We start from the raw sequence: 55,662 nt of genomic DNA on the forward strand, positions 1-55,662 counted from the left end.
GTCGACGGCCCCCAGGTGGCCCACGTGGTGGGCCCCGAGGGCGAGGAGATCCACTGCGACGAGCACGGCCGGGTCAAGGTCCAGTTCCCCTGGGACCGCTACGCGGCCCCCGACGACACCGCCAGCGCCTGGCTGCGCGTCAGCCAGGGCTGGGCCGGCGGTGGCTACGGCATGTTGGCGCTGCCGCGGATCGGCCACGAGGTGATTGTCTCATTCCTGGAGGGCGATCCCGACCAGCCGCTGATCACCGGGCGCACCTACCACGCCGCCAACATTCCGCCCTACGCGCTGCCCGAGCACAAGACGCGCACCGTGCTGCGTACCCAGACCCACCAGGGCGACGGCTTCAACGAACTGCGCTTCGACGACGCCAAGGACCGCGAACAGATCTGGCTGCACGCCCAGAAGGACCTCGAACTGCTCACCGAGCACGACCGTACCGAGGAGATCCGCAACGACAGCCACCTCACGGTCAAGCGCGACCGTATCGGCGAGATCGACCGCGACGACCACCTCAGCGTGCACGGCCAGCGCCATGAAAAGACCGACGCCGACCGGCACCTGCTCGTGCGGGGTAGCCTGCATGTCCGGGCCGGCCAGGCCTGGCTCAGCGAGAGCGGGCGTGAGTTGCACATCAAGGCCGGCCAGCAGGTGGTGCTGGAAGCCGGCAGCGAGCTGACCCTCAACGCCGGCGGCAGCTTCCTCAAGCTCGATGGCAGCGGCGTGACCATCGTCGGCCCCACGGTACGAATGAATGCCGGGGGCAGCCCCGGCCGGGGCAGCGGCCAGGCGGTGGAGAGCCCGCTGCTGCCAGGGCATGCGATACCGGAAACCAGTGAAGACGTCACGCTCAAGGCGCCAGCGGCGTTTGCCGAAACGCAAGGCCAGGCCCTGGCGCTTCAACGTGCCGCCAGCAGCGGCAAGGCGCTGTGCGAGATCTGCGCCGACACGCTCAAGACGCCACAGGGAGGAAGCCAATGAGTTCACTTCCCGCCTGCACGCATATCCTGCTCGATGCGGCGTTACCCGGGCTGCGCCAGCAGTGGTACCGGCGCTCCTCCTACTGCACCGGCAGTGAAGCCTTGTATGTGGGCACGCCCTTCGCCCATCTGATCGAGGTATCGCCGCTGGTGGCCCGCACCGCGCCGGACGATCCCTTTTTGTACTGGCTGATGGCAGAGCGTCCGACCCTGAATTGGGGCCTGTTGCTGGAAAGTCCGGCCACAGCCGGGGAGCTGGCCGCGCATTTCCGCCACTGGCTGACGATTCTCGATAGTCAGGGCAACGAAGTGCTGTTCCGCTTCTATGACCCTGCGGTGCTACCCAATTTTCTCGACGCCTTCGACGATCGGGAATACCACCAATGGTTCGGCCCGGTCACGACAGTGCACTGCCGCACGGACGATGGCTTCACGACGCGGCATATCACGGCGCGCGCCCAGCAGGATGCCTCACCAGAGCCGCTACCGCCGCCTCCCTGGTGGAAACTGAATGCCCGGCACCAGCAAGCGCTGCAACCACTCTATCGCCGTGAATTGATCCACGACACCCAGCAGCGTCTGCTGCTCGAAGCCGGCGCCTGGCTGATGCACTTGGATGCCGTGACCATCTCTGCACGGGTTGCCGATGCCATCGATCGCCTGACGACGCTCAACGGCGGCGCCCTGCCCAGCCGGGATGAGGCCGCCCACTTCTGCCTGCTGGCAACGACCAGTTGCTCACATCTCGAACACCGCGACGACTTCCGGCGCGATATGGCGGCCCATGGCCTGACAACGACCCTGGCCCGCTGGCAGGTCCATGCCTACGGCAAGCTGCCCGACCGCCAACACCATGACCCCGCCTGGCTGCCCGATGGCCCGCAGATGGCACAAGCCCCACGAGAAGGAACTCACCCATGAGCGACGCCGGCGCCCAGCAGTGCCCGCTGGACAACGATATCGAAAGCCGCCTGGGCATCGTCTGCAGCTTCGTGTGCACCTGCAACGAAGTGCCCAACCAAGGCCGCGGCGGCATCAACCTCAAGCAGAGCTGTGTCGATGTGGGGCTGCAGAGGCTCAATGAGACCTGCGATACTGGCCTGCGCGTCCAGGTGCCGTACTATATGGGCGATTCGCCCCCCTCGCCGCTACTGATGAAGGATGCCGAAGGCCTGGAAACCCTGGAGCCGATTCGTAACTTCGGCCACGCCATCAACCGGATTATCAGCATGAAGCGTGATGGAGCCCCGCTCAGCGAAACCGAAAAGAACTGGTCCGAGGGCTATACCCAGTATGATTTGCGTATTCCCGATGCCGTGGCATTGCGCGACCCCAACGGCAAGCCAACCCAGGACAATCTGCTGGGGGTGATCGAGGTCAAGTTTCCGCCAGATGATTGGGGGCCTTATCAAAGGCGTGATTATGGGAGGATTGCTGGTGATAGGGATAATCTAAAACTACTCACTCCAGAACGTTGTAGCTGTGATGGCCCTCGACAGACGCAATATGCCACGGAGACCCAGCCCGCCATGGAGATCTACCAAGACCGCTTGGAGGAGAAAGGGATATCGTGGAGCACGATCGCCGCTGGCGTTGGCTTGTTGGCTGGCGGTGCCGCCGCGACCTATTTTTCCGGCGGGTTGGGCGCGACAGCGGGAGGCCAGGCGATCCGCCAAGGAGCGACCATGTTGCTGGGGGCGATGGGAATCGGAACTGCCGCTGCCTGGTAATCACTTAGGAGAGATATCCAATGGAAGCACCTCAAGACCTCAACCAGTTGTTGACCGTCGAGACCGATAACGGCGTGCTGTTCAAGGTCTGCCTGGGCGTGGCGCTATTCTTTACCGGCTCCCAGCAGGAAGATAAACGTCGGGCAGTGTTGGAGGTTCTCGCCGACTACCGCGACCTGGTCGGCGACCAACTCACCTGGACCACCAACCCTGCTACAGATCGATGGAAAAAGCTTAAAAGCTTCGATAGCTATATCACGCCTTTTGAATGGCTGCCAACTCATGGCCCTGGGCCATGGCAGTTCGTTTATCATGGAGGCAAGCGGCGTAGCGATGCTGATAATCATGGCATTATCACATTAGGTACCCGCCCAAGTGAGGATGCCAGGGGAGAAGTCAGCTACTTATACTGCCTGTTTCCAATCGATTTTTTTATTGAACGCGAACAAAAGTTACCTGCACTGGTGCAGCAATGGTGTGACAAGCTCAAGCCCGAGCATGGCTATGCCGGCTTCTGGCTGGGCCAATCCTATGGCTATGAGGACACGGATGAAGCAGTTATTCTCGAGTATAAGATTGGCCAACGCTTTCCTGGTATCCAGATTAATGGCTTTCCCACCCATTCCTTGAATCTGCATCGTGGCCCAAAGGGTATCGACTGGCTGACCATTCTCTCCGACCGATGGCTGGAACGGCTCGGCGGGCGGGAGCGCGTCAAGGCCGCGATGGACGAGCTGCCGGTGCTTGAGTATGACGATGGCGCCATCCTGCGTGCCGGACCCATGCCGCAGTTCGGCGATAGCGAAGACCCCGAGGTCGATGCCGCCCTGGCCGACTATCGCCGCGTCGCCGCGATCATCGAACCCATCCGCATCAAAGATCACCCCAGTATCCACCCAACGCTATCACCTAGCTACCGGCACGAGAAACGCTTCGATGCCCAGGAATACCAGGCCTGGCTGGCGCGCTTTAGCCCGCGCGGAGGTGGACGATGAGCGATATACAAGCTAACGGCGAGGACTTTCCGCTGGAGTGGTTCCCCGGGCAACTGTTTCCGGATATCGAGTTGGAGCGTGTCGAAATTGATGATGAGGCGATCCGGATGGTCTGCCGTGATGGCGACTGGTCGCTGCAGTCGGATATCACCCCATTTTGGGGGCCGGGAACCATGGTCTTCCATACCAAGGAAACGCCGCGGGTATATATCCAAGAGGGCGACCGCTGTCCCGAGGTGGATCGGGAATTGGCCCAGGAGCAGTTACTACCCCACTTCCACACGCTGGAACTGGTCGAGCGCGGCGAACAGTGGCGGCTGCGTGGCCGCGCCGGCGAGCGCAACGCCGTGGTGGAACTGCGCGCCGAGATCACCGCCATCACCTGGCATGCCGACGAGGCCTGACGACGAGGAGCCGGCCATGGCTGGGACGCCCACCATTCCCATACTGGATACACCAATCAACCAGCTACTACCCATCGAAACCGATAACGGTGTGCTGTTCAAGGTCTGTCTGGGCGTGGCGCTATTCTTTACCGGCTCCCAGCAGGAAGATAAACGCCGGGCAGTGTTGGAGATTCTCGCCGACTACCGCGACCTGGTCGGCGACCAACTCACCTGGACCACCAACCCCACTACCGGCAAGTGGAAGAAGCTCAAGGGCTTCGATAGCTATATCACCCCCTTCGAGTGGCTGCCCACTTATGGCGCGGGGGAGTGGGAATTCGTCTACCACGGTGGCAAGCGGCGTAGCGATGCCGATGATCATGGCATTGTGGTGCTTGGCAAGCGCCCTAGCGCCGATGAGAGGGGACAATTAAGTCGCTTACATTGTTTATTCCCCATCGATTTCTTTCTCAAGCGTGAGCAGAAACTGCCTGCCCTGGTGCAGCAGTGGTGCGATAAGCTCAAGCCCGAGCACGGCTATGCCGGCTTCTGGCTGGGCCAATCCTATGGCTACGAAGACACGGATGAAGCGGTTATTCTCGAGTATAAGTTTGGCCAGCGCTTTCCTGGCATCCAAATCAACCGGTTCTCAACCCATAACCTGCATGGCCATCGAGGCCCCAAGGGCGTCGACTGGCTGACTATTCTTTCCGATCGGTGGCTGGAGCGCCTGGGCGGCCTCAACCGCGTCAAGGCCGCGATGGACGAGCTGCCGGTGCTGGAATACGACGGTGGCGCCATCCTGCGTGCCGGACCCATGCCGCAGTTCGGTGACAGCGAAGCCCCCGAGGTCGATGCCGCCCTGGCCGACTATCGCCGCGTCGCGGCGATCATCGAACCGATTCGTATCAAGGATCACCCCAGCATCCATCCGCGCCTATTCGGCAATAGTCGACATGAGAAACGCTTCGATGCCCAGGAGTACCAGGCCTGGCTGGCGCGCTTTAGCCCGCGCGGAGGTGGACGATGAGCGAGCCGAATGCCCAAGGTGAAAACCTTTGCGCTGGGGTGGTCTCCCGATATCGAACTCGAGCGTGTGGAAATCGACGAAGGACAGATCGACCGAGACGCAATATCGAAGTTGGGAGTCATTGTCGGGCCTTAGCCCGACAATGATCTTATCTCACCACCAGGCACTCCATACCTTGCCGCGCTAATTGATTGCAGGCGCTGTGCGCTTGCTGTTCTTGCATGTCGATCAACCTGGCACGGTAGACTCTGCGCTCTGGCGCTTCGGTAACGGCCACCCGAGCCTGCAACTCATCTTGCAGGTAGTCAGCGGCGCGCACGGCCAGGTCCTGTGCCATATCGGCATCCTGGAAAGCTCCGACCTGTACCGCCCAGTCGCCGCCCACGGCTTCCTGTTGATCTCCCATCCCGCTCTCGACTCGATTGACCAGCGCCAGAATCGGGTCGTTGGCCGGTGTGCTGGTGGTTTGGAACGATTCATGCGGTATGGCTTGAGTCGCCGCCAGGAACGAGGATTCGACACGTGTCGTGGCGGCGGAATCCGCCAATTGGGCGGGTGAGGGCTGAGGTGTAACGGAGCGAGTCAGGTCATCAACACGATCTGGCTGTGCCTGAGGCGCTGTCGACTCGACCTGGATTGATTCGGCATCCGAGATATCCGCACTGGCTATCCAATCGCGCTCCTGGAGCATTGAGGCTTGCACGAAGCCACGGTCGAGCAACTCGGTCATGTGGGCATCCCGAGACTGAGCGGTAAAGCCGCCCATGACCACGGCGACGATACGACGCCCGTCACGCACTGCCGAAGTAGCGACATTGAAGCCGGAATCGCGGATATAACCGGTCTTCAAACCATCGGCACCATCATAGTTGGTGAGCAGACGGTTATGGCCGGTATGTTTCCGTCCCTGGTACAAGAAGCTGGTTTGGGAAAAGTGATCGTAATACTGCGGGAAATCCTGCATCAGCCGGATCGAGAGTGTGGCCATGTCACGAGCCGTGGTGGTCTGGGCTTTATCCGGCAAGCCGGAGGCATTGCGGAAGTGGGTATCGTTCATCCCCATTTCCCGTGCTTTCGCGGTCATCCGCTGGGAGAAGTCAGACTCGGTACCGCCCAGCGCTTCGGCGACCACCACGGCGACATCGTTGGCCGAGCGTATGATCAAAGCGGGAATCGCCTCGCGCACGGTAATGCTGCTACCCGCTTTCAGCCACAACTTGGAAGCCGGCTTCGATGCCGCATAACTCGATACCGGCAACGGTTGGTCGAGCGTTAACCGCCCCTGCTCGATCGCCTCGAACAGCAGATACAAGGTCATCATCTTGGTCAACGATGCCGGATAGCGGGTAGACCTTGCATTGGCCGTATGCAACACCTCGCCGCTAGCCACATCGACGACGATCGATGCATAGCGTGGATTAGCGCGAGCCGCTGAAGAAAGTGTCAACGCGAGAAGTGCCAGAAACACCACTGACAGCACCATGAAGCGCCGCGTTTCGCTGTATATCCCGGGTATCATTATTGTTGTCCCTCTAATGTTCCTTGCATTACCCGATTTCCCCTGCCCTCTATAGGAAGTATGTCCATGAATACCATGCTGTCCACTCTTTCCATAAAGTCGATCACCGCTATTTAAAGAAGGCATTTTTTGGGTTTAACGGCAGCGAGCGCTATCGTTAAGGTTTCGCCACTACGTGGCATGACAGGAGACCTCGAATGACCGACCAGCCCCGCCTGCTATGTTTTGCCGGGAGCGCCCGCCAAGACTCTCTCAACAAGCGTCTGGCTAGAGTCGCGGCCTCGATGGCTCAGCGATATGACGCGGAGATCAGCTTCCTCGACCTTGCCGATTATCCCATGCCGCTCTACCACGGCGATCTGGAAGCTCACGAGGGCCTGCCGAAAGCGGCCAAGACGCTGAAAGCGCTATTTCGTGACTGCGATGGTTTCCTGATTGCCGCACCGGAATATAACAGTAGTTTGACCCCCTTGCTCAAGAACACCCTAGACTGGATATCGCGCCGCGAACAACCCGACGAACCCGCACTCATCGCTTTCCGAGGCAAGGTAGCAGCTCTGTGCGCTGCCTCGGGAGGCGCCACCGGCGGGCGACGCGGATTGGTAGCGTTACGCATGATGCTGGGCAACATTGGGGTACACGTACTACCTCAGCAGCTCAGCGTACCGCATGCCGCCCAAGCCTTCGATGCCCAGGGTGAACTCGTCGATGAGCAAATCACCCAGACTCTGGACAACTTAATTAGTGAATGGGTTCGCGTCAGCGGTGCATTACGCCACTGACGCGCCCTGCGGCGATCACGCCGGCAGGGGTTCTGGCGCCTCACCCCAGGTCGGAAACGGGTCGGGTAGCGTCTGCCAATACTCCTTGCCGGCCATCAGTTCCTGTTCCGTAAGCAAGCAGTCGTCCAATGCCTGACGAATGCGTTGTTGGTCCAGGTGCTGGCCAATGAACACCAACTCCTGACGCATGTCGCCGAACGGCTCCTGCCACTTTTCCATGATGTACTGCCGATACTCCGGGTCGTCGGGCCAGCGCGCTTCGGGCACCGCCTTCCAGAACATCCCGGCGAATCCATGATGCGCGATACCACCGGCCTGGCTCCACTGGCCGGCGAATTGAGGGCGCGTCGCCAACCAGAAGAAGCCCTTGGAGCGCAGCAAGCGACCACCGAACCAGTCGCCATGCAGCAGATCATGGAATTTCTGTGGATGGAACGGGCGGCGCGCATGGTAAGCGAAGCTGGAAATGCCGTATTCCTCGGTTTCTGGCACATGTTCACCACGCATTTCCTTCAGCCACCCCGGCGCGCGTTGGGCCCGTTCAAAGCTGAAGCGTCCCGTATCCAGTACCTTGTCCAACGCTACTTGGCCATGCGCAATGGGGATCAATTCAGCTTCGGGGTTGAGTGAGTGCAACATGGCTTGGAGTTCGGCCAGTTCGGTCTCTGACATCAGGTCGGTCTTGCTGAGCAGGAGCACGTCGCAGAACTCAATCTGATCGACCAGCAAATCGGCAACGTTACGTTCATCGTCCTCGCCCAGGCTTTCGCCTGCCTCATCAAGGAATTGCGCCTGCCGATACTGGGCCAGGAAGTTGACGCCATCGACCACTGTCACCAAGGTGTCGAGCCTTGCCAACTGCGACAGGCTATGGCCCTGTTCGTCCTCGAAGGTAAAGGTCTCGGCCACGGGAAGTGGCTCGGAAATGCCGGTGGATTCGATCACCAAGGTATCGAAGCGCCCTTCACGAGCCAAGCGACTGACTTCGAGAAGTAGGTCTTCGCGCAAGGTGCAGCAGATGCAGCCATTGCTCATTTCCACCAGCTTCTCTTCGGCCCGATTAAGGGTGACTCCGCGCACCAGAGCGGCATCGATGTTCACCTCGCTCATGTCATTGACGATCACTGCCACGCGCCGGCCTTGGCGGTTATTCAGGATATGGTTGAGCACCGTGGTCTTGCCGGCGCCGAGAAAACCCGACAGTACGGTGACCGGTAAAGGATTGTCGCTGTGTCTCATCGATAGTCTCTTCGCTGTCTGTTGAAAGTCGGCATCCAGAACGACTGGGTGAAAGCCCATTGAAAGAAACGATATATTATAACATTTAATATTTCGAACAATAGCTCACCCTCACATCACCGCCAGCACGGTTTGATGAGCTTAGTGGGGCAGTTCAGTGACTTCGAAGAGTATCTCGTAGTTGCGATCCCCTTCCATGCAGTCGTCGTCCATCATCGAGAAGCAAGCCTGATCGTCATAGACATGCAGATACCAGGTCCCGGCCGGCAAGGTCGTGGCGATGCGGAAGTTCTCCCAGTCACCACTGCGCCAGTCGCGCCTGACGACGTTTCCTTCGGCGTCATAGAGCACGGCATTGGGTGTCACCGTCATGCTGCTGGCGATGGCGACCCGGCTCTCGAGCACGACATCGGATGGCTTATCCAGCGTAAACACGTAAATGTCGGTGCCCGGTCCCAGCAGACCTTGATGCGGTTGCCCTGGTGACAGCTCAATCGCCCGATCCCGCGGGTCATACGGGGAAGCACACCCCGACAGGGCCAGCAAGAGTGTTACGGCAAGCACACCGCTTAAGGGACGCATGGGCCGCCTCCACGAAGAACACGACTCATCATTGGAAGTCGCTTTCGGTTTCCCTATCTCCAGCAGAATGGCTGGCACGGTGCCGAACGGCAAGGTCACAAGAGAGAAAAGGCAGGTTCCATCTCCCGCACGGCGTCCGTCATGCGGTACCCTTGGCGTTTTTTACGTTGCGGGAAGCCAACCCTATGAAATTCCTGATGCCCATCGTCTTGGCCGGACTCCTGGCACTCGGCTCGGCTGGCCAGGCCTCGGCGCTGATGTTCAACCAGAATCATGTCCAGAACACGGGCTACTGGACCTCCATGGAGCTCACATTGGGCGAAGACCGGTACTTCCGCGCCAGCAACTTGAGCGACTATCCAGATACGGGTTTTTCCGTCTTCTTCGTTCCCGACGACTGCCGGCCCCAGTTGGAGTTACGGGTCGACATGGGTCGGATAGCTGCCCGCAGCGAAAGCGTCGAAGCCGAACCGGGAGCAATGCGTGTCGACCGCCTGCCGCCCCATACCAGCGACGTGACGCTGGCCCAGGAACGCGGCGACAGCGGCGCCTATGCACGTTTCCAGACTCCCGAACTCTATCGACTGCTGCACGAGATACGAGTCGGCGACGTACTACGCCTGAAGATGGACGACGGCGAGGAGCCCTGGTATCTGGGCTTCCATCTAGCCGGCGCCTCCGCCGCCCTCGACCGTGCCGCGGCCATGTGCCATGAAGCCAAGCCACAGGCCGTCGAAGACGATCGGGATCGCGAGCCTGAAGACTTCTTCTAGGCACTGTCTGAACCTAGGAAAGAATCACCAGGTGGTTGGGCAACTCGTTGCGCTCGTGGGTGGCGGGAATCTGCTGCTTGAGATGCTCGCCACATGCCGCGATGCATTCGAGAAAGCCCTGCGCGGTCTGGCCCTGGCCGACATGGCGGGTGAAGGTCTCGACGATGTCGTGCCAGGTATCGTCGCTCACCCGGCGGGAAATGCCCCGGTCGACCAGGATCTCCACGTAGCGCTCGGCTTCCGACACGAAGATCAGCATGCCGGTCCCCTCCGCCGTGTGATGCAGGTTCTGTTCGAGGAACTGGCGGCGTGCCAGATTCGATGCCCGCCAGTAGCGCACGGAACGCGGAATCAGACGCGTGGTGACGCTGGGGATCCGAAACACCAGGCTGAGCGCGATGAAGGTGACCCACTGGACCAGCAACAGCAGCGGCGCGTCCAGCCAACCGGGAAAGTAATTGATCGCCCCGGGCACCACCAGCGCCAGGATGCCAGCCCATAACAACGGAATATACGCGTAGTCGTCAGCGCGGGGCGCGAGTACCGTCACCAGTTCGGCATCGGTTTCGCGCTCGACCCGATTGATTGCCTCGGCGACCTGCCGCTGCTCGCTTTCACTCAGTAGAGCCATGGGTATCTGTACTCGTTGAAATGGGTTACCAGCCACCGGAAGCACCGCCACCACCGAAGCCACCGCCGCCTCCGCCGAAGCCTCCACCACCGCCGAAACCGCCACCGCCCGAGCGGCCGCGCCCGCCCATGGCAGACCCCAGCAGCAGGCCGCCGAGCAGTCCCGAACGACGACCCCGACCGCCGCGCAAGAAGGTCGTGATGATGATCAGCAAGACGAAGAAGCCAATCGACATGGGTTTGTTGGGCGCTTCGCCCCCCTGCGGGTTCGCCGCCGAGGCTTCCAGCGGCTCACCGCCCAGCACCTGGATCATCGCTTCGGTGCCCGCGGTGATCCCACCGGCAAAATCGCCCTGCTTGAAGGCCGGTGTGATTCGCTGGTTGATGATCGTCGAGGACTGCGCATCGGTCAGGCGCCCTTCCAGGCCATAGCCGACTTCGATGCGGATCTTGCGTTCATCGCGGGCGACGATCAGCAACGCCCCGTTGTCTTCGCCCTCCTGGCCTATTCCCCAGTGACGCCCCAACTGATAGCCGTACTCCTCGATGGCATATCCTTGAAGGTCAGGGAGCGTGACCACTACGAGCTGTTCGCTCGTGGCCTGCTCATGGGCCGCAAGCATCCGGGTCAGACGCGATTCGACCGCAGCATCGAGCATCTCGGCCTGATCGACGACCCGCCCCGTGAGGTCGGGAAAGTTGGGCTGCTGGGCGTGCACGCCGAAGGCCTGACTGCATAGCAACACCAAGACGGCAAGGCGCAGGAAACGAGCCATCAGAACTCCACCTGTGGCGCTTGCTCGGCATCGGGCGAGGTCGCTTCGAAGGTCTCGCGCAGCTCCATCTCGCTGTACAGCAAGCTATGCCAGATGCGGCCCGGGAAGGTGCGAATCTCGGTATTGTAGCGCTCGACCGCTGTGATGAAGTCACGCCGGGCGACCGCAATCCGATTCTCGGTCCCTTCCAATTGGGACTGCAGCGCCAGGAAGTTCTGGTTGGATTTCAGCTCCGGGTAGCGCTCGGACACCGCCATCAGCCGGCTCAACGCGCTCGAGAGCTCCCCCTGGGCCTGCTGGAACTGCTGCAGCCTCTGGGGATCGTTGAGAATGCTCTCGTCGACCTGGATGGACGTCGCCTTGGCACGCGCTTCCACCACCGCGGTCAACGTCTCACGCTCCTGCCGCGCAAAGCCCTTGACGGTTTCCACCAGATTGGGCACTAGATCAGCTCGGCGCTGGTACTGGTTTTCCACCTGGGACCAGGCTGCCTTGACTTGCTCATCGTAGGTCGGAATGTTGTTCACGCCGCAGCCCGTCAGCCACAACACCGTGATCAGCAGGATGGCCGTCTGCCAGGCACTCCTGTATAGGGTCGCCCCCTGTTTCGCGTGCATGATGGGTATCTTTCTCCGCTGGATGACCGATTGTTGCCGTTACGGTACAGGGAACATGCCGGTTCGAGAAGGCTCCGCTGATCAACGGGATCGTGTGCTTAGGGGATTTCGACTTTCACGGCGTCCGTGAGGCAGTTGGGTTGAACCGCCACGCCCAATGCGCCAATACTGGCTGCAAGCCGAAGCCTTGGAGGGATGCCGCCCGATGACACTACTGGAAACCCGCGTGGTCCCGGAGTGGGTCGACTACAACGGCCATATGAACGACGCCGAGTATGCACGGGTGTTCTCGCTGGCGGTCGAGGAACTGATGGACCGTATCGGTCTCGATACCGAAGGGCGCGCCCGTCATGCCTATACGATCTACACGCTGGAAACGCACCTCTGTTACCGCCGCGAAACTCACGAAGGCGAGCCGTTGACGGTGGACATGATGCTGCTCGATCAGGATGCCAAACGCCTGCATGTGTTTTTCACCATGCACGACGGCGAAGGCCGGGAATTGGCCACCAGCGAACAGATGCTGATGGGCATGAGTACTGAAAGCAACCGACCCAGCGCCTTTCCCGAGAGCGTGGCGGGCCATATCGCGAACCTGCCGCGTCCCAATGGCGACTGGCCGGTGCTGGCCGGGCGGAGGATCGGTATTCGCCGCAACGGTCTATGAGGGAAGGATGCGAAGCCTGGCGTTTCTCAGGGCCAGACATGAGAAAGGCCCGGCCAAGTGCCACATTGTGTGGTCACTCGAGCTCAGGCCTCGATCAAGAGAGCGGAATGAGACAGACCGCTCTCTTCGGCACGTCAGTACTGTCCGAGTTGTGATTCGAGCTTGAACATGCTGGCTGACAGTTCACCGTAGCTCATCACCGGCGACTCAGGGGCCTCGGCCGACGGCCACGCCTTCATTGCTTCGTCATAAGCCGATACCAACTCATCGAAGGCTTCGGCATCGCTGGCCTGGAAAAGCTCGGCCTGGGACTCGAGCAAGGACTGAGCAACGAGCATGAAGCCACGGCCATCCTGGTACTCGACGACATTGACGAACTGGCCATCGTCGACCGCTTCTTCGTACTCGTGCGTGGCCTGTCGTAGCAGTGCCAACTGGACGCGGCTCTGGAAGGTCACATCCCCGCGCAGTTCAGCGTCGACATCCTGCATGGCGGATTCGATAGCGCCGATGGCCTCCTCGTAGGCGTCTTCGTGCTGGCCCCATTCACCACCTTCACGGACTTCGTCGACCAGGGCCTGCAGGGTGCCTTCGAAGTCCTCGACACCACGCTGCTCGAAGGCGGGTTCCAGTCCTTCATAGTGCTCGTGTATAGGGTGCCCGAAATGCGGCTGAGATGCGGTTTGTTCACCCTCTTGATACAGCTCGCGAGCGACTTCGAGGTGGCCGTGCATCATGGCGAGGCTGGTATAATAGACACCAGGATTGGAGGCGTCGATACGCTGGCCGCCTTCGCCACCTTCGCCACCTTCACCACCTTCACCGCCTTCACCGCCTTCACCGCCTTCGCCACCTTCACCGCCTTCGCCGCCTTCGCCACCGGCAGAAGCGTTCAGGTAAGCAAAGACCGCGAACGGATCGGGACCCTCGGCATGGCCAGCTTCACCGCCTTCACCGCCTTCTTTGTGGTGACCAGCTTCACCGCCCTCGCCACCTTCTCCACCATCCTCGTGACGATGGCCGGCCTCACCGCCTTCACCACCTTCTCCGCCTTGATCGTTGTGGGCAAGCATCAGAGTGTCGGGGCCTTGGGTGAACTCGGGCGAGAGTTCGGTCTCCGCCCAGCTAGCTGTACTGGTACCCAGCATGACGCATGTTCCAACGCCGACCCAGAGCTTGGTACGAGTATTATTGGACATGGGGACTTCCTTATTCATTTCGTTAGCCATAGTGCTCAGCCGTGAAGGCCGGTTCGGTTACCGGATATAGAGGGTGCCGGTTGCGCAAGTTTAATGCAAACCATTCACACTTGTTTATAATTAACGGCAATTTTTACTGGAGTGGAGTGCTATCCGTGATCCTATGCATCGACCAGGTCATTCCGGCCGAGCTGCTGCAGCGGGTGCAAGCCACCCTGGCCGGCGCATCCTTCCGCGACGGTCGCGAGACGGCGGGGTGGCACGCCCGTACGGTCAAGCTCAACCAGCAGGCTGACAGCCGTCAGCCCGAAGTCGCCGCCCTGCGCCAAGAGATCACCACCGAGCTGCAACGCCATCCGCTGTTCCAGATGGCGGCCCGGCCCAAGCGCATGAAGCCATTGATGTTCAGCCGCTATGAGGAAGGCATGAGCTATGGCAACCATGTCGACGATGCGGTGATGGCCACACCCCAAGGCGCCATGCGCTCGGACCTGTCCTTTACTCTGTTCCTCAACGATCCGGACAGCTATGACGGCGGGGAACTGCTCATCGATTCCACCGCCGGCGAACAGACTTACAAGCTGCCCGCCGGGGCCCTGATCCTCTATCCTTCATCGACCCTCCATCGAGTCGAACCTGTGATTCGCGGCGAGCGGCTAGCCGCCGTGGGCTGGGCCCAGAGCCAGGTCCGCGATCCCCAGCAACGCGAGATCCTGTTCGATCTGGATACCACACGGCGTCAAGTGTTCGAAGAAAGCGGCAAGACCCGTACCTTCGATATGCTGTCGAAGAGCCTGGCCAATCTGCTGCGGATGTGGGCAGATCCTTGATGATGCTGGTAACCCTTGGCCTTGAACAACCATCTCACGCCGGGAACAATGTCTGTCTGAGGAAGGTGTAGGCCAGCGTCTGCATGTAGGCCTGCTGACGGTTGTCGGCCGCACCGCCATGGCCACCCTCGATATTCTCATAATAGAGCACCTGGTGCCCTTGCTCGCTCATGCGCGCCATCATCTTGCGCGCATGGCCGGGATGGACGCGGTCGTCGCGGGTGCTGGTCATCAGCAACAGCGGCGGATAGTCCGCCTCGGCGTCGAGGTTATGGTAGGGCGAATACTCCCTCAGGAATTGCCAGTCGTCGCTATCGGGGTCGCCGTACTCGGCCATCCACGAGGCACCAGCCAGCAAGCGGTGATAGCGGCGCATATCGAGCAGCGGTACCTGACAGACAACGGCACCGAACAGGTGTGGATAAGTCACCAGCATGTTGCCCACCAGCAAACCGCCGTTGGAGCCACCCTGGATGCCCAGGTGCTTGGGCGAGGTGATACCGCGCGCGATCAGGTCTTCGGCAACCGCAGCGAAATCCTCATAGGCCTTGTAGCGGTCGGCCTTGAGCGCGGCGCGGTGCCAGCGCGGGCCATATTCGCCGCCACCGCGGATATTGGCCACCACATAGACGCCACCCTGGCTAAGCCAGCCACGACCAACCCCACCGCTGTACCCAGGCGTCAGCGAGATCTCGAACCCGCCATAGCCATAGAGTAGCGTCGGGTTCTTGCCATCGGTCTCGATGTGCTTGCTGGCGACCATGAAGTACGGCACGCGGGTACCATCCCGGCTGGTGGCGAAATGCTGGCTGACATCGAGTCCCGCGGTATCGAAGAATGCTGGCGCCACCTTGAGTTCACGCGGCGTCTCGCCGACTCGTCCGTAATACAGCGTGGTCGGCGTGAGATAGCCGGTGACGATCATGAAATAGTCATCGGATTCCTCGTCATCCACCGCACCCACACTCACCGTGCCGATCCCGGGAGCGCCGGCGAGCGGCTCTTGTGCCCACTCTCCTTCTCCGGGAGTGAGCACATAGAGGCGGTTCTTGACGTTATCCAGGACGTTGAGGATGAGATGGTTTCGAGTCCAGGTAGTCGCCGCCAGCGAGGTGGTATCGCTGGGTTCGAACAGCACCCGAAATTCACGCTCACCGTTCATGAAGGCGTCGAAATCAGTCGCCAGCAGCGCCCCGGCGGGATAGGTCTCGCCAGCGACGCTCCAGGGCTCGCGCAGTTCCAGTATCAGCCAGCGCCGGTGTACCTGCTTGCGGGCCGAGTTAGGCACCTCGACTTTGCGCAGCATGCCCTCTTTGGTGCGCAGGTAGAGTTCGCTATCGTAGAAGGCGCGCGCACGGCTGACGAAGTCACGCTCATAGCCACGGGTATGGTCGTGCACGGCACCGATGGACATATCGTTCGGCTCGCCAGCATAGACGGTGGTCGCCTCACTCAGCGGTATACCGCGCTGCCACTCCTTGACGATGCGCGGATAGCCCGACGCGGTCAGCGAGCCCTCGCCAAAGTCGGTGTAGACGTAAACGGTGTTCTCGTCGATCCAGCTCAGCGCTCCCTTGGCTTCGGCGCGAAAGAAACCATCGTCGACCCAGCGCTTGTCGACGAGATCGAACTCGCGGGTCACATCGGCATCGGCGCCGCCCCGCGACAGCGAGATCAGGCAGTACCGGTAGGGCTCGCCCGGGTCCCGCGGCTTGAGGCAATGCGCGCCGTGCCAGACCCAGTTCTCGCCTTCGGCGGCATTGAGGGCATCGACATCGATCAAGGTCTCCCACTCGGGCTGTGATTTGCGATACTCGTCCGGCGTGGTGCGCCGCCACAACCCACGCGGGTGGGCCTTGTCCTGCCAGAAGTTGTAGTAGTGCTCGCCGCGCTTGACGACGAAGGGAATCCGGTCATCGGAATCGAGGATGGCTAGCAGGTCGCTACGCAGCGACTCGAAGCCCTCGGCAGCCTCCAGCCGGGACTGGGCCACCGCATTCTGTGCCTTGACCCATTCCAAGGCCTTCTCACCGTCGACCTCCTCGAGCCACAGATAAGGATCGGTCGCCTCCCCTGGCGGGGTATTGTGTGACGTCTTGCTCATCTCGGCTCTCTCTTCTTCGCTACCTGATTGGATTACCTTAGACTAAGGCGCGAGGGACGAAAGACAAAATGGCATAGAGAGCGAGGCGCATGGCCCCTGAAGACTTGAAGAAGCTGGTCACCTACAAGATGCCATTCGGCAAGTACGAAGGCCGGCTGATCGCCGACCTGCCCGGGCCCTACCTCAACTGGTTCGCCCGGGAAGGCTTCCCGAGCGGCGAGATCGGCCAGTTACTTCAGCTGATGCACGAGATCGACCACAACGGGCTGAGTTCGCTGCTCGACCCGTTACGGTAGAGAACAGCAGCCTAAAGGTGGAGCTGACACTACGAGCCAGCCCAAATAACAGCTTGCCAAACACCTCGGCACGCAACTGCAGGTTACGCCGTTCGATCGCTCGCAAGCCAGGATCCCCTGTACAGAACATGCTGCGCCCTCCTCAACTCGGCTTGTTCCGTTTGCCATGACGAGGCGTGCTTGCCTCTGCCGTTACTACATGGCTATGAGGGTAGTCTGTTCATTCACGGAGATACATTGGAAAACTTTGAGAACTGACTTTGCATGAATGCAAAGTCGGGTAGAGAGACCAGCTTGAACAGGGTATTGCTCACAAAAAAAGCAGGCCTCTTGAGAAAGGCCTGCTTTACGTTTTGTTAATCTTGTTATTCCTGATTCGTGTCTTTATTGCCCCGAACCAGAAGACACGCACCTACGGTAACGATGGCGCTTACAGCTATGACGGCAGCGATAGCGGGTACCAGCATTCAAGCTCCTCCTAGCCACCGTTCCCTGTGACAATCGATCAATATCGTAACATTGTGCATGTTAAATGCACCCAAGGGAAAATAAAAGAAACATTATTCTTTTATTTATTAACAATTAATGGTTGAGATATTACCCAACCAGGTCCTGATATGATTGCCGAAATACCCTCCAAAGATGAGGGTATTTCTGTCGACTCAATGGACTAGGCCAACGAAACGCCGCAGAAGTGCCACCCCGCACTATGCAGCATTGGCTTATAACTGCCTCCGCCAACGACTCTCGATGGTGTCCAGTTCGGTGGGACCGTACAGTGCCCGTGCATGGCCGCCATAATGGGTCCACAACTGGTCGCCGTAGTCGTAATGCCACCACTCACTGGGTAGGTTGGTGAAGCCCTGAGCACACATGGCGTGATAGAGCAGCCGACGATAGTCGCGAGCGCGGCGCTTACGTTCGTCGAGGTCATTCAGTCGCTCGAGGTAGTCGCTGTGCGAGGCGGGACTCGCTTCATCGAATAGCGAGCCCATATCCAGCATCAGACCGTCAGCGTCGCATAGCGTTACGTCCACGGCTCCGCCGGTGAGATGCGGGCTCGGTGCCAGTGGATCACGGCTGGGCACCGAGACGAACTCACGGGTGCGTTCGAGGAGCGTTGCCTCGTCGAATTCGGGATGGTGGGTGTGAATAGTCTCGTACAGGGTATCGAACAGGTACTGCTGAACCCGCCAGGGGCGCCAGCCATCCAGCACCACCAGCCCGATGCCATCCGGCAGCGCTCGGGCTACCGCCAGCAGACGCCGATAGACACTTTCACGCACGTAGCACTCCGGCACCGCACCGGGAATACCGAGCCGGGCATAGGCGGGAAACACCTTGACCGGTTCCGGCGCCAGGCTCATTGGCACCAGCGGCTCATCGCTGGGTTCGATCGGCAGGCGGCTCAGGTCTTCCCAGCACGGCTCGGCGAGATGGGGAATCGGTGTCTTGGCCCAAGTGCCAAGGTGAGAGTCGGACAAGGTCATGCGGGAATTCCAAGACAGTTGTACATCCTAGCCGAGCACCGTAGGCAACCACAGCGTCAGCCCAGGGAACAGGATCAGCAGTAGCAGCACCAGCAGCGCCATCAACACGAACGGCCAGATGGTGCGAAACAGCGAGGTGATCTCGAGCCGGCTGACCGCCGCGGCGACGAACACACAGGCGCCCATCGGCGGTGTGATCAGCGCAATGGTGATATTGAGCGTGATGATAATGCCCAAGTGCACTGGGTCGATGCCCGCCATCATCGCCACTGGCGAGAAGATCGGCGTCAGCAGCATCAGTGCCGACACCTCTTCCATGAACATACCGGTGACGAAGGTGATGGCGCTCAGCAGCAGCAGAACCAGCACCGGCTGCTCGACATAGGGTTCAAGCAGCGACACGAACTGGGTCGGCACCTGAGCATACGATAACAGCCAACTGATGGTCGCGGCAGCCGCCATGATCAGGAAGATCGCCGACGTCAGCCGCGTGGTAACGACGACCGCCTCCCAGAAGTCGGCTAGCCGCAACTGGCCGAGCAGCACACCGCACAGGGCGACATAGAGCGCCGTCAGAGCCCCAGACTCGGTCGGGGTGACAAAGCCCATCACGATGCCGGCGACGATAATGAACGGCGCGATCAGTGCCGGTAGCGCCCCAATCGCCGCCATACCCAACTCGCCAAGGGAGGGCCACTGCCCGCGTGCGGCCATTCCCTTGCGCCAGGCGTACCAGGCATTCATGGCCATGAACGCCAGGCCCAGGATTAGGCCCGGAATCACCCCACCCAGGAACAGATCGCCCACCGAGGTATTGGTCAGCGAAGCATACAGGATCATGAAGATGCTGGGTGGAATGATCGGCCCGATCAGCGAGCTGCCGGCCGTTAGCCCCGCCGCGAAGGCCGTCGAATAGCCCTCCTTGCGCATCGAGGGCACCAGTAGCGAGCCCAGCGCCGACGTATCGGCCACCGCCGAGCCGTTGACGCCGGCGAAGAATACGCTCGACACCACGTTGACATGCCCCATGCCACCACGCAGGTGTCCCACCAATAGCCGCGCCAGCCCCATCAGCCGCTCGGTCAGGCCACTGGCGTTCATCAGGTTGCCAGCCAGGATGAACAGCGGGATCGCCATCAGCGAAAACACATTGATACCACCGAAGAACTGCTGCGGCATCATGCGTGGCAGCATCGCCAGATCAACGAACAGGAAACCGACTGCCGCCGTGACCAACAAGGCCAGAAACAGCGGCAGGCCAAGCAGCACGTGCGCCAGGAAGACAGCAAGCATGGTCAGCGTCATACGGCTTCCTCCGCTTGGGACGGCAGCGGTGCCGGTCCGTACCATAGCGCCTGCCAGGCCAGTAGGCCAAAGCCAATGGGTAGCGACAGCATCGGCAAAGTGCGGCTGATACCCAAACCCGATGTGGTGAACATCGACACCGACTGGGCATAGCGATAGCTGAAGATCGCCCCGGCGACGACCAGGCCCAGTGTCAGCAACCATTGATAGAGGTTCAGGAGCCGGACCAAAGGCCCAGGCAACAAGCGCTCGATCAAGGCGACCCGCATATGACCGCCTTCCACCCATACCGCGCCCGCCGCCAGCATCACGCTGCCGATGATCAAGAAACGTGACAGCTCATCCGTCCAGATCGGCGCCCCACCCGCCAGGTAGCGCATGAATACGCCATACAGGATCACGCTCAGATTGATCAGCAGCAGCGCACTGGCAACGAACAGCGACACAGGGCGGCTGACCGCCAGCACTCGCGAGCGAAGCGAACTCATATCGGTATCCACGAAATATCGAAGGTTCGGCAGGGGGAGAAAGCCCCCTGCCGTCATGTCACTCGGCCAATTGCGTCATGCCGGCATCCTGCAGCGCCATGTCGATCCAGCGTTGCTCGATGCCCTGCTCCTCGGTGAGCCACTCGAGATAGGCCGGTTGCCCGATTTCGCGGAATGCCGCCAGATCTTCCTCGGAGGGCCTGATGGCTTCCATGCCCTGTTCCTCGAGATAGGCGATTCGCTCGTCGACCTTGGCTTCGTTGTGCTCACGGGCCATGGCATTGGCCTCATCGACCGCTTCCAGGAAGGCGGTGCGAACGTCCTCGTCCCAGCCATCGATCATCGCACCGTTACCGACCAGGAACTGGTCGGAATACTGGATATTGGCCAGGGTCAGGTAGTCCTGCACCTCATAGAGGCTGCCGAGGATGATGTACATCGGGGGATTCATCTGACCATCAGCCACGCCGGTGCGTAGCGCCATGTAGACTTCGGTCCAGGGGATCGGTGTGCCCGAGGCACCGAAAGCCTCATAGAGGGCCACTTGACTGGGATCCATGGCGCGGAAGCGCAGCCCTTCGAAGTCAGCCGGCGAATGGATCGGCTTCTGGTCATTGGTGAACGCCAGGAAGCCGCCTTCCTCGACCACCGCCAGCAGCTCGATGCCAGTACGCTCACGCAGGGCATTCTCGACTTCCTGCCAATATTCACCCTCATCGAAGAAGGTGCGCGCATCCTCGAAATCGGAGAACAAGAACGGGATGGCGCTGACGAAGACCTCGGGCACCAATGGTGACATCCCGGCAAAGGACGCTATGTTCAGGCTCGGGGAGTTCATGGCCTGCTCCATGCGCTCCTGTTCCTCGCCCAACTGACTGTTGGGATAGAGCTTCAGTTCGATCTCGCCATCGGTCTTTTCCTCCACCAGATCCTTGAGGTTGGTGGCAAAGACGTGCACGGCATTCTTGTCGGGGTCGGGGGCGCCGTTGTAGCTAAGGTTGACAGTGGTCGCCGCCTGGACAGTGCCTGCCAGGGTAGCGGTGGTCAGCAAACAGGCCGACGCCAGTGTCTTGAGTGGGAAACGGAAAGCCAGTGACATGGGTAGAAACTCCTTATTGTTGTCGTCCCCGTTATACGGAGGACTGCTGAGCATTAGCACATTGTTCAGCAAGCAGGCTAATCATTGCGCCGTTGACTATGCAATCCCAGTTATGTTGCTTTTAATGCAACACTCTGAGCATCCAGCAGCCGTGGCGAGTCGGCGTTGAAGAAACGCATCCCCCGGCGCAGATGATCGACGCAGGCGTGGGCCGCCACGGTCAGTTCCCGCCCTTCGCGGCTGACGATCTGCGCCTGGGCGCCGTTCAAGGCCTGATGTGCCATGGGTAGCACACGGATATCGCCGTGGCGGATCTCCTCCATCACCGTCAGTTCGGGCATGAAGGTCACACCGATTCCAGAACGCACGAAGTTCTTGAGCACCGCCACCGAGTTGGTGCGCAGCCGGGCCTGGAGGTGCACTCGTTCCTGCTGCGCCACCAGGTTGACCATCTGGCGCATGCCGAAGCAATTGTCCATCAGCCCCAGCGGCCAGGCCGTGAGGTCGGCCAAGGTTATCGGCCGTTCCAGCGCCAGCAGTGGGTGCTCGGGCGGTACGATCAGATCCAGCGGCTGACGGGTCTCGACATGCGGGAGCAGCAGTGGATCGACCGGCGGGGCGTAAAGCAAGGCCAGGTCCACCTCGCTATCCTTGACCAACGAGATCGCCTCGTTGACGCCGGCCATCAGCACCTCGAGCTCGATGCCTGGAAAGGCCGCCATGAACGACTGCAAAGGAGCGGAGATGAGATCGGCAATGAAGCCCTCGCCCACTGCGATGCGCACCTCGCCACGCTCCAGCCCTTGCAGAGCCATGAGCTGCGACAGCACCGCCTCTTCGGCCGTACGCTGGGCGTGGTAGTGCTCGACCAGCAACCGACCTGCCTGCGTTGCGCGCACGCCACTGCCGTGGCGCTCGAGCACGGCCACTCCCAGCACCTCTTCCAGGGCTTTCAATTGCCGGCTGATCGCCGAGGCATCGATATCCAGATAGGCCGCCGCCTTGCGAAGCGAGCCACGCTTGATCACCTCGCCCAGATACGCCAGTGCGCGTTGGTTGAGCATCGTGATTTCCTTATCCATATCGACACGACATTATCGCCAAGCAACGGACAGGATTCGACGTCAATGGCTCCAAAGCGGCCGGCTCTGCCAATCTTCAGGGAAACCCATCCAGCCAACATCTATGGCATAACGCTCCATGAGCTCTGCCAATCGTTGCCGAAAGTGATGGTGCCTGCTAATGCAATCAAGTAGATAAGCCAGCATCGTCAAGGTGTTATAGAGTCGCCGCTGACGGGATTCACCAGGCAAGGAAACCAGGCTTTCTCCGAGTTCCTTGGGATCACGTGGCAACACAAACTTGACCGCCAACTCCCGATTCCACAACCGCGCATGGTGAGCACAGTGGTTACGCACGACACTGAGGTGATGCAGAAAGGAGATCAGCAACCGCTCATCCAGGCCATAAACCCGCGAAATGGCATTACGGTCTTCTCGGTGCGCCAAATGATCTATCCATTTGGAGAGTTGACCGAAGCTCATGATTTCAACGACAGCCCAGATAGGCGGCAACGGCTCTTCATACTGGTCGCGGAAATGCTTGATGAAGATTTCGCGATTGCTTTGCACATCACGCAATAGACCAGCAAGTCCATTGCGGTAACACCATCTCCCGCTGTCCTTGAAGAGATGACTTTGCAACAGTGAGTGGGCGCCGTGTCGACTACCGATTTGATATGCAAAATGACCGCGCACCGAGACTTCGACTCGCTCAATGGCATCGAGTAACAGTAACCTCAGCTCCCTGTCGAATAGGTAGTGGTCGAGTATGGTCTCGAAACACGTGCCTTGCCTGAACCGATGGCTATCATGATCTTCTTCAAAGGGGAGCCAATATGCAGCGAGCCGGTAGTAATTCAAATGAGCGAGATAATGAAGGGCCCTAGGCTCGTCGCCCACTTGCATACCACGCTGCTTGAGGCGGGCAAGCTGTTCAACATAGGTCAGTGCAGGTTTGTCGTATTTCATGGGCCACACAAAAAGTAACCCCCCATGGTGCGCTGATCTTACGGGAAGCGTGGGGGGTGTTGTTGGTTCATACTTTAGCGATACAACCCGGCAACGTCAACGACACAGGGAATGCTAGACCGTTTGTTATCCTAGCCCCCCGTCATGTTCATGAAGCGCACCACCTGCACATCGCCATTGGCGATAAACCCGGTACCGCCGTTGACCAGGATCGCCTGGACATCGTCGCGTGCCACCCACTGCGAGACCACGGCACGAATCTGGTAGACGTCATCAGGCACGATACGGCGCTCGACTAAGCCATGCCCGCCCTCGGTCAATCGCGCCTCGAGCAGATCGCCGCTGCCATCCTCGGCGAAACCGCGAGTGTCGGAGACGGTCAACACGGCGATCCCGAGCGGCACGAAGGGCGTGTCTGCGGAAACATGGGCCATCAGGCTCTCCTATTGCATCAAACTGCTATCGGATTCGTCATCGAGTGCGATGCCGTCGACCCCCATCCGTGCTTCCAGCGCCAGCAAGTAGTGGCGCAGGGCGCGGCGAGTGGCCTGTTCGCGCAGCGTGTGCCGGACCCGCTCGGCGACTCGCTCGAAGGGCACCGCATGACCCTCGCGACGTTCGTCGATCACGACCACGTGCCAGCCAAAGCGCGATGCCAAAGGCCGCTCATGCAGGCCTTTAGGCAGGTGTTGCAGGGCACGGTCGAGTTCGGCGACGGTCTGGCCCGGCGCTAGCCAGCCCAGCGCACCGCCCTCATCTCTCGAGGGGCACGCCGAGTGACGCTGGGCGAATTCGGTAAAGCGCTCGGGAGAGGACTTGATCGCCTCGATCAGTTTCTGACCTAGCCGATACCGGGCGTCGCGGGCTTCGGCATCGTCCGGGGCGGCAGCCAGCAACACATGGCGCACGCGTACCCGGCCAGGTTCGCTGAACCGGGTGGGCACAGCGGCATGGAAGCGGCGGCAATCGTCGTCGCTGGGCTCGGGAATGTTCAGTTCCCTGTCGAGCAGTGTGGCGATCGCCAGATCGGTTTCATCCTCTCCCGTCACGTCCAGGCCGAGTTCCGCAGCGCGCTGGCGCAGTAGCTCACGTACCACGAGTGCTCGGGCAGCCTTGAGCTGGGCAGTGCCGGCACTGTCCGCCGGGTGGTATTGCATCTCCCCGGCGATGGCCTCCTCGCTGATAGTGGCCCCGCCGACACGAATGGGTGGAGGGATAATCCCCGCCGGGATCTGCTCGATGTCGATCATTTGCATAGTGATGGCTCCTTGGCGCGCATGTGCTGACTCGTAAGGGCGCCGGGGACAGGTCGCAGAGGGGGTCTTTTGCCATGGATGGCAAAAGTAGCGCCCATGGAAGGGTTCACAGCGCCCCCTCGTAGACCTGTCGCCGGAAAAGCCCGATGCCTTTGTTACCCCACCTCAAGCCCGGCGGCGGACAATTTGATACCGCCGCGTCACATAGCCGAGCGGTACGCTCCACACGTGAACCAGGCGAGTGAACGGGAATACCAGCACGATGGTCAGGCCGACCAGGATGTGCAGCTTGTAGATCCAGCCAATGCCTTCCAGATGCGCCGCGGCGCCCCCCTGGAAGAACACGATGGACTGCGCCCAATGAGCGAGCCGGAGCATCACGCCGCCGTCGAGGTGGCCGAGCGCCGGAATGATGGTCGCGAGGCCCAGCGTCACCTGCACCACCAACAGGCCGATGATCAGCGTGTCCATGGGGCTGGACGAGGCCCGCACGCGAGCGTTGGTCAGGCGGCGATGGAACAGCATGGCGCCGCCGACCAGGCACATCACCCCGGCGATGCCACCAACGACGATCGCAATCACCTGCTTGGTGCCGGCACTCATGAACGGCGCGTAGACCCAGTGCGGGGTCAACAGACCGACCAAATGGCCGAAGAAGATGGTGATGATGCCGATGTGGAACAGGTTGCTGGCCAGGCGCATGTGCTTCGACGACAGCATCTGGCTGGAGCCAGTCTTCCAGCCGTACTGGCCATGATCGAAACGCAGCAGGCTGCCGATCAGGAAGACGCTGCCGGCCAGGTAGGGGTAGAGCCCGAACAGGAGGGTGTTGAGGTAGTTCATGACAGGTCTCCGTTAATGTTCTGAGCGGAGCCGGTGGGTTCGAGAATACGCACCGCCTCGCCCTGGGTCGCCCGCTTGCGCTCGGCGAGTCGACGCCCCTCGGCGGACTGTAGCGCGCAGTCCTGATCGGATGCGGCGGAGAAACGCACCGCCTCCTCTTCCCATACCGCATCCAGTGCCTGGGGCGTATCGTCGCGCTCCTCCTCACGTACCTTGGCACGATGGCCATCGACGTCGGTCTCGGCACCGAACAATGCCAGAAGCGCCAACGGCACCCGGGCATGTTCGGCGTCGCGCTCTTCCAGCCGCGCAGTGAGTAACGCCAGGATGTGGCGAATCTCGCCCAGCCAGCGGCCGATCTCGGCCTCCGAGCGCGTGGACAGGTACTCGAGGAACAGCGGCAGGTAATCGGGCAGTTCACGAGCATCGAGCTCGAAACCGGCAGCCTCGTATTCGGCCAGCAGGTCGACCATCGCCTGGCCGCGATCACGGGATTCACCATGCACGTGCTCGAACAGCAGCAGCGAGGTCGCGCGCCCCTTGTCGAACTGGGCCACATAGGTGGCTTGCAGATCGAGCAGGTCGGCTTCCGCGATGCGCTGGCACCAGGCCATCAGCTCGGTGCGCAGTGCCGTAGGCCAGCGGCGCTCTGCCCCCAGTACCTCGATCATGTCGCCCGCCGCCTCCTGCAGCTCCGGCGTCGGGTAGTCGAGCAGACGGGCCAGCACGCGCAGGCTGCGCATGCCGACGGGTTCGATTTGCAATGCCGCCTCAGCCATGACGCACCTCCTCTGCTTCAGCATGGGGATCGTAGACATCGACCGGCTGCACCAGCTTGGTGGTCTGCTTGCGGCCACCGAACAGGCTCGCTTCGCTGTCGCCGCCATGACAGCCATTGCCGAAGCTGAAGCCACAGCCGCCGCGCTCGGGGAAGGCTTCGGTGGCCATTTCGCGGTGGCTGGCGGGGATCACGAAGCGATCCTCGTAGTTGGCGATAGCGAGATAGCGATACATCTCTTCCACCTGGGCCTCGGTCAGGTCCACGGCTTCCAGCACGCTGGCGTCGGCCTGGCCTTCGACGTGCTTGCCGCGCATGTAAAGACGCATTGCCATCAAGCGCTTGAGGGCCAGTACCACGGGCTCCTCCTCACCGGCGGTGAGCAGGTTGGCCAGATACCTCACCGGGATACGCAGCGATTCGATCTTGGGCAGCACACCGTCATATTCCACATGACCGGCTTCCGCGGCGGACTGGATCGGCGACAGTGGCGGCACGTACCACACCATCGGCAGAGTGCGGTATTCGGGGTGCAGTGGAAGTGCCAGCCCCCAGTCGATGGCCAGCTTGTAGACCGGCGACGCCTGGGCGGCCTTGATCACACTGTCGGGAATGCCGTCCTGCCTGGCTTGGGCGATCACTTGCGGGTCGTGCGGATCGAGGAAGATTTCGCACTGGCGGTGATAGAGATCGCGCTCGTCGGCGGAGCTGGCCACTTCTTCGATACGGTCGGCGTCATAGAGCAGCACGCCGAGATAGCGGATGCGGCCCACGCAGGTCTCGGAGCACACGGTTGGTTGACCGGCCTCGATACGCGGGTAGCAGAAGATGCACTTCTCGGATTTGCCGGTCTTCCAGTTGTAGTAGATCTTCTTGTACGGGCAGCCGGAGATGCACATCCGCCAGCCGCGACACTTGTCCTGGTCGATCAGCACGATGCCGTCTTCCTCGCGCTTGTAGATCGCACCGCTCGGGCACGACGCCACACACGTCGGGTTGAGGCAGTGCTCGCACAGCCGCGGCAGGTACATCATGAAGGTGTTCTCGAACTGGCCGTAGATATCGGCCTGGACCTGTTCGAAGTTGGCATCCTTGCGGCGCTTGGCGAACTCGGTACCGAGGATCTCCTCCCAGTTCGGGCCCCATTCGATCTTGTTCATACGCTGGCCGGAGATCAGCGAACGCGGGCGCGCCACCGGCTGATGTTCGCTTTGCTTGGCGGTGTGCAGGTGCTGATAGTCGAAATCAAATGGTTCGTAATAGTCATCGATCTCGGGCAGGTCGGGGTTGGCGAAGATGTTCGCCAGTACCCGCCACTTGCCACCGATGCGCGGTTCGATCCTGCCGTCCTTGCGACGCAGCCAACCGCCCTTCCACTTCTGCTGGTTCTCCCACTCCTTGGGGAAACCGACGCCGGGCTTGGTCTCGACGTTGTTGAACCAGGCGTATTCCACGCCCTCGCGACTGGTCCAGACGTTCTTGCAGGTCACCGAGCAAGTGTGGCAACCGATGCACTTGTCGAGGTTGAGGACCATGCCTACCTGTGAACGGATCTTCATTTCACGGCCTCCTGTACGGTGTCATTGCCCTCGCCGTCCAGCCAGTCGATACGCTTCATCTTGCGCACCATGACGAACTCGTCGCGGTTGGAGCCGACCGTTCCGTAGTAGTTGAAGCTATAGGAGAGCTGCGCATAGCCGCCGATCATGTGGGTCGGCTTGGGGCACACGCGCGTCACCGAGTTGTGGATGCCGCCACGCGTACCGGTGATCTCCGAGCCCGGCACGTTCACGTTGCGCTCCTGGGCGTGGTACATCATCGCCATGCCGTTCTTGACCCGCTGGCTGACCACCGCCCGCGCAGCGATCGAACCGTTGGCGTTGTAGACCTCGATCCAGTCGTTGTCTTCGACGCCGATATCCAAGGCATCGTCCTCGGACAGCCACACCACCGGGCCGCCGCGGTTGAGTGTCAGCATCAGCAGGTTGTCGCTGTAGGTGGAGTGGATCCCCCACTTCTGGTGCGGGGTGATGAAGTTCAGCGCCTTCTCCGGGTTACCGTTGGATTCCACCTGCACCCCGGCCAGCGCCTTGGTGTCGATCGGCGAACGATAGACCAGCAGGCTCTCACCGAAGGCGCGCATCCAGGCATGGTCCTGATAGAACTGCTGGCGGCCGCTCACCGTGCGCCACGGAATCAGCTCGTGGACGTTGGTGTAGCCAGCGTTGTAGGAGACGTGCTCGTCCTCGAGACCGGACCAGGTCGGACTGGAGATGATCTTGCGCGGCTGGGCGACCACGTCGCGGAAGCGAATCTTCTCCTCTTCCTTGTTGACGGCCAGGTGGGTGTGGTCGCGCCCGGTGATCTTCGACAACGCGCCCCACGCCTTGACCGCCACTTGGCCGTTGGTTTCCGGGGCCAGCGACAGGATCACCTCGGCGGCGTCGATCGCCGTCTCGATCTTCGGACGTCCCTTGGCCGGACCTTCCTGCTTGACGTAGTTGAGCTTGCCGAGTAGCTCGATCTCGCTGTCGGTGTTCCAGCTGATGCCCTTGCCGCCATTGCCGAGCTTGCCCAGCGCCGGGCCGAGCGAGGTGAAGCGCTCGTAGGTGGCCGGGTAGTCGCGCTTGACTTCGATCAGCGCCGGCATGGTCTTGCCGGGGATCGGCTCGCACTCGCCTTTCTTCCAGTCCTTGACCTCGGGCTGGGCCAGTTCGGCGGGCGAGTCGTGCTGGTGCGGCAGGGTGACCAGGTCGGTCTCCTCGCCCAGGTGCCCCACGCAGACCTGGGAGAACGCCTTGGCGATGCCCTTGTAGATCTCCCAGTCGCTGCGCGACTCCCACGCCGGATCGGTGGCCGCGGTCAGCGGGTGGATGAAGGGGTGCATGTCGGACGTGTTGAGGTCGTCCTTCTCGTACCAGGTCGCCGTGGGCAGCACGATGTCCGAGTAGAGGCAGGTAGTGGACATGCGGAAGTCCAACGTCACCAGCAGGTCGAGCTTGCCCTCGGGGGCCTCGTCGTGCCACACCACCTCTTCCGGCTTACTGCGGCCTTCGACGCCCAGGTCCTTGCCCTGGATGCCGTGACGGGTGCCCAGCAGGTACTTGAGCATGTACTCGTGGCCCTTGCCGGAGCTGCCCAGCAGGTTGGAGCGCCAGATGAACATGTTGCGCGGGAAGTTCTGCGGATTGTCCGGATCTTCCGCAGCGAAAGCCAACTGATTACAAGTCAGTTGGTCCACGACATAGTCGACGGTGGACTTGCCGGCGGCCTTGGCTGCTTCCGCCAGGCGCAGCGGGTTGGTACCGAGCTGCGGCGCGGACGGCAGCCAGCCCATGCGCTCGGAGCGCACATTGAAGTCGATCAGGCTGCCGCTGTAGTCGGCCGGATTGGCCAGCGGCGAGAGGATCTCCTTGACGTCGAGCTTCTCGTAGCGCCACTGGCTGGAGTGATTATAGAAGAACGAGGTGGAATTCATGTGGCGCGGCGGACGCGTCCAGTCGAGACCGAACGCCAGCGGCAGCCAGCCGGTCTGCGGACGCAGTTTCTCCTGGCCCACGTAGTGGGCCCAGCCACCACCGCTCTGACCGATGCAGCCGCACATCACCAGCATGTTGATCAGGCCACGGTAGTTCATGTCCATGTGGTACCAGTGGTTCATGCCGGCGCCGACGATGATCATGCTGTGGCCTCGGGTCTTGTTGGCGTTGTCGGCGAACTCACGGGCGATACGGATGCACTGCTCGGCGGGTACCCCGGTGATCTTCTCCTGCCAGGCCGGCGTGTAGGGCTTGACCTGGTCGAAGGACGTGGCGCCGTCGTCCTCGTCCTCTTGCCCCTCTTTACTTCTAAAACCGCGGTCGATGCCGTAGTTGGCACACATCAGGTCGAATACGGTGACCGCCAGCACCTCACTGCCATCGGCCTTGGTCAAGCGCTTGGCAGGCAGACTGTGGTAAAGCAACTCGTTACCGACGACGTGATCGAAGTGCTCGTGGGCGATGCCGCCGAAATAGGGGAAGGCGACTCTGGCCACGTCGTCATGCTTGTCGGCCAGGGTCAGCAGCGGCTGGATCTCCTCGCCGTCGGCGTCGCGTGGTTCGAGGCTCCACTTGCCCTCTTCCCCCCAGCGGAAGCCGATGGAGCCACGCGGCACCACCAGTTGGTCGCGGGTCTCGTCCCAGGCCACGGTCTTCCACTCGGGATTGTTGTCCTGACCGAAGTTGGCGGTGAAGTCGCTGGCACGCAGTTGCTTGCCGGGCACGAAGCTGCCGTCGTCGCGCTTCTCGAGTTCGACCAGGAACGGCATATCGGTGTAGCGCCGTACGTAGTCGGTGAAATAGGCGCTGGGTTTGTCGAGATGGAACTGCTTGAGGATCACGTGGCCCATGGCCATGGCCAGCGCAGCATCGGTGCCCTGCTTGGCGGACAGCCACTCATCGGCGAGCTTGGAAACCTCGGCGTAGTCCGGGGTGATGGCGACGGTCTTGGTGCCCTTGTAGCGCACCTCGGTGAAAAAATGGGCATCAGGGGTCCGGGTCTGGGGCACGTTGGAGCCCCAGGCGATGATGTAGCCGGAGTTGTACCAGTCGGCGGATTCGGGCACATCGGTCTGTTCGCCCCAGGTCATCGGCGAGGCCGGCGGCAGGTCGCAGTACCAGTCGTAGAAGCTCATGCACACACCGCCGATCAGCGACAGATAGCGGCTGCCCGCGGCATAGCTGACCATCGACATGGCCGGAATCGGCGAGAAACCGATGATGCGGTCGGGGCCGTACTGCTTGGCGGTGTAGACGTTGGAAGCGGCAATCAGCTCGTTGAGCTCGTCCCAGTCGGCACGCACGAAGCCGCCCATGCCACGGGCGCGCTTGTACTGCTTGGTCTTGGCCGGGTCCTCGACGATCGACGCCCAGGCCTCGACCGGGTCGCTCTTCTCCCGCTTCGCCTCTCGCCACAGCGCCAGCAGCGGCTTGCGGATCATCGGATGCTTCAAGCGGTTGGCGCTGTACAGGTACCAGGAATAACTGGCCCCACGCGGGCAACCGCGCGGCTCATGGTTGGGCAGGTCGGGGCGGGTGCGCGGGTAGTCGGTCTGCTGGGTCTCCCAGGTGACCAGACCGTTCTTGACGTAGATCTTCCAACTGCACGAACCGGTGCAGTTCACCCCGTGGGTAGAACGTACGACCTTGTCGTGTTGCCAACGGGCACGATAGCCGTCTTCCCAGGCGCGGGATTCGTCGCGAACTTCACCATGATCGTTGGCGAAGGGCTCGCGGGTCTTGCGGAAGAAATTCAGCCGGTCAATGAAGTGACTCATGGTCGATCTCCAGGCTCCTCATCAAATGGGCGACCGCTCGGGGCGGCTCCTGATGAGGATTCTGGGAGATCGATCGGTAAATTACTGCCCGGTTACCTCCATATACCCGGGTTCTACCACCAAGGGGATAGAGGCCCGTGTCATGCGGGTTACGTCATTGATTCAGGCATGTAATCGTGGGCATGAAGTTGCTCCCACAACATCACCAACATGCACACGCCTAACGCTGCATAGAGAAACATGAAGCCGGCGGTACGAATGCCGCCCCAGGTGTCACCGAGCGCGAACATCAACGGCAGCATGGCGGCGAATGCGCCACCCAAGGCCAGCGCCAGCCCTCCTACCCGGGCCATGTCGTCGCCGTGATCGCGATGGATCAAGCGCATCAGGCTTCCCTTGCCAATCCCCATGGCCAAACCCATGCTTCCCACCAGGGTGACGAACCCCCACAGCGGCATATGGAAGCTGAAGGTCAGGTCGTCCTGTACTCCCTGGATATTGATCGAGAAGCTAGGGTAGGAAAGCCAGAACAGGCAGGCCAGCACCCACAGCCCGACCCACCAGCGCAGGCTGCGGAAGTTGCGCCAGTCGGCCAGCGCCCCTCCGAGGATCTGACCAAGCCCGCAGGACAGGGTGAAAGTCAGCGCCCAAAGCGCGGCACTCGCCAGCGGCAGGTGGTATTGCGCGGCGAGATAGCCCGGTAGCCACAGCGCCAACGCCACGAAGGCGCCGAAGAAAAAGCTATAATAGAACGCCAGCCGCCGGGCTGCCCAACAAGACGGCAGCCATGTTCGGTAACGCGGGGGTAGCTCACGCGGTGACACTGTGGATGCCGAGTCATCGGCAAACAGCCATAGCAGCAACGCCACCATCACGATGAGCAACAAATAGAGCGTAGGGGCCAGGCGCCAACCATAGGCCTGACTGACCAGCGGCAGCAGCAGGTAGCTCAGCCCAGCACCCAGCATCCCGGCACCATACAGCCCGAGGGCCAGGCCGGCATGCCGTGACGGCCCCCAGGTCGCCACCCGCACCAGGCCGGCCACCAGGGTACCGGCACCCAGCCCCAGGCCAGCCCCAGCCAGCAGGAACTCGATGTAATGCTGAGCCTGACCGATCCACCATAGGAAGGGGCACACCAGCCACAGACAGGCGATCATCACCCGCTGTCCGCCTATGCGTTCGGCCAGCCGTGCCGCAGGCAGGCTAACCAGCGCACCGCTGAGCATGGGGCTCGCCAGCAACCCGGCGAAGGCCAGTTCACTGAGGCCCAGGTTGCTATGCAGTTCGACGCCAAGCACAGCGAAAATGGTCCAGCAGGCGAACACCAGTGCAAAAGCCAGCGGCGACAACAGGATGACCACCAATGGCCGGTAGCCAAGGCTCGGGGTGGGCAAGGCGGCTTCCGAAGAGGGGAACATGGTGAAAATATCTCGGGTATTAGTTACGATAAATTCTCGATTGCGGGGCCAATGGCGTCAAAAGGGCATCGGGGGTATTCCTTTCGAGGTAAAAAAACCCGGCAACCTGTTCGGCTGCCGGGTTCGTACTCCACATCTCTAGTGAGACGATTAATTCACGCTGTTGGCCAGTGCTGCCACTTCATCGGCGGAAAGCGCCCCGCTGTAGAGACGGAAATCGTCCAGCGAGCCCTTGAGGTAGGGGTCATTGTCGTATTGGGAACGACCCAACCAGTTTTGTGTCAGGTTGCCTATTTTCGCCGGGGAGAAGCGGATGTTGCCACTAATACTACGACCCACTTCGCTGCCATCGACATAAAGCACCGCCGTTTGATCTTTCAGTGTCAAGACCACATGAATCCACCGGCCGCTGGGGAATGCCGGCGCATCGAAGGTATTGTCCCCGTGATAGCTGATTTTGGTACTCGCGAAACGGGCGCTGCCGCTATTGTTTCTGGGAGCCAGGAGAATGTACCGATTCGTCCCATTGCCGAAATCGAAGAGGCGGGCCCAGTCGCGGTTCTCGTCGATTCGCACCCAGGTGGCCACGGAGAAGTCGGTCAGACTATTGATGACATCGTCCGGCAGATCGATGTAATCGTCCACACCATCCAGCACCACGGCATTGCCAGCGATGCCGTTTGCCAGTGTCGGGCCGTTGACCAGGGTAGCGGCCGAGTCGCCCACCGTGCTGGGCACCTGGTCTCCGGTCACTTCGTCAAAGCTCAGGTGCAATCGCAGGCGCACTCCGGCTTTCGCCTCCACGACGTTCGAGGGATCGCTTTCCCCCTGTGACGAGGTGGCGGTTACTCGGTAGTAGTAATCCTGGCCTGCCACTACATCGGTATCCGTATAGGTCAACAGATCACCGGTGTTGACAGTGGTGATGGTCGTGAAGGGACCGGACGGCGAGTCCGCGCGCTGCAGCGTATAGCTGTCGGCTCCCGTGGCGCCCCACCATGACAGGGACACGCTATCGGTATTCAGCTCGGCGGTCAGTCCTCGTGGCGCGCCGCCCGCGGGGAAGGGATCCAGGGTCTCGGTCAGCGTATCCCAGCCCATCTCATCGTCTACGATGATGTTCCGGTTGAGCAAGTCGTCGGACATCCTGGCAAGCCACGGCGCATCGATCCCCAGGCGATTGACGTACTGGTTGTAGGCCAACTGCCACACGGAACGCAACTGACCACGGTTTATATCCGAGATGACTCCCTGATAGGTCTTCCAACCGGTGCAGTTTGCTCCGTAGGGGATATAGGGCACGTCTTCGAACTGGTTGTACTTGGCGACGTACTCGAAGGCGGACAACAGGGCATAATTGTCGTAGCTGAACAGGTCCGTCCCGTGGCGCAGGGCGGTCTTGGCGATAACACCGGTCAACAGCACACCCAAACGGGTATGGCCCTGATCGCGGCCACTTTCCTGATACTGCCCCATGTTGCCGGGATGGCGGTAAAAGATCAGGTTCTTCAGCGCGCCATTGCCTTCGCCTTCGTACAGATAGTCCAACGCCTCGTTGTAGATGTCCGGCCGATCGGCGAAGACGCCGATGGACATCATGCCGGCGATGTTGGCCAGATCCCAGTTGGCCCAGTAGTTGCTGATGCAGGCATCGTTATGCTTCACCAGGAAACCGTGGTTCATCGGGTAGAAAAGGTTGACCAGCATGTCCTGGAAGCGCGCCAGATCCTCGGGCGCCCAGCCGTCATAGGTGCGCATGATCTCGCCGATATTGGCAAGCTTGTAGCCGGCCAGGCCCGCAGCCAGATAACGGTCGGCGTTGCCCGTCACTTCCGTCAGCGTGGAGGACCAGGCGTTCATGAACTTCACCGCCAGGTCGCCATAGGCGGGATCGCCGGAGATCTTCCACCGCAGCGCCAGGGCATACATTTTCTTCATTTCATTGACTAGACGGCCATAGTTCTGCCCGTCACCGCCGCGCCTCACTACCGACAGTGGCGCGGGGCCTTGATCCAACCGTGAGTAACTATCGTGGATCAACTTGTTCCAGCCCTCGATCCAGGGCGATTCCTGGGCCTGTATCTTGGCGCGTATGCGCGCGAAATCGTCCTCGGTGTGCAGCAGACTGGGGTGCGTGAAGCTCGTCACGTGGGTTCCGGCGTCATCGGCCACGGCTTGATGGCTCGAAAACGCCAGCATCAGCAGGAAGCCGAACAGGGCGGCGATACGCCCTGGTATGCGCGAACACCAGGTCACGGATCGCACGCTGGGCGTGGGCACCCTGCGTCGTGTGGATTCCCATGGATGGCAAATCATTCATCGATCTCCTTATGATCGTGAGTTTTCAAACAAATCAAGCACATCCTTTTGCAAATCGATCGTCCATAATTCGCCTAAAAGTCACTCCGATCACAGCGGAACGACCTCGCCCCCAGGAAATTTCTTATTGATATGAATGGATATCCATCTGGAGTAACCACCCAGACAGTCATCCCGTTCATTTATCTCTCGCGCAGGCAAATACAAAACCGAATATTCATCGGCCTTGAAACCCCGAAGAAAAATTAAATTTTGGCCTGTCGCCAAATACAAGTGAGCTGTGTGAGTTACCGGCTTATAGCGGACTCCTTTTCCTTCGATGAAAGACACTAAGGAAACACTGCATAAATGTCTGCGCTACTCAATCGCTGCGTTGTGCGGTGCTCGGAATCCTTACATATACCCCATATGCTCCGGTTCCTGCGCTCCGGGCGCCTTGCGCTTGAGCATGCTCGCCGATTTATTCAGCGCTTCCCTAAACACCGGAAAAAGGATCGCTGCCGCCGGAAAACGACATGGACGAACTCGCGTCGATTCGCTGAAAGATCAGCGACCTCTGGCTTCCTTCAAGTTCGGCAGCCCCGCTATCCTGGCCCCGCATGCGGAGTGGTAGACCGGAGGCTTTGCGACCCCGTCTTTCGTACGGGTGTGCCTTCCAATGTGTTAGAGCGAGGCGCAAACTACGTCGCAAGCACATGAGTGTCAAGCAATTCACTTCTCTGCGTTACTGCAGCGTTGACGGCGTCAACGACAGAATAATAAAAGCCAAATAAGCCCCATAAAATTGATCTTTTTCTGCCTTTCCCAAAGCGGATATAAAGCTTAAATACGCAACCTGAATCTTGATCACCTGCCATCACAGGGACTCGGCGACAAGTTTGAGGTTCTGCTTTTCGCCAGTCAGTGAACATGGCGCGCTTCGCACACCGCACAAGGAGTTGGAATCAAAGTTTTCTTAAAATCTGGACTTTATATGGTGTCGAATACGTTCACTTCCTCCTGCATGCAGAGCGTCTTTCCCTATCACTGGCAAACCCGTTTGATCGGACGTTCAGCGGAGTGTCGAGTTTGCTGGTCGGAGGAACAGCCATGGCTACTGACCCCGGAAGGCAAGCGGCCCTGGGACCGAAACGCCTGGGGCCGGGACAATGCCCTGGTATTGCTGTTGACGCCCGAACAGGTGGTGGTATGCGACGTCTTCTTCCCGGAAGCCGCCGGGAAGAACCTGAATACGCTGCTGCACCATGAGATATCGCGATTCACGCCATTCCAGGCCAGCGACGTGATTTTCGCCGTCGGTCGCCGCCAGGTTCGGGAGCAGCGCCTGGAATTGACACTGGCGGTAGTGCTGCGAAAGCGTCTGGAAGCGTTGCTGGATCGGCTGGCCGAACGAGGCGTGGCACCGGACCGGGTGGATGCACTGGATGCCGATGGCCGTTCCCTGGATGTTGACCTGCTGCCCCCCGAGCGCCGGCAACGCCGTTATTCCTGGCCACGTCTGATCAATGCATCGCTGATGGCGAGTTGCCTGTTGCTGGCGGTGTTCGCGGCGTGGCTGTGGCTGCATGACCGCGAAAGCATGCTCGAGGAGATGACCGCCGAGGTGCAACGGCTACAGCGCGAGGCCCATGAAATCACCGAGCTGCGCCAGCGGTTGGCCGATAACGACAATGCCACAGGGTATCTTGCCGGCCTGAAACACCAAACGCCTTCCATGCTCGAGGCCCTGCAAGACCTGACCCAATGCCTGCCCAACGATACCTGGCTGGAACGGCTGGACATCAAGTCGCAGGGGGAAGTCATCATGACCGGCCAAAGCGGTTCCGTCGGCGGCTTGATCGGCCAACTCGGCGCATGCCCGGGTATCTCGGCTCCCCGCTTCCAGGGAGCCATTCAGCCGGATGACCGCAGCGGAAAGGACCGTTTCTCCCTGCTGGCCGATATCCCCGTCGTTACCGAGCCGGCGCTGGAACCATGATGCGCCCCCTGAGCCGGCGGGAAAGCCAGATAGTCGCCCTGGCGCTGATGTTGCTGCTGCTCGGCGCCGCGACCGCCGGCATTTACCACCTTCTTGTCGTGCCCATACAGGAGTCGGAGGCACAAATGGATGAACTGCGCCAGCGCCAGCAACGCTATCGGCAGGTCATCGGTCAGAAGGAGCGGCTACAGGCGCGGTTGGATGCGGCAGTGCTCGATGTCGGCCAGAGCGACAGCCTGCTGGAGGGGGACGATCCTGGGACCGCGCAGGCGGAGCTGATGTCACGCCTGTCCGCAAGCGTTGTCGGCACCGCCGAACTGGGACCGGGATGCTCGTTGCTGGAAACCCTGCCCGTCAGCCGGCCGCAGGCGGAGTCGCCCTATACGCGGGTGACGGTGAACGTCACGCTGGAGTGCGCCATGGAGCCGCTGACGGCGGTGCTCCATGACCTGGAAAACGGCCGCCCCTTCGTGTTCATCGATCAGCTCACTCTCCAGCGTCGCTCGGGTGTCCCCCACGAAGGAGGTGCGGGGCGATTGAGCGTGCGGATGACCGCCAGTGGCTACCTGCGCAAATCGATCCCGGAGCAACCCCCTGGCACGGTCGGGGGTGGGCAATGAACCGGGCATTGCTGCGCAAACTGAATCTCCCGCTGCTGGCGGTGACCCTGTTGCTACTGACACTGTGCGTCGGACTCTGGCAGGGCTGGGGAGCGCAAGTGGAATGGCTGCCGGCGGATTCGGGGACAACCATGACGGAATCCGCCACTACGCCCGCTTCCGCCGAACGAGAGGCCCCGCCGCTGACGGCCTATCAAGACATCTGGCAGCAGTCGCTGCTCAGCCCTTCCCGCTCTGGGGATGTGGCGGAGCCGCAAGCCGCTCCAGCGATATCGACGCCTCAGCCTCCAAGAATGGAAGCGCTGACCCTGACCGGCACCCTCGCCAACCAACAGATGCAATTGGCCTTTTTCAGGGATGAGAGCGGCAACGCCATCACCCTTCGGGCCGGCCTGGAACTGCCGTCCGGATGGTTACTGACGCAAGTACGACGAGACGAAGCGATTTTCACCTTCAACGGCACGACCCAGGTGTTGCGACGCGAGTTGCCGCGAATCCCCGGGCTGGCCGTACAGACTGACGAGTCCGACCGATGACGTTTGGCAAGATCATCCCGCGTTCCCTTATATCTCCCATCGTTTCCCGTGCTGGTACGGGTCGTTCGGTCTGGACGGCATTGATCGGCATATTGCTGTTGCAGGGCTGTGCCCCGCTCGACACGCGACCGGGCGTGGATCAGGCCCTGCTCCGGGAAGGGCTGGCCGGAACCGGGGCACAGCGGCTGGCCGTGGCAACGGCTTCCGGAACGGAGATGCCCGCCCGGGAGGAAGACCGATCCGCGCCGAACGGCCGCGGGGAATGGGTGGAAGGCAGCGGGGAATTCATCCAGGTGCCGCCCATCGGTACGCAAAGCGGACCGGCGGCTGGCGGCGGCTACTCCTTCAACTTCGAGAACCTGCCGATCCAGGCGGTCATCAACTCGGTGCTGGGCGACATGCTGCACGATAACTACAGCATCGCCCAAGGCGTGGATGGACAGGTCACCTTTTCCACCTCCCGCCCGGTCGATGAGGCACAGGCCGTCTCCATCCTCGAAAGCCTGCTGGCCTGGACCGGCAATGCCATGATCCGCGATGGCGAGCGCTACGTCATTCTGCCGGCCGACCGGGCGGTACCGGGCAACGTCGTTCCCTCCCTGCCGATGGAAGCACCGGAGATCGGCCTGTCGGCACGCCTGTTCGTGCTGCACTACATCTCGGCTCACGAAATGCACAAGCTGCTCGAGCCCTTTGCGCGGGAAAATGCCTTCCTGCTGGTGGATTCGAACCGCAACCTGCTGGCCATGTCAGGAACGGCGGCCGAACTGGACAACTATCAGCGCACCATTGACACCTTCGACGTCAATTGGCTGAAAGGCATGTCGATCGGCGTCTTCGATCTGCAGCGGTCGAATATCGAGGAACTGATGCCGGAACTCGATCGCCTGTTCGGCCCCCAGGGCGACACGCCGTTGGCCGGCATGCTGCGCTTCATCCCGATTCAGCGCACCAATGCGGTGGTAGTGATCTCGCCCCAGGCGGAGTATCTGCGCGAGGTGCGGAAATGGATCGAACTGATCGACCGTGGCGGCGGCAACGAGCCACGGATGTACGTTTACGATGTGCGCAACATGAAGGCGACCGACCTGGCGGTCTACCTGCGTCAGATCTACGACGACGCCCCGATCACCGAGTCGCCGACGGCCAGCGTCGCGCCGGGGTTGCGTACCACGACGCTGACCGGCAACGGTCTGGGTTCCATCGGTAGCCTCGGCGGCAGTGAATCGGCGATGGGAGAAACGAGCGGAGAATCCGATATGGATGCCAACCGGGTTTCAGGCACCGGTGAGACCGGCGGGGCTTACGATACCGCCTCGTCTCCTGCTTACTCGGGCGACGAGGCCGATAGCGGTGTGCGTATCAGTGCGCAAAAGAGCAGCAATCAGTTGCTGATCCGCTGCCGCCCCAGCGAATGGGAGGAGATCCGCTCAGCCATCCAACGGCTGGACAACCCACCGCTGCAGGTGCAGATCGAGACCCGCATCCTGGAAGTCAGCCTGGTGGACGAACTGAGCTACGGCGTGCAGTGGTTCCTGGGGCGACTGGCGGGCAACAGCACCACCAGCGGTATTGCCGACCGCTCCGGCCACCAGGGCGCGCTGGGGCAAGGCGGCGCCGGCTTCGGAGGCACGGAATCGCTGTTCTATTCCTTCCTCGGCCATGACCTGCAGGTGGCCCTGCGTGCGCTGGAAAGCAAGGGCAACACCCAGGTGCTGTCGGAGCCCTCGCTGGTGGTGATGAACAATCAGCGCGCCCAGATCCAGGTCGGGGACAACATTCCCATCACCCAGACCTCCATCAACCCCAGCAGCACCGATCTCAATGTCGTCAGCAACGTGCAGTACGTGCAGACCGGTGTGATCCTGGACGTGACGCCACGCATCAACCCGGGCGGGCTGGTGTATATGGATATCGAGCAGCAGGTGAGCAATGCCAGTGCGACGGTGGATGCCGCCGGCAACCCAACCATTTCGACTCGGGCCATCGCCACCCAGGTAGCAGTGCAGTCGGGCCAGACGATCCTGCTCGGCGGGTTGATCCAGCACAACAACTCGCTTCAGGACGACCACCTGCCGGGGATAAGCAAAGTGCCCGGAATACGCTGGCTGTTCGGCAGCCGCGAGCGCCGCGATAACCGCTCCGAACTAATCGTGCTGATCACACCGCGAGTGGTTACCAACGACCGCGAGGCGCAGCAGGTGACCGACGAGTATCGCCGACGCTTCCGGCTGTTGCAGCCGATAGAGGCCCCGTCGGAGGCATGAGCGGAATGCACGGAGTGGACAGTCCGCGCCTGACGGAATCGGATCTGCTCAAGCCGTCCGATCTGGAGCGTGCCCGGCGCCTCTACAATCCGGTGACGGACGGGCGCTTTTCCGCCTTCCTGATCCGCCTGGGGCTGGTGTCGGAGCGCGATCTGGCAGGCTTTTTCGCCGAAACGCTGGCGCTTCCGCTGCTACGGGCGGACGCCGAGGAGCTGACGGCTCCGGATACCGACACGCTGCCCGAACTCTCGGTGCGCTTCCTGAAACAACACCGCCTGTTCCCCTATGCGATGGATGACCAAGAGATCCACGTGCTGATGGCCGACCCCGAAGACAAACAGGCCATCCACGCCCTGGCCTACGCCAGCGAGCGCGGGGTACGAGTCAGCGTCGGCCTGGCCAGTGAGATCGACGACCTGCTCGAACGCCACTACGGCCAGGGGCGTTCGGCCATCGGCACGCTGGTGGAAAGCATCGTCGACCCATCCGAGGGGGCGGAGGACGTGGAGCATCTGAAGGATCTCGCCTCCGAAGCGCCGGTGATCCGGCTGGTCAACCTGCTGATTGGTCGGGCGGTGGAGAAGCGAGCCTCGGATATCCACATCGAGCCGTTTGAAAACCGCCTGACGATACGTTATCGCATCGACGGCGTCTTGCAGGAAGCCGAAGCACCGCCGGTCAGCTCCACCGCCGCGGTCATTTCCCGGATCAAGATCATGGCCCGCCTGAACATCGCCGAGCGGCGGTTGCCTCAGGACGGCCGCATCATGATGCGGGTACAGGGGCAGGAGCTGGATCTGCGTGTCTCGACGGTACCGACCAGCTTCGGCGAGTCGGTCGTCATGCGTCTGCTGAACCGCGAAACAGTACGCTTCGACTTCGCCAGCCTGGGCATGGCGGATGGCATGGCGTCCCGCTTCCGCGACCTGCTGGCGCAGCCCCACGGCATCCTGCTGGTCACCGGCCCCACCGGCTCGGGCAAGACCACCACCCTGTATACCGCGCTGTCGTCGCTGAATACCGCCGAACGCAAGATCATCACCGTCGAAGACCCGGTGGAATACCAGCTCGAAGGCATCAACCAGATCCAGGTCAGGCCGGATATCGGCCTGGATTTCGCCCAGGCATTGCGCTCCATCGTGCGCCAGGACCCGGATGTGATCATGGTCGGGGAAATGCGCGACCTGGAAACCAGTCGCATCGCCATCCAGTCCGCCCTGACCGGTCACCTGGTGCTGTCCACCCTGCACACCAATTCGGCGGCGGCCAGTCTCACCCGTTTGCTGGACATGGGGGTTGAGGACTACCTGCTGGTCTCCAGCATCAACGGCATTCTCGCCCAGCGGCTGGTACGCCGACTAGACCCCGCCTTGTGCGAAGCCTACGAGCCCCTGCCGGAAGTGGTCGAACGCTATGGCCTGGAACGCTACACGGCCGAGCGTCCCATTCGACTCTATCGACCCCGTGACGGGCTGGCGCCGGGCGAGGGTTACGCGGGGCGCTGCGCAATCAGCGAACTGCTGGTCATGAACGACGAACTGCGACGGGACATCATGCAGCATGCCGACGCCACCGAGCTGGAGCGGGTAGCGCGCCGCCAAGGCATGCAAACGCTGCATGAAGATGGTCTGCGGCTGGCGCTGCAGGGGGTGACCACGCTGGACGAAGTGATCCGCATCACCCACGACACTGGCCAAGAGCCGCAATAGGAGTCGAAATGCCGCTTTTTGCCTATCGCGCCATGAGCCTCTCGGGGGAACGAAAACAAGGCACGCTGGAAGCGAACTCCGCGCAAGAGGTGGTCGCTTACTTGCAAGAACGTGACCTGATGGTGGTGGACGTCAGCGACGGTACGGGGGCAGGTGGCTGGCGTCGTTGGTTGCAGCGCCCGGCGATGACAGGGGCCGAACGGATACTGTGGACGCAGCAACTGCAGACGCTGCTGACGGCGGGACAGCCGCTGGACAGGGCCTTGGGCCTGCTGGCGGAGCAGGCACGGCACGAACCGGCGAAGCGGCTAATCGAACGCCTGCGCGAGCGGGTCAAGGGCGGGACGGCACTATCCACCGCCCTGGCGGAAGAGCATGGCACTTTCCCTCCCTTCTATATCGGCCTGGTACGTGCTGGAGAGATGAGCGGCAGGCTGGAAGGCAGCCTGACCCAGTTGCACGCCTATATGGAACGCGCCCAGAGTCTGCGCAGCGAAGTGAGCAATGCACTGATCTACCCTGCCTTTCTATTGGTGGGGGTACTGGGCTCGCTGGCACTGTTGCTGAGTTACGTCGTTCCCCAGTTCGTGCCGATATTCGCCGATCTGGGGGTGCCGATACCGCTGATCACCCAGGCGATACTGCTGCTTGGTGAGCTCCTTCGGGACTACGGCCTCCTGCTGCTGGCACTGCCGGTTTGCACGCTCTGGCTGATGGAGAGACGGCTCCGCCAGCCGGAGGTACGACTGCGTTGGCAGCGACGCTGGCTCACCAGCCGTCCGCTCGGCCCCTTCTTGCAGCGCCTGCATGCCGCGCGGCTGGCCCGCACCCTGGGCACCTTGCTGCAAAACGGCGTGGCGCTGGATCAGGCCCTGGTGCTGACGCGGGAGGTCTCGCGCAATGCGGCGATATGCGAGGCGCTGAGCATGGCGGCCGGACGGGTCAAGGATGGCGCCCTGCTGTCGGCGGCGCTGGCGGAAAGCCGGCTGTTACCCATCCTGGCCATCCAGATGATCCAGGTCGGCGAAGAAGCCGGCCGACTCGACGAGATGCTGCTGAAGGCGGCGGCACTGTTCGACATCGAGATCAAGCGCGGCCTCGAGCGCTTCATGGCCGCGCTGACCCCGTGCCTGACCCTGATCATGACACTGCTGGTGGCGGTGATCATGCTGTCGATCCTGCTGCCACTGACCAGCCTGACCAGTGGTATCTGATCGAGTACATCGACTCAACCCTCAACATCGACAAAAGGAACCGCAATGCAACGTACACGGACCGGCAACACCATGCGACGCCGACACACCGGGAACGGTCGGGGCCAGCGCGGCTTTACCCTGCTGGAAATGCTGGCGGTGATCGTGCTGCTGGGCATCGTCGCCACCATCGTCGTGCGCCAGGTCGGCGGCAACGTCGACAAGGGCAAATACAGCGCCGGCAAGGCCCAGTTGGCGAGCCTGGGCATGAAGGTGGAGAGCTACGCGCTGGATAACGGCACCCCGCCGCAGCGACTCGACGACCTGGTCGAACAACCGGCCGGCGTCAACACCTGGCTCGGCCCCTACGCCAAGCGCTCCGATCTAAAGGACCCGTTCGGCCATGCCTTCGGCTATCGCGCACCGGGAGAGCACGGCCCCTTCGATCTCATCTTCCTGGGTCAGGATGGCCAACCGGGCGGAGACGGATACAGCGCCGATATCGGCAACTGGGAATAGCCAGCGGTGCCGGCGGGCCAAGGCCACCGACAGCGGGGGTTCACGCTACTGGAGCTCATGCTGGTCATGCTGTTGCTGGGGATCGCCCTGGCCTCGGTGTCGCTGAGCATCGGCCACGGGCTGGGTGGCCGGCATGCCAAGCAGAATATCCATGACCTGGCCGCCGCACTGCGTAGCACGCGCATCACGGCGACCCGTCGCGGGCAGGAGGCCACGCTGGCAATCGATCTGACAGCACGCACCTGGCAGGCCCCCGGACGAGAGGCCCACGCCTTTGCTCCCGAGCTGGATATCCGCCTCACCACGGCGGAACGCTTTACCCGGCAGCGTCAGGGAGCCTATGTGTTCTACCCCGATGGCAGCGCCAGCGGAGGTGAAATCCACCTCAGCGACGGCGACCAAAGCTGGCGCATCGACATCGACTGGCTGACAGGAGGGATCAGCCTGGTGGAGCCAGGCCGATGACGCGACAGAACGGCTTCACCATCCTCGAGCTGGTCGCCGCACTGATGGTGCTGGCGCTGGTGATGACGGTCACGCTGGGGATCGTCGGAGATGGTAGCCGGCTCACCGCCAGGGGAATGAAGGCTGACCGCATGGCCCTTCAGGCCCGTTCCTTCATGGAAGGCTTGGGACTGGTAACGCCGCTTTCCCCCGGCGACAGGGAAGGAGTGCTAGCGGATGGCAAGACCCACTGGCACCTGCGCGTACTGCCCCATGGCAGCGAATCCGCCACCGCGGAGACGTTGTACCGTTTGGAGCTGGTACTGGAGCGCGACGGTATGCGGCAGCGTTTTTCCACCCTGCGGCTGACGAGCGGGGGGCAGAGCCAATGAGGTCCCTATCGCAACGTCAGCGTCAGCGACGACAGACCGGCTTCACCCTGCTGGAGCTGCTGTTTGCAATGCTGCTGATGACCGTACTGCTGCTGATCTCCTGGCAAGCGATCAGCCAGGCGCGCAAGGCCAGCGAAAATATCGTCCGGCTCAACGAACAGGAAGAGGAGGTACGCACCGCCCAGAACTATCTGCGCCAGACCATCATGGAAGCCATGAACCATGCCATCGACGCCGGCAGCAGGCGTCAGCGGCAAGTGTTCATTGGCGAAACCACCCGGTTGAACTTCGTCGCCCCCCTGCCCAACCGCTTCGGCTCGCTGGGGCCACTGAGCCAGGAACTGCGGTTGCTGCCGACACAAGAGGGGCAAGAAGCCGAAGCCGGCCGGCGTTTGCAACTCACACTGCGCACCGCGCCTCCGGAGCCGCCACCCTCCATCCAGGCCCCGCCATGGGAAGAGCAGCGGGACCTTCTGCACGGGATCGAAACGCTGGCGTTTCGTTACCTGGGCTGGAGCGAGTACGGCGAGCCCGACGCCTGGCGCAATGACTGGCCCTGGCCCGACCGCCTGCCCATGGCGGTGCGCATCAGCGTGACGTTCACCGATGGACGGCGCTGGCCGGTGCTCACGATCCCTCTCCGCCACAGCGAAGCGGGGTACTGGTAGGTGAAGGGCTACAGGCATATCGGCACCGGTCACCGCCAGCGGGGTGTAGCACTGATCATCGTGCTGTGGATAGCGGCGTTGCTGGCGGTAATGGTAGCGAACCTGATGTCGGCGGTGCGCACCGGCAACCAGCTCGACAACCATCAATTGCAACATACCCGCGCGCTGATGGCGGCGGAGGCCGGCGTCGAGATGGCAGCGGCCAACTTCCTGCGGGGCAATCCGCAAGGGTGGCGTCCGGATGGCCGGCTCCAGGAACTGCACTTCGACGACACCGCCATTGAGGTCCGCAGCTACAGCGACCAGGGCAACGTCAACATCAACATGGCGAGTGCGGAGCTGCTGGAAGGGCTCTTCATGGCGGTGGGCGTGGACCATCCGCTCGCCGCCAGGCTGGCCGATGAAGTGGTGGACTGGCGCGACCCCGATCAAAGCCCCAGGCCCCACGGGGCCGAGGCGGAAGCCTATCTGGCAGCGGGCCGGCACCGGCTTCCGCCCGATCGATCGTTCCGTTCGATCGCGGATCTGCGCCAGGTGCTGAGCATGAGCAACGCCATTTTCCAGAAGATAGAACCGCTGGTCACGACCTCGTCCGGCCTCGAGATACCCCGCTCGGACCTGGCCGCCCCCGCTGTGAAAGACGCGCTACGCCGCAGCGGCGGGATCCAGATCGCCGGCACGCCGGGACGCCCCAGCACCGTGCTGACCGTCGTCAGCCGGGTCGCCATGCCCGGCGGTGGCTGGGCAGGAGTGGTGGTAACCTTCCAGATGGTGCCAACGGATGGCGGATGGCAGCAGCGGCCCTATAGGATGCTGTACCGCCGCGAATTCTGATTCTCGATAGCGGACCGATGGTGTTAAAAGAGCACCGGAGATATCTCTTTCGAGGTACATCCGCTATTTCCGGCCTAGGATATAGTCAGACGCTTCAAGATGTTCGCCCCCGGAGGGGCTTCCCGGCTAGATGAAACTCCTGCAACGCTCCCTGGTCGCACGCATCACCGCGTCGCTGCTGGCCATCAGCTTGATGGCGCTGGTCAGTATCGTGGTGACCATGGCGGTGGCCAGTGGCAGTCGCGGCGACGCCGCCGCCATCAACATGGCCGGCTCGTTGCGCATGAATACCTACCAGATCGTCGCCGCCCTGCAACGCTACGAGCAGCAGCCGGGCAACGAACAGCGTGAACAGGTCACGCACCTGGCCGAGCGCTTCACGCAGCGCCTCGACAGTCCTGAGCTGACCGCCAGCATCCCCGAGGCCAATGATCATGCCCTGCTGCGCCAATACCAACTGATTCATAGCCGTTGGGACGAACAACTGGCCCCGCAGGTCAATGCGGCGATCGAGGGCGACGAGGTACAGGCGGCGGATCTCAACGCCACCCTGGATAGCCTGGTCGGCGACATCGACGCACTGGTGACATTGCTGGAACAGAACAGTGAATCGAAGATCCGTCTGCTCAGCCTGCTACAGATCCTGTTCCTGGCACTGACCGCAGTGGTGGTGACCATCGCGCTTTATGACATACGCCACAACCTGGTCGCTCCACTACGCCAACTGGTGGTGCTGGCCCGCGAAGCGGCGCACCGCAACTTCCGTCATCGCACCCGTATGCAGGGCAGCGACGAGCTGGCACTGCTGGGGCGTACCTTCGATACCATGGCCGAGGAACTGGCCACCAGTTATGCCGAACTCGAAGAGCGCGTGTCGCGCAAGAAACAGGAGCTCGAGCGCAGCAACCGGGCGATGCAGATTCTCCACGACGGCAGCCGTACCCTTTATGGTGGTGGCAACGACCTGTGCGCCAGCGCTGCGCCCATGTTGCGCGACCTGGAATCGCTGTTGGACATCGGCCCTATCCGGCTATCGCTCAACGATCCTCAGGATGAGCGCCAGATCCCTATCCTCGCCACCCACTCGGCGACTCGTCCCGAATACTGTCGCGATCACGACTGTTACGCCTGCCTGATCGATCCCCGGCCGCTACGGATCGAGCAGGGCCCCGACGCCGAATGCCTGCTGCTGCCGGTGAGCGTCGGAGACGAATTGCTTGGCACCCTGGAAATCCGTTATTCCAAGGCCAAGGGGCTCAGCGACAGCACGCGACGGCTACTCAACGCGCTATCCGACCAGTTGGCCACGGCGATCTACCTGCAACGGCGCATTGAAGAGCAGCAACAGGTCTCGCTGATGAACGAGCGCACCATCATCGCCCGCGAGCTGCACGACTCCCTGGCGCAATCGCTCTCCTACCTGAAGATGCAGGTGGCACGCCTCGAGCGCATGCAGGCCAAGCAAGTCCCCCACGAAACTCAGACCGAAGTGCTCGATGAGCTGCGCACCGGGCTCAACAGCGCCTATCGCCAGTTGCGCGAACTGCTGACCACCTTCCGACTCAAGCTCGAAACGCCGGGGCTACAGGCAGCGCTGCGCCAAACGACCGATGAATTCGCCGAGCGTATGCAGACCAAGGTGGAATTCGACTACGACGTACCGCCGCATCTGCTCAATCCCAACGAAGAGATCCACGTGCTGCAGATCGTGCGCGAGGCGCTGGCCAATACCCACAAACATGCCCAGGCCCACTGGGCGGCGGTCACGGTACGTTTCGCCAATGCCAGGCTGCAGGTACGTATCGAAGACGACGGCATTGGCCTTGCCAGCGGCGACTCTCCACCGCAGCATTATGGCTTGGTGATCATGCGTGATCGTGCCCACACTTTGGGTGGCGAGTTGCAGATAGGCAATCGCGAGTCTGGGGGTACCCGGGTCACGCTGGAATTCATGCCGCAGACCGCGCGCCTGATCTCCCAACATCCAACGACGCCGTCAGAAGCGCTAGCCACGATAACCGAAGGGAACAGGACCTGACCCATGGCCAAGTCAGAGCAAGACACAGCGGCAAGCATCCTGATCATCGACGACCATCCGCTGCTGCGCCGTGGCATCAAGCAATTGCTCGAACTCGAGGATGACCTGGTACTGGCCGGTGAAGCTGGCGAACCGGAAAAGGGCATCCATATGGCCACGGAGCTCGAGCCCGACCTGGTGCTGCTTGACCTCAACATGCCCGGCATCGACGGCATCGAGACCCTCAAGCGGCTGCGCGAAGCGAATTTTGCGGGCCGAGTCGTGATATTCACCGTCTCCGACAACGAAGAGGACGTGATTGCCGCCCTGCAGGCCGGTGCCGACGGCTACCTGCTCAAGGACATGGAGCCCGACGACATGGTGCGCCAACTACGCCAGGCCGCCCTGGGTCGCATGGTGATCAGCGAGAACCTCACCGCGCTGCTCGCCGCAGCCCTGCGCCAGCAACGCTCGGCACCCGCCACGCCGGACATCCACAGCCTGACCCAACGCGAGCGCGAGATTCTCCGCGAACTCGCGGCAGGGCTCTCCAACAAGCTGATCGCCCGCAAGCTCGATATCACCGAAGGCACCGTCAAGGTGCACGTCAAGCACCTGCTCAAGAAACTCAACCTGCGCTCAAGGGTCGAAGCGGCGGTATGGGCGGTTCAGGAAGGGCTGGAGGCGAGGGAATAGCACAGCAAGCCCACTACGAGATAGTCGGGGCGGTTCACTCTCGACCACAGGTGGGATAGGTAAGCCTATTAAGGGTGAGAAAGCCGATTTACCCCAGCTAACCGCCCGTTCCAAATCATCTCGAAATGGCTCGTTTGCACGATGGAGGCTACTGGCCTGGGGGTCATGAGTGCCCAGCACGTTGCCCCTTGCCGACGTACCGAGTGATACAGCAGCCCAGGCATACCGCCGTCCCTGATGGCCATCCCCAGCGCCCGAGATGCTGTGTAGTCACTAGGCGCATAGACCGAATCCCCTCGTGGGATTACGAGGCCGTCAGCCATGCCTTCTTCCTCAAACCGGCACGCCAGCCCTCGGAACACGAAGCGCTCATAGCTCAAGTCAGGTACATTCCGCCAGTAGCTCTCCTGATGGTACTGTACCTCCGCCAAGGCCGTGTCGATGGTGTCAGCGATATAAAGCACGCCAAAGGTACCGTCACTGAAACGTGATCCATCCGGATTGAGATGTGTAAAAGGGGCTGTGGCGTAAGAACACCCCTGGATACTAAAGGGTATATCCTCTTTTAAGATCAGACCCAAATCCCCCACCTCGGTCTGCAACCGCGGGTTGGTTAGCACCTGGAGTTCGTAAAGCGTTTGGAACTCATCAGCGCTGGCCACATCGTCGAAGACATGGATGGGGGGAAACTTTGAGTTCACCAGGCGGTGCCCATGGCGACGGCTGGAAGGCAGGACTGGCAGATCATCCGGATTCACCACCGTGCCCCCCGCAGGGCATCGATCCGACGAAAAGTCTCGTAGAGCGAGACGATATCGCCTTGGGCTATGACATCCAGCGGAGTTCGGCCATTGAAGAAGTCGTTATGGTTCTCCATCTGCATGAAACCGTACAGGTTTTCCGGGTTGTCGAAGATCACGCGAAGTGCTGAATGAATATTCAGCACCAGGCTGATCCGTGTGAGCTGGTCGGTGTCGAGGCTGACCTCCCAGTCCGGGTCACGACGCTTCGCCCGGGCATAGGTACTGCGAGAGACCCGGAGGATAGCTGCCCCCTGTTCACCGGTGGTGCCCCACTTGTCCAAGATGGCAACTGCGGCCTTCAGGCCGGCGCCGGCCTTAGCCTTGCTATGAACAGCGGTTTCCATTGTGACCATGAGAGCTCTCCTCATCGCACGTGTCTATAGACACAAATTTAGCATAAATGTGTCTATAGATACACTCAAAGTCTGAACCTCTGACCCACTCTGTCTTCAGAGAGAGCAAGACTCCATGAACAAGACAAAGATAATGAGCGTAATCAGGAGTATATCGACTCTGGTTTCTGGAACCTGAACCACCCCGGTCTATCACCTGCTACCGCATCCCGCTTGTAGTGCCAATTTTGAAAACGCGTTTTCAGATAAGTCAGTAACATACGCTTCAATCTGCCGAAATCGGGAGCATCTGATCAAGACATTCAACCTGAGGTCGGGGGTCGGGGCGGCGATATATTCCCTGCCACTTTTTCTTTTTCATGCTTTGGCAAGACAAAAAAAGCCATAATTAATGAAGAAACAGCTCCCATAAAAAATGCACTAGGGAATCCAAATAGTCCTTCATCAGAGCTCGCTGTCGTGACAGGCAACCAAGTCCATACTTGAGCTCCAGAACCACCAGCAACAAAGACGATCAGATAAGCCTGAAGAGATTTCCTCAGCTTCATCAAACTGTATAGTACTGCAAGGAGAAAGGCTGGCACACCAAAGAGATAAAGCGCTGTCAATGAGGTGAGAAGCAGAATTGCCGGCAGTCCACCAAAAGTCTCCCACCAGCCATCACGCATATCCTGCTCGAATAGTAGGCCAAGAAACATCACGGCACTCATTATGAATAGTGCCACAGCAGCGGGGCAAAGCGTGAAGCCAATAATCACCCGCCAAGAAGGATACTTTGAATTATCGTTCATGTTTTACATCCCTGAGAAAACAGCACCTGAAAAACAGGCAATCATATTCGATTTTCTTGTTATAGCCCAAGATGTTTATGCCTCTTGGCATCTGGTCCCTATCATCTATCGACAGTCATGACGCAAACTTCCCCACTAGAATTCATCATCTTCCTTGATGTCAGAGCAAACCAATTCCTATCTTTCAGATCTTTTCCACGGCTCGGTATGCGAGTACTCAAACGCTTGCTGGAAAGGGCATGAACGGGGTGCCCCAGGCAGCAGCGGCCTCGAGGTCAGTCGCCCCCACCCGACTGGCGGGCCTCAGGCCATATGACCTCGCCCTCCATTACGCTAGGATTAACAAGACGTTGGTCCCGCCGAACTTGGCTTCATGAAAAGGATGACAGACGCATGGACACTCGCATGATGGATCACGAATACGGTTACGGCCTGGTAAGCCGTTTTTTCCACTGGCTCATGGCGCTGCTACTGCTTTGGCAGGTGATATCGGCAGCCCTGCACCTATTTTTCGACGATACGCCGGTCACCGATTTCTTTTTCGGTTTCCATTTTTCCAATGGCGTATTGCTTCTGTGCCTGACGCTATTGCGCGGCATCTGGGGATTGATCAATCTTTCCCACCGGCCACCGCATGGGCGCGGCATCGAGCGCCTTGCCGCCCTCGGTCACGTGCTGATACACCTGCTGCTGATCGCGATCCCTTCAATCGCCATCATTCGCGCCTACGGCTCCGACCGGCCGTTTTCGGTCTTCGGCGTGCAGGTCTTTTCCGGCAGGGAAACCGAGATCGAGTGGATGACGAATCTTGGTGGCCAGTGGCACGGCCTTCTGGGCTGGGTGCTGTTCGCGCTGATCGCCGGCCACATCGCCATGGACTTCGTGCATACCTATGTATGGAAAGAGCCATTGATCAGCCGAATGACCAAGGGTAGCGAACTAGAGTAACGAGGCGGCGCCAGCGGTAGGTAGACTTCGACCTGACGTCGATGGCCTGGCGGACGGTCTGTTGGTTGATCTCGGGCACCTCGGCGACGATGCCGTCGGCGGCCTGGTAGGTCTGGTCGCCGCCGCTGACTAGATTGCCTTCCATTGCCATACCGTTCACTTCCGCTTGAACAGCCGTGAACATCGCCTTCCTATCCACCAGCCGAACACAGCGGCGAGCACGATGACAAAACTTCTCAACACATCATTCATCCCGTCTTCTGTTAATGCGGGCACGAATTTAATCACTAAGATAGTGATCAATAACGACCCGAATATCCCGGAGAGCCCAAGCTTATCCATCAGCAAACCGATCGGTGGTATTTCTTCATTCGCCTGACGGTTCTTCTCAATAGTCGCCGGAGTAACAAAATCGCCCCATCGAAATGAGGTATTTTGCTCAAGATACTGCTTCACCGCCTGCTCAGACTCAAACTTCTCTATGCGGTCATCCTGCTGAACATCCTGCCCCGCTTGGCACAGCCGCAACGCATAACCCTGCTCCGTCTTACTCAACTCAGCGCGATGCACGATATCGCCTGCAGCAGTTGACTCGATAAAGGAAGCGCGCATTGGTGAATTTTCAGCCTTATAGGTCTTCTCATTTTTCCGCTCTTTTTGCTTCTGCTTGTCACCCTCTTCCAGTTGACGCCTCTTTTCTGGATATTTTTGCCAATACCAAACGCCGATAAAGTCAAGCAGGGATCCGAATAGATACATACCCACGAATCCCACAGCCCATACACGATGCCAGCGTTGCTGTCCTGGGCCATAACCTCTCAGCTCGCCGCCGAACAGGGCATACAACCACTCCCAAATAACCAGACTATTCCAGAAAAAAAGGAAAATTGCACAAACGCCTAAGGTATATTTAGCTTGGCGCTTAAAAAAACCCGGCCACGTCATATCTCGTGCCGCCATTATTGCCGCTCCTCATTATCGATACCTGGCAACAAGGCAGGTGCGTTACTGATTACAGTTTGTGCCGTGTTACCAATAGTGTCAGCCGATGGCAGGGGTACACTGAATGTTGCCGGGGTTTGGAAATACGGCACACTGACTTGGGACGGTATATATGATGCCATCCCTTTAATGCGATCACCGAACCAAGTACCAGCCCCACCAGTTACCGCTCCCATACCGATGCTACGTATCAAAGACTTATCCTCGTCATACATCCAATTGGTAGCGGCCGTGAGCGTACCGCCCGCAGCACCGCCCAAAGCGGCATTGCCCAGTATTCCTCCACCCGCCATTGGGCCATAGCCCAAGGCAGTGATGCCAGACATCAGTGTCTGACCGGGACGGTATTCGCCCCCTTGCACATACTGTCCTAGTGCGTCGAAACCTGCGTCGGTGGCGAATAGCCCTGCCGCTCCGCGAGCCGTCAGGGTGGCTGCCGCATAGGGGCCAGACACCGGGAATGCCACTAGGCTGGCGATACCACGGGTGAGCGCCTCCTGGCCTTGTTCGATCTCCGCCCACGTCCTGCTATCAGTCTGGTTGAGGTTGTAGGGTAGCCCTGCCGCCATGGCGATGCTGCCCGGGAAGCGTAGTTTGGGCTCGGGACGAGGGCTCGGGGTAGGAGCCGCCATCGCACGATAGGGAGACGATACTCCCCCTGTCTGTTCGATAATGAAATCGACCAGTTCCGGCGACGTATCCGTTGGTACCATCTGGACGAGATGACGGGTGTTACCGTCGCCCCCAGGGGTAGCGAGCCATTCACCGCCGAAGTCATAGTAGCTGGCATCAACAGCATCGAGGTCATGCAGATCCACCACGACGTTAGATCCCGGCGACTCTCCCAGCTCATCGTTAAACATTCCGCGCAGAGCTTGCTCAATTTCTTCAGCTGTGTATTTGCCATCACTTTGCTCAGCAAGTTGTTGAGCGATCTCTTTCTCATGGGCGTGCGCTTGGCGGTTGTACTGCGTCGAATACCCCGCAATCTCGGCGCCTTGGTTGACATCGCCGTCGGTCAGTTCGGCGGCGATGATGCCGGTGATCTGCGAGGCGGCGACCAGCAGTTGCGGGTCGTTGTCGACCAGTTCGGCGAGGTGGTCCACCAGCGCTTCGTTGGCGCCGGCGGCCAGCGCGCCGGTTCGGAAGTCGCCGCCGGTGGCTTCGGCGACCGCTTTCTGCGGGCTGCCGGATGGCAGGTTCTGATCGCCCACGGCGTCGAACAGCACGGCGGCGACCACTTCGGTCAGTACGCCGTCGAGGCCGGCTTCGAGGTTGTCACTCAGGCTGCCGCCTTCGATGGCGGTGCGCACGCCGGCGTTGATGGCGGTTTGCGAGGCGCGCTCGCCGGCAAGGCGGGCGATGTCGCCGGCGTTGCTGAAGTCGAGTTGGTGGGTGTCGGTGGGCTCGCCCATGACGCCCCGGGTGATCCCGGCACTGGCCGCCGCTACCGCATAGCCTTTCATGGCGTCGCTGGAGAAGGTGTCGTCGAACACATCGCCCAGGTCGCCGCGGTTGTTGATGGCGCTCACGGTGGCGGTGGTGGCCAGTGACGCCGCCGCGGCACCACTGGCCACCAGGCCACTGGCAGCACCGGCGGTGAAGTAGGTCACAATGATGGCGATGACCAGCATGGCGACTCCACTCAGCCCGGAGTGCTCGTATTCCCAGCTATCGTGGATTTCCTTGACCTGCCGCCAGTCGATGTCGCCGCGTTCTTCCATCTCCTTGAGCCAGGCGAGGTCGGGGTCGGCCTCGACCATGACGTCGATGGTCTGGCTGACGGTCTGTGCGTTGATCTCGGGCACCTCGGCGACGATGCCGTCGGCGGCCTGGATGACGAGGTTGCCCTTGGCGATCAGTTGACTCTGGCGCAGGGTTTCGTCGGTGCGTCCTTCGCCTTGGGACGATTGCCAGGCGACGTTGCCGCTGCGCTCTTCGTGGGATTCGGTGTGGAAATCGCTGGCGGCTTCGAAGTGGATGGTGCCGCCGCTGGCCAGCGTCAGGTCGTTACCGGCTTCGAGGCGGGCGCCCTGGTAGCGTTGGTCGACACCACTGACGACGGTGAGATCATTGCCGCTTTCGAGGCGGCTGCCCACGGCGCGAATGTCGTTGATCTCGTCGCGTTGGTAACTGCTGCTGAACAGGCCACTCTCTTCCTTTTCGTAGAGGGAGTAGTCCTGGTCGTTGGCGGCAAGCAGCTCGACGTCGCGACCGGCGATCAGGAAGGCGTCGTTGCCGGCCTCGGCGTCGCTGGCGATGAGGCGCAGGTCGCGCCCGCTGCGCATGGTGAGGGTGTCGCCGGCCACCATGTTGCTGCCTTGCTGGCGCACGTGGCGGCTGGTCCAGTCGGTGGTGGAAGTGTGAGATTCGTGGTGGCGGACGTTGGCCGCCGAGGCGAGGGTGAGGTC

Annotated in this window: 53 protein-coding genes, 1 pseudogene and 1 riboswitch; of the genes and pseudogenes, 26 read left to right on the plus strand and 28 right to left on the minus strand. The window is 61.0% G+C overall.

Annotation, left to right across the window (positions count from 1 at the left end):
- The 7 genes from L861_RS22145 to L861_RS25195 all read left to right on the plus strand — a co-directional run.
- The coding region (locus L861_RS22145) for a type VI secretion system Vgr family protein (protein ID WP_016418902.1) at positions 1-981 on the plus strand (981 nt) is incomplete at its 5' end.
- Complete coding sequence (locus L861_RS23865) at positions 978-1,901, plus strand: DUF4123 domain-containing protein (RefSeq protein ID WP_016418903.1); 924 nt, start codon at positions 978-980, stop codon at positions 1,899-1,901. The genes L861_RS22145 and L861_RS23865, both read left to right, overlap by 4 nt.
- On the plus strand, positions 1,898-2,710 hold the full coding sequence (locus tag L861_RS22155; protein WP_016418904.1) for a VRR-NUC domain-containing protein: 813 nt from the start codon (positions 1,898-1,900) through the stop codon (positions 2,708-2,710). The genes L861_RS23865 and L861_RS22155 overlap by 4 nt, the downstream gene beginning before the upstream one ends.
- A gap of 20 nt (positions 2,711-2,730) precedes the next feature.
- Complete coding sequence (locus L861_RS22160; protein ID WP_016418905.1) at positions 2,731-3,705, plus strand: type VI immunity family protein; 975 nt, start codon at positions 2,731-2,733, stop codon at positions 3,703-3,705.
- Positions 3,702-4,109 (plus strand): hypothetical protein, encoded by a 408-nt coding sequence (locus L861_RS24845; protein ID WP_016418906.1) that lies wholly within the window; start codon positions 3,702-3,704, stop codon positions 4,107-4,109. The genes L861_RS22160 and L861_RS24845 overlap by 4 nt, the downstream gene beginning before the upstream one ends.
- 16 nt (positions 4,110-4,125) lie before the next feature.
- On the plus strand, positions 4,126-5,121 hold the full coding sequence (locus tag L861_RS22170) for a type VI immunity family protein (RefSeq protein WP_016418907.1): 996 nt from the start codon (positions 4,126-4,128) through the stop codon (positions 5,119-5,121).
- Between the two features lie 9 nt (positions 5,122-5,130).
- Positions 5,131-5,256, plus strand: a complete 126-nt coding sequence (locus L861_RS25195; RefSeq protein ID WP_016418908.1) for a hypothetical protein — start codon at positions 5,131-5,133, stop codon at positions 5,254-5,256.
- Between the two features lie 13 nt (positions 5,257-5,269).
- Here the strand turns inward: L861_RS25195 and L861_RS22175 are convergent, their stop codons facing one another.
- Entirely contained in the window at positions 5,270-6,640 is a 1,371-nt protein-coding gene (locus tag L861_RS22175; protein WP_016418909.1) for a serine hydrolase, read from the minus strand.
- A 197-nt stretch (positions 6,641-6,837) separates the two neighbouring features.
- Between L861_RS22175 and L861_RS22180 the strand changes: the two genes are divergently transcribed.
- Complete coding sequence (locus L861_RS22180; protein WP_016418910.1) at positions 6,838-7,422, plus strand: NADPH-dependent FMN reductase; 585 nt, start codon at positions 6,838-6,840, stop codon at positions 7,420-7,422.
- Positions 7,423-7,437: 15 nt separating this feature from the next.
- Here the strand turns inward: L861_RS22180 and zigA are convergent, their stop codons facing one another.
- Both zigA and L861_RS22190 read right to left on the minus strand, forming a co-directional pair.
- Positions 7,438-8,661 carry a zinc metallochaperone GTPase ZigA gene (gene zigA, locus L861_RS22185; protein WP_016418911.1) on the minus strand — a complete coding sequence of 408 codons (1,224 nt, stop codon included), beginning with the start codon at positions 8,659-8,661 and terminating at the stop codon, positions 7,438-7,440.
- Between the two features lie 141 nt (positions 8,662-8,802).
- Complete coding sequence (locus L861_RS22190) at positions 8,803-9,243, minus strand: hypothetical protein (protein WP_016418912.1); 441 nt, start codon at positions 9,241-9,243, stop codon at positions 8,803-8,805.
- Between the two features lie 197 nt (positions 9,244-9,440).
- On the opposite strand from L861_RS22190, the gene L861_RS22195 reads away from it, so the two are divergent.
- On the plus strand, positions 9,441-10,016 hold the full coding sequence (locus L861_RS22195; protein WP_144063103.1) for a hypothetical protein: 576 nt from the start codon (positions 9,441-9,443) through the stop codon (positions 10,014-10,016).
- Positions 10,017-10,029: 13 nt separating this feature from the next.
- On the opposite strand, the gene L861_RS22200 is transcribed toward L861_RS22195, so the two are convergent.
- The 3 genes from L861_RS22200 to L861_RS22210 are packed head-to-tail and all read right to left on the minus strand — an operon-like array spanning position 10,030 to position 12,039.
- Complete coding sequence (locus L861_RS22200; protein ID WP_016418914.1) at positions 10,030-10,647, minus strand: TPM domain-containing protein; 618 nt, start codon at positions 10,645-10,647, stop codon at positions 10,030-10,032.
- 25 nt (positions 10,648-10,672) lie between these two features.
- Positions 10,673-11,422: a TPM domain-containing protein gene (locus L861_RS22205; protein WP_016418915.1), complete on the minus strand. Its 750-nt coding sequence runs from the start codon at positions 11,420-11,422 to the stop codon at positions 10,673-10,675.
- Positions 11,422-12,039 carry a LemA family protein gene (locus tag L861_RS22210; RefSeq protein ID WP_016418916.1) on the minus strand — a complete coding sequence of 206 codons (618 nt, stop codon included), beginning with the start codon at positions 12,037-12,039 and terminating at the stop codon, positions 11,422-11,424. The genes L861_RS22205 and L861_RS22210 overlap by 1 nt, the downstream gene beginning before the upstream one ends.
- A 205-nt stretch (positions 12,040-12,244) precedes the next feature.
- On the opposite strand from L861_RS22210, the gene L861_RS22215 reads away from it, so the two are divergent.
- Entirely contained in the window at positions 12,245-12,706 is a 462-nt protein-coding gene (locus tag L861_RS22215) for a thioesterase family protein (protein ID WP_027948143.1), read from the plus strand.
- A 134-nt stretch (positions 12,707-12,840) separates the two neighbouring features.
- Here L861_RS22215 and L861_RS24645 read toward each other — a convergent pair whose 3' ends face one another.
- Positions 12,841-13,905, minus strand: a complete 1,065-nt coding sequence (locus L861_RS24645; protein WP_021029264.1) for a 4-helix bundle domain-containing protein — start codon at positions 13,903-13,905, stop codon at positions 12,841-12,843.
- Between the two features lie 146 nt (positions 13,906-14,051).
- Between L861_RS24645 and L861_RS22225 the strand changes: the two genes are divergently transcribed.
- On the plus strand, positions 14,052-14,735 hold the full coding sequence (locus tag L861_RS22225) for a Fe2+-dependent dioxygenase (protein ID WP_016418918.1): 684 nt from the start codon (positions 14,052-14,054) through the stop codon (positions 14,733-14,735).
- 34 nt (positions 14,736-14,769) lie between these two features.
- On the opposite strand, the gene L861_RS22230 is transcribed toward L861_RS22225, so the two are convergent.
- Positions 14,770-16,839: a prolyl oligopeptidase family serine peptidase gene (locus L861_RS22230; protein WP_016418919.1), complete on the minus strand. Its 2,070-nt coding sequence runs from the start codon at positions 16,837-16,839 to the stop codon at positions 14,770-14,772.
- Positions 16,840-16,928: 89 nt separating this feature from the next.
- Here L861_RS22230 and L861_RS22235 point away from each other — a divergent pair, with 89 nt between their 5' ends.
- Complete coding sequence (locus L861_RS22235; RefSeq protein ID WP_016418920.1) at positions 16,929-17,135, plus strand: DUF3820 family protein; 207 nt, start codon at positions 16,929-16,931, stop codon at positions 17,133-17,135.
- Between the two features lie 722 nt (positions 17,136-17,857).
- Here L861_RS22235 and L861_RS22240 read toward each other — a convergent pair.
- The 14 genes and pseudogenes from L861_RS22240 to L861_RS22305 all read right to left on the minus strand — a co-directional run bounded on the left by L861_RS22240 (position 17,858) and on the right by L861_RS22305 (position 35,478).
- Positions 17,858-18,625, minus strand: coding sequence for a M15 family metallopeptidase (locus tag L861_RS22240; RefSeq protein WP_016418922.1), 768 nt, complete (start codon positions 18,623-18,625; stop codon positions 17,858-17,860).
- Between the two features lie 27 nt (positions 18,626-18,652).
- Entirely contained in the window at positions 18,653-19,930 is a 1,278-nt protein-coding gene (locus L861_RS22245) for a TRAP transporter large permease (protein WP_016418923.1), read from the minus strand.
- Positions 19,927-20,418, minus strand: a complete 492-nt coding sequence (locus tag L861_RS22250) for a TRAP transporter small permease (RefSeq protein ID WP_035569253.1) — start codon at positions 20,416-20,418, stop codon at positions 19,927-19,929. Before L861_RS22250 ends, L861_RS22245 begins: the two co-directional genes overlap by 4 nt.
- A gap of 58 nt (positions 20,419-20,476) precedes the next feature.
- Positions 20,477-21,517, minus strand: a complete 1,041-nt coding sequence (locus L861_RS22255) for a TRAP transporter substrate-binding protein (protein WP_016418925.1) — start codon at positions 21,515-21,517, stop codon at positions 20,477-20,479.
- Positions 21,518-21,627: 110 nt separating this feature from the next.
- Positions 21,628-22,581, minus strand: a complete 954-nt coding sequence (locus L861_RS22260; RefSeq protein WP_016418926.1) for a LysR substrate-binding domain-containing protein — start codon at positions 22,579-22,581, stop codon at positions 21,628-21,630.
- A 60-nt stretch (positions 22,582-22,641) separates the two neighbouring features.
- On the minus strand, positions 22,642-23,547 hold the full coding sequence (locus L861_RS22265) for an Abi family protein (protein WP_016418927.1): 906 nt from the start codon (positions 23,545-23,547) through the stop codon (positions 22,642-22,644).
- A 185-nt stretch (positions 23,548-23,732) separates the two neighbouring features.
- A pseudogene (locus L861_RS22270) lies at positions 23,733-23,981 on the minus strand (MogA/MoaB family molybdenum cofactor biosynthesis protein); the annotation flags it as partial.
- 9 nt (positions 23,982-23,990) lie between these two features.
- Positions 23,991-24,803 (minus strand): peptidylprolyl isomerase, encoded by an 813-nt coding sequence (locus L861_RS22275; protein WP_016418929.1) that lies wholly within the window; start codon positions 24,801-24,803, stop codon positions 23,991-23,993.
- Between the two features lie 165 nt (positions 24,804-24,968).
- On the minus strand, positions 24,969-25,646 hold the full coding sequence (narI, locus tag L861_RS22280) for a respiratory nitrate reductase subunit gamma (RefSeq protein WP_016418930.1): 678 nt from the start codon (positions 25,644-25,646) through the stop codon (positions 24,969-24,971).
- Positions 25,643-26,425 (minus strand): nitrate reductase molybdenum cofactor assembly chaperone, encoded by a 783-nt coding sequence (gene narJ, locus L861_RS22285; protein WP_016418931.1) that lies wholly within the window; start codon positions 26,423-26,425, stop codon positions 25,643-25,645. Before narJ ends, narI begins: the two co-directional genes overlap by 4 nt.
- On the minus strand, positions 26,418-27,983 hold the full coding sequence (gene narH, locus L861_RS22290) for a nitrate reductase subunit beta (RefSeq protein ID WP_016418932.1): 1,566 nt from the start codon (positions 27,981-27,983) through the stop codon (positions 26,418-26,420). Before narH ends, narJ begins: the two co-directional genes overlap by 8 nt.
- Entirely contained in the window at positions 27,980-31,741 is a 3,762-nt protein-coding gene (locus L861_RS22295) for a nitrate reductase subunit alpha (RefSeq protein ID WP_016418933.1), read from the minus strand. Before L861_RS22295 ends, narH begins: the two co-directional genes overlap by 4 nt.
- A gap of 149 nt (positions 31,742-31,890) precedes the next feature.
- Complete coding sequence (locus L861_RS22300; protein ID WP_016418934.1) at positions 31,891-33,162, minus strand: MFS transporter; 1,272 nt, start codon at positions 33,160-33,162, stop codon at positions 31,891-31,893.
- A 150-nt stretch (positions 33,163-33,312) separates the two neighbouring features.
- Positions 33,313-35,478, minus strand: a complete 2,166-nt coding sequence (locus L861_RS22305) for a LamG-like jellyroll fold domain-containing protein (RefSeq protein ID WP_016418935.1) — start codon at positions 35,476-35,478, stop codon at positions 33,313-33,315.
- Between the two features lie 574 nt (positions 35,479-36,052).
- Positions 36,053-36,144, minus strand: a riboswitch (cyclic di-GMP riboswitch).
- A 310-nt stretch (positions 36,145-36,454) separates the two neighbouring features.
- Here L861_RS22305 and L861_RS22310 point away from each other — a divergent pair.
- The 13 genes from L861_RS22310 to narL all read left to right on the plus strand — a co-directional run bounded on the left by L861_RS22310 (position 36,455) and on the right by narL (position 49,354).
- The gene (locus L861_RS22310; RefSeq protein WP_016418936.1) at positions 36,455-37,459 is read left to right on the plus strand and encodes a PilN domain-containing protein; all 1,005 of its coding nucleotides are present in this window, start codon (positions 36,455-36,457) and stop codon (positions 37,457-37,459) included.
- Positions 37,456-38,079: a type II secretion system protein GspM gene (gspM, locus tag L861_RS22315; protein ID WP_081645936.1), complete on the plus strand. Its 624-nt coding sequence runs from the start codon at positions 37,456-37,458 to the stop codon at positions 38,077-38,079. Before L861_RS22310 ends, gspM begins: the two co-directional genes overlap by 4 nt.
- Positions 38,076-38,615, plus strand: coding sequence for a hypothetical protein (locus tag L861_RS22320; protein WP_016418938.1), 540 nt, complete (start codon positions 38,076-38,078; stop codon positions 38,613-38,615). Before gspM ends, L861_RS22320 begins: the two co-directional genes overlap by 4 nt.
- Positions 38,612-40,882 (plus strand): type II secretion system secretin GspD, encoded by a 2,271-nt coding sequence (gene gspD, locus L861_RS22325; RefSeq protein WP_016418939.1) that lies wholly within the window; start codon positions 38,612-38,614, stop codon positions 40,880-40,882. Before L861_RS22320 ends, gspD begins: the two co-directional genes overlap by 4 nt.
- Positions 40,879-42,591, plus strand: a complete 1,713-nt coding sequence (gene gspE, locus L861_RS22330; protein WP_027948147.1) for a type II secretion system ATPase GspE — start codon at positions 40,879-40,881, stop codon at positions 42,589-42,591. Before gspD ends, gspE begins: the two co-directional genes overlap by 4 nt.
- An 8-nt stretch (positions 42,592-42,599) precedes the next feature.
- The gene (locus L861_RS22335) at positions 42,600-43,805 is read left to right on the plus strand and encodes a type II secretion system F family protein (protein ID WP_016418941.1); all 1,206 of its coding nucleotides are present in this window, start codon (positions 42,600-42,602) and stop codon (positions 43,803-43,805) included.
- A gap of 45 nt (positions 43,806-43,850) precedes the next feature.
- Positions 43,851-44,303, plus strand: coding sequence for a type II secretion system major pseudopilin GspG (gene gspG, locus L861_RS22340; protein ID WP_016418942.1), 453 nt, complete (start codon positions 43,851-43,853; stop codon positions 44,301-44,303).
- A 6-nt stretch (positions 44,304-44,309) separates the two neighbouring features.
- The gene (locus L861_RS22345; RefSeq protein WP_021029265.1) at positions 44,310-44,768 is read left to right on the plus strand and encodes a GspH/FimT family pseudopilin; all 459 of its coding nucleotides are present in this window, start codon (positions 44,310-44,312) and stop codon (positions 44,766-44,768) included.
- The gene (locus L861_RS22350) at positions 44,765-45,139 is read left to right on the plus strand and encodes a type II secretion system protein (protein ID WP_016418944.1); all 375 of its coding nucleotides are present in this window, start codon (positions 44,765-44,767) and stop codon (positions 45,137-45,139) included. Before L861_RS22345 ends, L861_RS22350 begins: the two co-directional genes overlap by 4 nt.
- A complete protein-coding gene (locus tag L861_RS22355) occupies positions 45,136-45,807 on the plus strand; it encodes a prepilin-type N-terminal cleavage/methylation domain-containing protein (protein ID WP_016418945.1) in 672 nt (223 codons plus the stop codon). Before L861_RS22350 ends, L861_RS22355 begins: the two co-directional genes overlap by 4 nt.
- Complete coding sequence (locus L861_RS22360; RefSeq protein ID WP_016418946.1) at positions 45,808-46,641, plus strand: type II secretion system minor pseudopilin; 834 nt, start codon at positions 45,808-45,810, stop codon at positions 46,639-46,641. It begins immediately after the preceding gene.
- A 130-nt stretch (positions 46,642-46,771) separates the two neighbouring features.
- Entirely contained in the window at positions 46,772-48,679 is a 1,908-nt protein-coding gene (locus tag L861_RS22365; protein ID WP_016418947.1) for a type IV pili methyl-accepting chemotaxis transducer N-terminal domain-containing protein, read from the plus strand.
- 3 nt (positions 48,680-48,682) lie between these two features.
- Positions 48,683-49,354 (plus strand): two-component system response regulator NarL, encoded by a 672-nt coding sequence (gene narL / locus L861_RS22370; RefSeq protein ID WP_016418948.1) that lies wholly within the window; start codon positions 48,683-48,685, stop codon positions 49,352-49,354.
- 68 nt (positions 49,355-49,422) lie between these two features.
- Here narL and L861_RS22375 read toward each other — a convergent pair whose 3' ends face one another.
- From L861_RS22375 to L861_RS22385, 3 genes are all read right to left on the minus strand, one after another.
- The gene (locus L861_RS22375) at positions 49,423-50,112 is read right to left on the minus strand and encodes an RES family NAD+ phosphorylase (protein ID WP_236617194.1); all 690 of its coding nucleotides are present in this window, start codon (positions 50,110-50,112) and stop codon (positions 49,423-49,425) included.
- Positions 50,109-50,510 carry an antitoxin Xre-like helix-turn-helix domain-containing protein gene (locus L861_RS22380; protein ID WP_016418950.1) on the minus strand — a complete coding sequence of 134 codons (402 nt, stop codon included), beginning with the start codon at positions 50,508-50,510 and terminating at the stop codon, positions 50,109-50,111. The genes L861_RS22375 and L861_RS22380 overlap by 4 nt, the downstream gene beginning before the upstream one ends.
- A 302-nt stretch (positions 50,511-50,812) precedes the next feature.
- Complete coding sequence (locus tag L861_RS22385) at positions 50,813-51,301, minus strand: hypothetical protein (RefSeq protein WP_016418951.1); 489 nt, start codon at positions 51,299-51,301, stop codon at positions 50,813-50,815.
- Between the two features lie 393 nt (positions 51,302-51,694).
- Between L861_RS22385 and L861_RS22390 the strand changes: the two genes are divergently transcribed.
- Complete coding sequence (locus L861_RS22390; protein ID WP_016418952.1) at positions 51,695-52,249, plus strand: cytochrome b; 555 nt, start codon at positions 51,695-51,697, stop codon at positions 52,247-52,249.
- On the opposite strand, the gene L861_RS22395 is transcribed toward L861_RS22390, so the two are convergent.
- The 3 genes from L861_RS22395 to L861_RS23870 form a co-directional block, all read right to left on the minus strand.
- The gene (locus tag L861_RS22395; RefSeq protein ID WP_144063104.1) at positions 52,215-52,433 is read right to left on the minus strand and encodes a hypothetical protein; all 219 of its coding nucleotides are present in this window, start codon (positions 52,431-52,433) and stop codon (positions 52,215-52,217) included. The two genes, L861_RS22390 and L861_RS22395, sit on opposite strands and share 35 nt — an antisense overlap.
- Positions 52,406-53,209 carry a hypothetical protein gene (locus tag L861_RS22400; RefSeq protein WP_016418954.1) on the minus strand — a complete coding sequence of 268 codons (804 nt, stop codon included), beginning with the start codon at positions 53,207-53,209 and terminating at the stop codon, positions 52,406-52,408. Before L861_RS22400 ends, L861_RS22395 begins: the two co-directional genes overlap by 28 nt.
- Positions 53,209-55,662: DUF637 domain-containing protein (locus L861_RS23870; RefSeq protein ID WP_174329841.1), on the minus strand; the 2,454-nt coding region annotated here is incomplete at its 5' end. The genes L861_RS22400 and L861_RS23870, both read right to left, overlap by 1 nt.

This window comes from Litchfieldella anticariensis FP35 = DSM 16096 (assembly GCF_000409775.1).
Classification (GTDB): Bacteria; Pseudomonadota; Gammaproteobacteria; order Pseudomonadales; family Halomonadaceae; genus Litchfieldella; species Litchfieldella anticariensis.

Bases quoted from the DNA above. Each gene is read 5' to 3' on its own strand.
- L861_RS23865 (WP_016418903.1), top strand. From the start codon at position 978: ATGAGTTCACTTCCCGCCTGCACGCATATCCTGCTCGATGCGGCGTTA.
- L861_RS22155 (WP_016418904.1), top strand. From the start codon at position 1,898: ATGAGCGACGCCGGCGCCCAGCAGTGCCCGCTGGACAACGATATCGAA.
- L861_RS22160 (WP_016418905.1), top strand. From the start codon at position 2,731: ATGGAAGCACCTCAAGACCTCAACCAGTTGTTGACCGTCGAGACCGAT.
- L861_RS24845 (WP_016418906.1), top strand. From the start codon at position 3,702: ATGAGCGATATACAAGCTAACGGCGAGGACTTTCCGCTGGAGTGGTTC.
- L861_RS22170 (WP_016418907.1), top strand. From the start codon at position 4,126: ATGGCTGGGACGCCCACCATTCCCATACTGGATACACCAATCAACCAG.
- L861_RS25195 (WP_016418908.1), top strand. From the start codon at position 5,131: ATGCCCAAGGTGAAAACCTTTGCGCTGGGGTGGTCTCCCGATATCGAA.
- L861_RS22175 (WP_016418909.1), bottom strand. From the start codon at position 6,640: ATGATACCCGGGATATACAGCGAAACGCGGCGCTTCATGGTGCTGTCA.
- L861_RS22180 (WP_016418910.1), top strand. From the start codon at position 6,838: ATGACCGACCAGCCCCGCCTGCTATGTTTTGCCGGGAGCGCCCGCCAA.
- zigA (WP_016418911.1), bottom strand. From the start codon at position 8,661: ATGAGACACAGCGACAATCCTTTACCGGTCACCGTACTGTCGGGTTTT.
- L861_RS22190 (WP_016418912.1), bottom strand. From the start codon at position 9,243: ATGCGTCCCTTAAGCGGTGTGCTTGCCGTAACACTCTTGCTGGCCCTG.
- L861_RS22195 (WP_144063103.1), top strand. From the start codon at position 9,441: ATGCCCATCGTCTTGGCCGGACTCCTGGCACTCGGCTCGGCTGGCCAG.
- L861_RS22200 (WP_016418914.1), bottom strand. From the start codon at position 10,647: ATGGCTCTACTGAGTGAAAGCGAGCAGCGGCAGGTCGCCGAGGCAATC.
- L861_RS22205 (WP_016418915.1), bottom strand. From the start codon at position 11,422: ATGGCTCGTTTCCTGCGCCTTGCCGTCTTGGTGTTGCTATGCAGTCAG.
- L861_RS22210 (WP_016418916.1), bottom strand. From the start codon at position 12,039: ATGCACGCGAAACAGGGGGCGACCCTATACAGGAGTGCCTGGCAGACG.
- L861_RS22215 (WP_027948143.1), top strand. From the start codon at position 12,245: ATGACACTACTGGAAACCCGCGTGGTCCCGGAGTGGGTCGACTACAAC.
- L861_RS24645 (WP_021029264.1), bottom strand. From the start codon at position 13,905: ATGTCCAATAATACTCGTACCAAGCTCTGGGTCGGCGTTGGAACATGC.
- L861_RS22230 (WP_016418919.1), bottom strand. From the start codon at position 16,839: ATGAGCAAGACGTCACACAATACCCCGCCAGGGGAGGCGACCGATCCT.
- L861_RS22235 (WP_016418920.1), top strand. From the start codon at position 16,929: ATGGCCCCTGAAGACTTGAAGAAGCTGGTCACCTACAAGATGCCATTC.
- L861_RS22240 (WP_016418922.1), bottom strand. From the start codon at position 18,625: ATGACCTTGTCCGACTCTCACCTTGGCACTTGGGCCAAGACACCGATT.
- L861_RS22245 (WP_016418923.1), bottom strand. From the start codon at position 19,930: ATGACGCTGACCATGCTTGCTGTCTTCCTGGCGCACGTGCTGCTTGGC.
- L861_RS22250 (WP_035569253.1), bottom strand. From the start codon at position 20,418: ATGAGTTCGCTTCGCTCGCGAGTGCTGGCGGTCAGCCGCCCTGTGTCG.
- L861_RS22255 (WP_016418925.1), bottom strand. From the start codon at position 21,517: ATGTCACTGGCTTTCCGTTTCCCACTCAAGACACTGGCGTCGGCCTGT.
- L861_RS22260 (WP_016418926.1), bottom strand. From the start codon at position 22,581: ATGCTCAACCAACGCGCACTGGCGTATCTGGGCGAGGTGATCAAGCGT.
- L861_RS22265 (WP_016418927.1), bottom strand. From the start codon at position 23,547: ATGAAATACGACAAACCTGCACTGACCTATGTTGAACAGCTTGCCCGC.
- L861_RS22275 (WP_016418929.1), bottom strand. From the start codon at position 24,803: ATGCAAATGATCGACATCGAGCAGATCCCGGCGGGGATTATCCCTCCA.
- narI (WP_016418930.1), bottom strand. From the start codon at position 25,646: ATGAACTACCTCAACACCCTCCTGTTCGGGCTCTACCCCTACCTGGCC.
- narJ (WP_016418931.1), bottom strand. From the start codon at position 26,425: ATGGCTGAGGCGGCATTGCAAATCGAACCCGTCGGCATGCGCAGCCTG.
- narH (WP_016418932.1), bottom strand. From the start codon at position 27,983: ATGAAGATCCGTTCACAGGTAGGCATGGTCCTCAACCTCGACAAGTGC.
- L861_RS22295 (WP_016418933.1), bottom strand. From the start codon at position 31,741: ATGAGTCACTTCATTGACCGGCTGAATTTCTTCCGCAAGACCCGCGAG.
- L861_RS22300 (WP_016418934.1), bottom strand. From the start codon at position 33,162: ATGTTCCCCTCTTCGGAAGCCGCCTTGCCCACCCCGAGCCTTGGCTAC.
- L861_RS22305 (WP_016418935.1), bottom strand. From the start codon at position 35,478: ATGATTTGCCATCCATGGGAATCCACACGACGCAGGGTGCCCACGCCC.
- L861_RS22310 (WP_016418936.1), top strand. From the start codon at position 36,455: ATGGTGTCGAATACGTTCACTTCCTCCTGCATGCAGAGCGTCTTTCCC.
- gspM (WP_081645936.1), top strand. From the start codon at position 37,456: ATGATGCGCCCCCTGAGCCGGCGGGAAAGCCAGATAGTCGCCCTGGCG.
- L861_RS22320 (WP_016418938.1), top strand. From the start codon at position 38,076: ATGAACCGGGCATTGCTGCGCAAACTGAATCTCCCGCTGCTGGCGGTG.
- gspD (WP_016418939.1), top strand. From the start codon at position 38,612: ATGACGTTTGGCAAGATCATCCCGCGTTCCCTTATATCTCCCATCGTT.
- gspE (WP_027948147.1), top strand. From the start codon at position 40,879: ATGAGCGGAATGCACGGAGTGGACAGTCCGCGCCTGACGGAATCGGAT.
- L861_RS22335 (WP_016418941.1), top strand. From the start codon at position 42,600: ATGCCGCTTTTTGCCTATCGCGCCATGAGCCTCTCGGGGGAACGAAAA.
- gspG (WP_016418942.1), top strand. From the start codon at position 43,851: ATGCAACGTACACGGACCGGCAACACCATGCGACGCCGACACACCGGG.
- L861_RS22350 (WP_016418944.1), top strand. From the start codon at position 44,765: ATGACGCGACAGAACGGCTTCACCATCCTCGAGCTGGTCGCCGCACTG.
- L861_RS22355 (WP_016418945.1), top strand. From the start codon at position 45,136: ATGAGGTCCCTATCGCAACGTCAGCGTCAGCGACGACAGACCGGCTTC.
- L861_RS22365 (WP_016418947.1), top strand. From the start codon at position 46,772: ATGAAACTCCTGCAACGCTCCCTGGTCGCACGCATCACCGCGTCGCTG.
- narL (WP_016418948.1), top strand. From the start codon at position 48,683: ATGGCCAAGTCAGAGCAAGACACAGCGGCAAGCATCCTGATCATCGAC.
- L861_RS22380 (WP_016418950.1), bottom strand. From the start codon at position 50,510: ATGGTCACAATGGAAACCGCTGTTCATAGCAAGGCTAAGGCCGGCGCC.
- L861_RS22385 (WP_016418951.1), bottom strand. From the start codon at position 51,301: ATGAACGATAATTCAAAGTATCCTTCTTGGCGGGTGATTATTGGCTTC.
- L861_RS22390 (WP_016418952.1), top strand. From the start codon at position 51,695: ATGGACACTCGCATGATGGATCACGAATACGGTTACGGCCTGGTAAGC.
- L861_RS22395 (WP_144063104.1), bottom strand. From the start codon at position 52,433: ATGTTCACGGCTGTTCAAGCGGAAGTGAACGGTATGGCAATGGAAGGC.
- L861_RS22400 (WP_016418954.1), bottom strand. From the start codon at position 53,209: ATGGCGGCACGAGATATGACGTGGCCGGGTTTTTTTAAGCGCCAAGCT.